This is a genomic window from Campylobacter sp. BCW_6889 (assembly GCF_001762535.1).
Classification (GTDB): domain Bacteria; phylum Campylobacterota; class Campylobacteria; order Campylobacterales; family Campylobacteraceae; genus Campylobacter_D; species Campylobacter_D jejuni.
Window position 1 is genome coordinate 1 of record NZ_MJWZ01000072.1, and the last position, 57671, is coordinate 57671.

General features: G+C 30.7%; 53 protein-coding genes, 1 other RNA gene and 2 pseudogenes (1 of these 56 running past the window's edge). 14 read left to right on the top strand and 42 right to left on the bottom strand.

The window, feature by feature from the left end; translation table 11 throughout:
• Nucleotides 1-237 precede the first annotated feature (237 nt).
• Entirely contained in the window at nucleotides 238-1614 is a 1377-nt protein-coding gene (locus AJ939_RS07810) for a replicative DNA helicase (protein WP_070283446.1), read from the bottom strand.
• A 139-nt stretch (nucleotides 1615-1753) separates the two neighbouring features.
• Between AJ939_RS07810 and AJ939_RS07815 the strand changes: the two genes are divergently transcribed.
• Entirely contained in the window at nucleotides 1754-2683 is a 930-nt protein-coding gene (locus AJ939_RS07815) for a DUF2860 family protein (RefSeq protein ID WP_070276554.1), read from the top strand.
• A gap of 48 nt (nucleotides 2684-2731) precedes the next feature.
• On the opposite strand, the gene AJ939_RS07820 is transcribed toward AJ939_RS07815, so the two are convergent.
• The gene (locus AJ939_RS07820) at nucleotides 2732-4060 is read right to left on the bottom strand and encodes an MATE family efflux transporter (RefSeq protein WP_070276555.1); all 1329 of its coding nucleotides are present in this window, start codon (nucleotides 4058-4060) and stop codon (nucleotides 2732-2734) included.
• Between the two features lie 207 nt (nucleotides 4061-4267).
• A complete protein-coding gene (locus AJ939_RS07825) occupies nucleotides 4268-5203 on the bottom strand; it encodes an NAD(P)-binding domain-containing protein (RefSeq protein ID WP_002861277.1) in 936 nt (311 codons plus the stop codon).
• Nucleotides 5204-5273: 70 nt separating this feature from the next.
• Here AJ939_RS07825 and AJ939_RS07830 point away from each other — a divergent pair, with 70 nt between their 5' ends.
• Complete coding sequence (locus tag AJ939_RS07830; RefSeq protein ID WP_070276556.1) at nucleotides 5274-6506, top strand: glutamate-5-semialdehyde dehydrogenase; 1233 nt, start codon at nucleotides 5274-5276, stop codon at nucleotides 6504-6506.
• Nucleotides 6503-7588, top strand: coding sequence for an FUSC family protein (locus tag AJ939_RS07835; RefSeq protein ID WP_070276557.1), 1086 nt, complete (start codon nucleotides 6503-6505; stop codon nucleotides 7586-7588). The genes AJ939_RS07830 and AJ939_RS07835 overlap by 4 nt, the downstream gene beginning before the upstream one ends.
• Here AJ939_RS07835 and AJ939_RS07840 read toward each other — a convergent pair.
• From AJ939_RS07840 to efp, 3 genes are all read right to left on the bottom strand, one after another.
• Nucleotides 7585-8382 (bottom strand): amidohydrolase family protein, encoded by a 798-nt coding sequence (locus AJ939_RS07840; protein WP_044779921.1) that lies wholly within the window; start codon nucleotides 8380-8382, stop codon nucleotides 7585-7587. The genes AJ939_RS07835 and AJ939_RS07840 overlap by 4 nt on opposite strands.
• Nucleotides 8383-8392: 10 nt before the next feature.
• Nucleotides 8393-9685, bottom strand: coding sequence for an SLC13 family permease (locus tag AJ939_RS07845; protein ID WP_074469924.1), 1293 nt, complete (start codon nucleotides 9683-9685; stop codon nucleotides 8393-8395).
• A 367-nt stretch (nucleotides 9686-10052) separates the two neighbouring features.
• Nucleotides 10053-10622: an elongation factor P gene (gene efp, locus AJ939_RS07850; RefSeq protein WP_002855210.1), complete on the bottom strand. Its 570-nt coding sequence runs from the start codon at nucleotides 10620-10622 to the stop codon at nucleotides 10053-10055.
• A 113-nt stretch (nucleotides 10623-10735) separates the two neighbouring features.
• On the opposite strand from efp, the gene rnpB reads away from it, so the two are divergent.
• Nucleotides 10736-11056: RNase P RNA component class A (gene rnpB, locus AJ939_RS07855), an RNA gene on the top strand.
• On the opposite strand, the gene AJ939_RS07860 is transcribed toward rnpB, so the two are convergent.
• The 21 genes from AJ939_RS07860 to AJ939_RS07960 form a co-directional block, all read right to left on the bottom strand.
• Entirely contained in the window at nucleotides 11053-11328 is a 276-nt protein-coding gene (locus AJ939_RS07860; RefSeq protein WP_002861272.1) for a hypothetical protein, read from the bottom strand. The two genes, rnpB and AJ939_RS07860, sit on opposite strands and share 4 nt — an antisense overlap.
• Nucleotides 11309-11695, bottom strand: coding sequence for a flagellar export chaperone FliS (fliS, locus tag AJ939_RS07865; protein WP_002861271.1), 387 nt, complete (start codon nucleotides 11693-11695; stop codon nucleotides 11309-11311). Before fliS ends, AJ939_RS07860 begins: the two co-directional genes overlap by 20 nt.
• 11 nt (nucleotides 11696-11706) lie before the next feature.
• A complete protein-coding gene (gene fliD, locus AJ939_RS07870) occupies nucleotides 11707-13656 on the bottom strand; it encodes a flagellar filament capping protein FliD (protein ID WP_070276560.1) in 1950 nt (649 codons plus the stop codon).
• 2 nt (nucleotides 13657-13658) lie between these two features.
• A complete protein-coding gene (locus tag AJ939_RS07875) occupies nucleotides 13659-14024 on the bottom strand; it encodes a FlaG family protein (protein ID WP_002933458.1) in 366 nt (121 codons plus the stop codon).
• 162 nt (nucleotides 14025-14186) lie between these two features.
• Nucleotides 14187-15989, bottom strand: coding sequence for a menaquinone biosynthesis decarboxylase (locus AJ939_RS07880; RefSeq protein ID WP_070276562.1), 1803 nt, complete (start codon nucleotides 15987-15989; stop codon nucleotides 14187-14189).
• Complete coding sequence (hemC, locus tag AJ939_RS07885; RefSeq protein WP_070276563.1) at nucleotides 15986-16909, bottom strand: hydroxymethylbilane synthase; 924 nt, start codon at nucleotides 16907-16909, stop codon at nucleotides 15986-15988. The genes AJ939_RS07880 and hemC overlap by 4 nt, the downstream gene beginning before the upstream one ends.
• Entirely contained in the window at nucleotides 16906-17295 is a 390-nt protein-coding gene (gene fxsA / locus AJ939_RS07890) for an FxsA family membrane protein (protein WP_002861266.1), read from the bottom strand. The genes hemC and fxsA overlap by 4 nt, the downstream gene beginning before the upstream one ends.
• Nucleotides 17292-19001, bottom strand: a complete 1710-nt coding sequence (locus AJ939_RS07895) for a proline--tRNA ligase (RefSeq protein WP_079860518.1) — start codon at nucleotides 18999-19001, stop codon at nucleotides 17292-17294. Before AJ939_RS07895 ends, fxsA begins: the two co-directional genes overlap by 4 nt.
• The gene (hemA, locus tag AJ939_RS07900) at nucleotides 18985-20283 is read right to left on the bottom strand and encodes a glutamyl-tRNA reductase (RefSeq protein WP_070276565.1); all 1299 of its coding nucleotides are present in this window, start codon (nucleotides 20281-20283) and stop codon (nucleotides 18985-18987) included. Before hemA ends, AJ939_RS07895 begins: the two co-directional genes overlap by 17 nt.
• Nucleotides 20283-21176, bottom strand: a complete 894-nt coding sequence (locus tag AJ939_RS07905; protein ID WP_044778758.1) for a hexaprenyl-diphosphate synthase — start codon at nucleotides 21174-21176, stop codon at nucleotides 20283-20285. The genes hemA and AJ939_RS07905 overlap by 1 nt, the downstream gene beginning before the upstream one ends.
• Nucleotides 21177-21189: 13 nt before the next feature.
• Complete coding sequence (locus AJ939_RS07910) at nucleotides 21190-21726, bottom strand: hypothetical protein (protein WP_044778759.1); 537 nt, start codon at nucleotides 21724-21726, stop codon at nucleotides 21190-21192.
• Nucleotides 21727-21728: 2 nt separating this feature from the next.
• The gene (locus tag AJ939_RS07915) at nucleotides 21729-21992 is read right to left on the bottom strand and encodes a DUF2018 family protein (RefSeq protein WP_002854834.1); all 264 of its coding nucleotides are present in this window, start codon (nucleotides 21990-21992) and stop codon (nucleotides 21729-21731) included.
• A gap of 138 nt (nucleotides 21993-22130) precedes the next feature.
• Complete coding sequence (locus tag AJ939_RS07920) at nucleotides 22131-22688, bottom strand: 2-oxoacid:acceptor oxidoreductase family protein (protein ID WP_002870949.1); 558 nt, start codon at nucleotides 22686-22688, stop codon at nucleotides 22131-22133.
• A complete protein-coding gene (locus AJ939_RS07925; RefSeq protein WP_070240561.1) occupies nucleotides 22685-23530 on the bottom strand; it encodes a 2-oxoglutarate ferredoxin oxidoreductase subunit beta in 846 nt (281 codons plus the stop codon). Before AJ939_RS07925 ends, AJ939_RS07920 begins: the two co-directional genes overlap by 4 nt.
• Nucleotides 23531-24655, bottom strand: coding sequence for a 2-oxoglutarate synthase subunit alpha (locus tag AJ939_RS07930; RefSeq protein WP_070276566.1), 1125 nt, complete (start codon nucleotides 24653-24655; stop codon nucleotides 23531-23533).
• 8 nt (nucleotides 24656-24663) lie between these two features.
• Nucleotides 24664-24975: a 4Fe-4S binding protein gene (locus tag AJ939_RS07935; protein WP_070276568.1), complete on the bottom strand. Its 312-nt coding sequence runs from the start codon at nucleotides 24973-24975 to the stop codon at nucleotides 24664-24666.
• Nucleotides 24976-24987: 12 nt separating this feature from the next.
• Complete coding sequence (gene sucD, locus AJ939_RS07940) at nucleotides 24988-25857, bottom strand: succinate--CoA ligase subunit alpha (protein ID WP_044779927.1); 870 nt, start codon at nucleotides 25855-25857, stop codon at nucleotides 24988-24990.
• Nucleotides 25858-25866: 9 nt separating this feature from the next.
• On the bottom strand, nucleotides 25867-27030 hold the full coding sequence (gene sucC / locus AJ939_RS07945) for an ADP-forming succinate--CoA ligase subunit beta (RefSeq protein WP_002855069.1): 1164 nt from the start codon (nucleotides 27028-27030) through the stop codon (nucleotides 25867-25869).
• Nucleotides 27031-27933, bottom strand: a complete 903-nt coding sequence (locus AJ939_RS07950; protein WP_053872536.1) for a malate dehydrogenase — start codon at nucleotides 27931-27933, stop codon at nucleotides 27031-27033.
• Nucleotides 27930-30134 carry an NADP-dependent isocitrate dehydrogenase gene (locus AJ939_RS07955; RefSeq protein WP_070276570.1) on the bottom strand — a complete coding sequence of 735 codons (2205 nt, stop codon included), beginning with the start codon at nucleotides 30132-30134 and terminating at the stop codon, nucleotides 27930-27932. Before AJ939_RS07955 ends, AJ939_RS07950 begins: the two co-directional genes overlap by 4 nt.
• Before the next feature lie 115 nt (nucleotides 30135-30249).
• Nucleotides 30250-32820, bottom strand: coding sequence for a DUF3971 domain-containing protein (locus AJ939_RS07960; protein WP_070276572.1), 2571 nt, complete (start codon nucleotides 32818-32820; stop codon nucleotides 30250-30252).
• Here AJ939_RS07960 and mltG point away from each other — a divergent pair.
• The 5 genes from mltG to AJ939_RS07985 all read left to right on the top strand — a co-directional run bounded on the left by mltG (nucleotide 32735) and on the right by AJ939_RS07985 (nucleotide 36869).
• Nucleotides 32735-33736: an endolytic transglycosylase MltG gene (mltG, locus tag AJ939_RS07965; protein WP_044778761.1), complete on the top strand. Its 1002-nt coding sequence runs from the start codon at nucleotides 32735-32737 to the stop codon at nucleotides 33734-33736. The genes AJ939_RS07960 and mltG overlap by 86 nt on opposite strands.
• A 79-nt stretch (nucleotides 33737-33815) precedes the next feature.
• Entirely contained in the window at nucleotides 33816-34247 is a 432-nt protein-coding gene (flgB, locus tag AJ939_RS07970; protein WP_002854879.1) for a flagellar basal body rod protein FlgB, read from the top strand.
• A gap of 9 nt (nucleotides 34248-34256) precedes the next feature.
• The gene (flgC, locus tag AJ939_RS07975) at nucleotides 34257-34751 is read left to right on the top strand and encodes a flagellar basal body rod protein FlgC (protein WP_070276574.1); all 495 of its coding nucleotides are present in this window, start codon (nucleotides 34257-34259) and stop codon (nucleotides 34749-34751) included.
• A gap of 6 nt (nucleotides 34752-34757) precedes the next feature.
• Nucleotides 34758-35054 carry a flagellar hook-basal body complex protein FliE gene (gene fliE, locus AJ939_RS07980; RefSeq protein ID WP_002856884.1) on the top strand — a complete coding sequence of 99 codons (297 nt, stop codon included), beginning with the start codon at nucleotides 34758-34760 and terminating at the stop codon, nucleotides 35052-35054.
• Nucleotides 35055-35060: 6 nt separating this feature from the next.
• Nucleotides 35061-36869: a peptidoglycan D,D-transpeptidase FtsI family protein gene (locus AJ939_RS07985; RefSeq protein ID WP_044794220.1), complete on the top strand. Its 1809-nt coding sequence runs from the start codon at nucleotides 35061-35063 to the stop codon at nucleotides 36867-36869.
• On the opposite strand, the gene AJ939_RS07990 is transcribed toward AJ939_RS07985, so the two are convergent.
• From AJ939_RS07990 to AJ939_RS08040, 11 genes and pseudogenes are all read right to left on the bottom strand, one after another.
• Complete coding sequence (locus AJ939_RS07990; protein ID WP_070233416.1) at nucleotides 36866-38635, bottom strand: Na/Pi cotransporter family protein; 1770 nt, start codon at nucleotides 38633-38635, stop codon at nucleotides 36866-36868. The two genes, AJ939_RS07985 and AJ939_RS07990, sit on opposite strands and share 4 nt — an antisense overlap.
• A 3-nt stretch (nucleotides 38636-38638) precedes the next feature.
• Nucleotides 38639-39073: a hypothetical protein gene (locus tag AJ939_RS07995; RefSeq protein WP_070233415.1), complete on the bottom strand. Its 435-nt coding sequence runs from the start codon at nucleotides 39071-39073 to the stop codon at nucleotides 38639-38641.
• Nucleotides 39073-39390 carry a rhodanese-like domain-containing protein gene (locus tag AJ939_RS08000; RefSeq protein WP_002872637.1) on the bottom strand — a complete coding sequence of 106 codons (318 nt, stop codon included), beginning with the start codon at nucleotides 39388-39390 and terminating at the stop codon, nucleotides 39073-39075. Before AJ939_RS08000 ends, AJ939_RS07995 begins: the two co-directional genes overlap by 1 nt.
• The gene (gene htpG, locus AJ939_RS08005) at nucleotides 39387-41213 is read right to left on the bottom strand and encodes a molecular chaperone HtpG (protein WP_002921604.1); all 1827 of its coding nucleotides are present in this window, start codon (nucleotides 41211-41213) and stop codon (nucleotides 39387-39389) included. The genes AJ939_RS08000 and htpG overlap by 4 nt, the downstream gene beginning before the upstream one ends.
• Nucleotides 41214-41285: 72 nt before the next feature.
• On the bottom strand, nucleotides 41286-41654 hold the full coding sequence (gene crcB, locus AJ939_RS08010; RefSeq protein WP_070276576.1) for a fluoride efflux transporter CrcB: 369 nt from the start codon (nucleotides 41652-41654) through the stop codon (nucleotides 41286-41288).
• On the bottom strand, nucleotides 41648-42340 hold the full coding sequence (locus AJ939_RS08015; RefSeq protein WP_070276579.1) for a lysophospholipid acyltransferase family protein: 693 nt from the start codon (nucleotides 42338-42340) through the stop codon (nucleotides 41648-41650). Before AJ939_RS08015 ends, crcB begins: the two co-directional genes overlap by 7 nt.
• Nucleotides 42321-43517 carry an SH3 domain-containing protein gene (locus AJ939_RS08020; protein WP_070276581.1) on the bottom strand — a complete coding sequence of 399 codons (1197 nt, stop codon included), beginning with the start codon at nucleotides 43515-43517 and terminating at the stop codon, nucleotides 42321-42323. Before AJ939_RS08020 ends, AJ939_RS08015 begins: the two co-directional genes overlap by 20 nt.
• Nucleotides 43489-44161 (bottom strand): annotated as a pseudogene (gene purQ / locus AJ939_RS08025) (phosphoribosylformylglycinamidine synthase I). The gene AJ939_RS08020 and the pseudogene purQ overlap by 29 nt, the downstream one beginning before the upstream one ends.
• A 1-nt stretch (nucleotide 44162) precedes the next feature.
• Entirely contained in the window at nucleotides 44163-44408 is a 246-nt protein-coding gene (gene purS, locus AJ939_RS08030) for a phosphoribosylformylglycinamidine synthase subunit PurS (RefSeq protein WP_002858611.1), read from the bottom strand.
• Nucleotides 44409-44416: 8 nt separating this feature from the next.
• Entirely contained in the window at nucleotides 44417-45127 is a 711-nt protein-coding gene (gene purC / locus AJ939_RS08035; RefSeq protein WP_070276585.1) for a phosphoribosylaminoimidazolesuccinocarboxamide synthase, read from the bottom strand.
• Between the two features lies 1 nt (nucleotide 45128).
• Nucleotides 45129-46463, bottom strand: a complete 1335-nt coding sequence (locus AJ939_RS08040; RefSeq protein ID WP_002856815.1) for a S41 family peptidase — start codon at nucleotides 46461-46463, stop codon at nucleotides 45129-45131.
• 117 nt (nucleotides 46464-46580) lie between these two features.
• Here AJ939_RS08040 and AJ939_RS08045 point away from each other — a divergent pair, with 117 nt between their 5' ends.
• Both AJ939_RS08045 and AJ939_RS08050 read left to right on the top strand, forming a co-directional pair.
• A complete protein-coding gene (locus AJ939_RS08045; protein ID WP_002859054.1) occupies nucleotides 46581-46871 on the top strand; it encodes a metal-sensing transcriptional repressor in 291 nt (96 codons plus the stop codon).
• A gap of 111 nt (nucleotides 46872-46982) precedes the next feature.
• Nucleotides 46983-49556 carry an ATP-dependent Clp protease ATP-binding subunit gene (locus AJ939_RS08050; protein ID WP_002861242.1) on the top strand — a complete coding sequence of 858 codons (2574 nt, stop codon included), beginning with the start codon at nucleotides 46983-46985 and terminating at the stop codon, nucleotides 49554-49556.
• 27 nt (nucleotides 49557-49583) lie between these two features.
• On the opposite strand, the gene AJ939_RS08055 is transcribed toward AJ939_RS08050, so the two are convergent.
• The 3 genes from AJ939_RS08055 to alaS are packed head-to-tail and all read right to left on the bottom strand — an operon-like array spanning nucleotide 49584 to nucleotide 54591.
• Entirely contained in the window at nucleotides 49584-51515 is a 1932-nt protein-coding gene (locus tag AJ939_RS08055; RefSeq protein ID WP_002861241.1) for a penicillin-binding protein 1A, read from the bottom strand.
• A complete protein-coding gene (gene maf / locus AJ939_RS08060; protein WP_002861240.1) occupies nucleotides 51512-52063 on the bottom strand; it encodes a septum formation inhibitor Maf in 552 nt (183 codons plus the stop codon). Before maf ends, AJ939_RS08055 begins: the two co-directional genes overlap by 4 nt.
• Nucleotides 52063-54591 carry an alanine--tRNA ligase gene (gene alaS / locus AJ939_RS08065; RefSeq protein WP_053872519.1) on the bottom strand — a complete coding sequence of 843 codons (2529 nt, stop codon included), beginning with the start codon at nucleotides 54589-54591 and terminating at the stop codon, nucleotides 52063-52065. Before alaS ends, maf begins: the two co-directional genes overlap by 1 nt.
• A 114-nt stretch (nucleotides 54592-54705) precedes the next feature.
• Between alaS and AJ939_RS08070 the strand changes: the two genes are divergently transcribed.
• From AJ939_RS08070 to hemH, 3 genes are read left to right on the top strand one after another with little or no spacing between them, the layout of a single operon-like run.
• The gene (locus tag AJ939_RS08070) at nucleotides 54706-55779 is read left to right on the top strand and encodes a DegT/DnrJ/EryC1/StrS family aminotransferase (RefSeq protein WP_070233409.1); all 1074 of its coding nucleotides are present in this window, start codon (nucleotides 54706-54708) and stop codon (nucleotides 55777-55779) included.
• A 4-nt stretch (nucleotides 55780-55783) separates the two neighbouring features.
• On the top strand, nucleotides 55784-56650 hold the full coding sequence (locus AJ939_RS08075) for a Gfo/Idh/MocA family protein (protein WP_070276587.1): 867 nt from the start codon (nucleotides 55784-55786) through the stop codon (nucleotides 56648-56650).
• Nucleotides 56647-57564, top strand: coding sequence for a ferrochelatase (gene hemH / locus AJ939_RS08080; RefSeq protein ID WP_002881223.1), 918 nt, complete (start codon nucleotides 56647-56649; stop codon nucleotides 57562-57564). Before AJ939_RS08075 ends, hemH begins: the two co-directional genes overlap by 4 nt.
• A 66-nt stretch (nucleotides 57565-57630) precedes the next feature.
• On the opposite strand, the pseudogene AJ939_RS08085 reads toward hemH, so the two are convergent.
• Nucleotides 57631-57671 (bottom strand): annotated as a pseudogene (locus tag AJ939_RS08085) (hypothetical protein) (it continues 551 nt past the right edge of the window).

The following is a 57671-nucleotide window of genomic DNA, read 5'->3' on the forward strand; positions in this document are numbered from 1 at the left end:
TTTTGAAATTAATTTCATATTATTTATTTTTTAATAATAATATAAAATATAAAAATAAAATAGTGGAATAATAAAATATTTAAACTTAAAGTATAATTAAATACTGATTATTATATAATTATAAAATTTCAATTTAAATTTTATTTTATATAAAAAAATTAATTTAATGAGAGTAAATTTGTATGAAATGTTGTAAATATTTTTGTGGTATTTTTAATTAATTTATATCAATTAAAGCTAGCCTGTAAATTCAGTAGCTTCATAGCCTATAGGTTTATCTACAAAACAAGATTTTTCTTTTAAAAATATAACCTCTATAGTTCCGACCGGTCCATTTCTATTTTTTCCAACAATAATTTCAGCATTTTCTTGCATAGGATTTGGTATAAAAAGCCTTTGATAAGCTTTACCTTCAGCTTTAGCTTTATTCTCTCTTTCTTTTTCTTCTTGCTCCCTATAAACCTCATCGCGATATACAAATAAAATAGCATCCGCATCTTGCTCTATAGCTCCACTTTCTCGCAAATCACTCATCAAAGGACGCTTATTTGCTCTTTGCTCTAAACCACGATTAAGTTGTGAAAGTGCGATAATCGGCATATCAAGCTCCCTAGCCAAAAGCTTAAGTCCTCTTGAAATTTCACTCACTTGCAAATGCCTATCATTAAAATTTGAATTACTCATCATAAGCCCTATATAGTCAATCACACAAAGTCCTACACTTTCATCTTGAGATTTTAAACGCCTTAAAATAGCCCTTACATCAGCAATAGTTGCATAACCACTATCGTAAATATATAATTTCTTTTGACTATAATCATTACAAGCATCTCCTAAACGCTCCCATTCATCATCGTTTAAATCTGCGGTTAAAATTCTTTGTAAAGGGATAGAAGTTTTTGAAGAAAGCATTCTTTGCATGATTTGAGTTGCGGGCATTTCAAGAGAAAACAAAGCCACACCTTTATTTTGTCTTAAAACTTTATCAATGAAATTTAAACAAAGGGTTGTTTTTCCCATACCTGGGCGCGCAGCGATTATTATAAGCTCACCCCCTTTAAAACCTTTTGTCATTTTATTTAGACCCTCAAAGCCTGTATCAAGCCCTATGATATTTTTATTTTCTAAAGTTTTTTGCTTTTTAAATTCTTCAAAGAGTTCTGATATTATTATATTAACATCTTTAATATCTCTAAAATTTACACGATTTGTAATGCTAAAAATTTCTTTACCAATTTCATCTGCGATTTCACTTACAGCACGATTTTCATTAATACGAGCTGGTAAAAGATGTGCAAAACTCAAAAGTTGTCTTTTGATGGACTTTTCGCGAAGTTCATTTACATAAGCAGGCAAATCTATCATAGAAGGAGTGGCAAGAATTTCTGCTAAAATCTCTTCATCTATTTTTTTATGTTTTTTTAAAAAACTTATAGAAATAGGCTCTTTGTTGTTGCTACAAACTATAATTGCTTTAAAAATATCTTCATGAGCTTTAAGACTAAAATCTTTTGGGCTAATATCGCCTGCTATACTAGCGTAAGCTTCTTCACTCATGATGCAACTGCTTAAAATAGCTCGCTCTAAATCCAAGTCATAATACTCTTGTTGCACTAAATTTCCTTATAAATATAAATAATTTTAAAAATTTTATCTAAAAAAACTTAAAATTATAAACTTTAATTTTTTATAAATATTTAAAGTAATATTAGTTACAATTATAATCACAACATTTATTTTATTAGGAGAACACTTGAAAAAACATTTATTTTCATGTATTTTAGCTTCCATTTTAGCCCAGTCAGCTATGGCTGTAGATTTTCAAGAAGGTTTTAGTGGAAATTTAAGCATAGGTGTAGGTGCAAGAGATATTAAAAGCAATATTTCAACTTTAGCGGATAGTGATTACTTAGGTGGTTATGACGCTGATAATTCGGACTCTTCTTTTATTCCTTTTATCGGTGTAGAACTTTACTATGGCAACCTTATAGACAATGATAGAATTTTTATCAAAAACTACAATGGAAGAGATATCAGCGGTATAGCTTTAGGTTACGAAAAAGCTTATTTAGAGCGTTTTAGCACTTCTTTTTCTGTAATCTCTTCTTTAAGGGAAAAAGCTTATGCAAATCCTTATCAAATAGGTAATAGAGAAGAAACTGATGTTGATAGATATGGTTTTAAAATCTCTCAACTTTACGAAAGTGATTTAGGAAAATTTACAGCTTCATATTTATTTAGCAAAAACAAATATGATAAAGACGCAGTTGAGCACAGCTCTTTAAAAAGAGAGGGGTATTATCACGAGTTTGAATTAAATTACAATTATAGTTTGTTAAATTTAGGACTAAGCTATGATTATAATGATGCAGATGGAAAAGCTCAAAGTTACTCAAGATATGGTTTAAGCATGGGAGCAAATTTGGCTTTTGCTAATGACTATATTTTCACCCCAAATTTAAGTCTTAGCAGATATGAAGCAGTAGGAACAGATCCCATCTTCCACAAAAAACAAGACGGTAATATAGTTAAGCTTAATCTAAAAGTTGTTAAAAATCAATTTTTGGGCTATAACGGACTTTATGGTTTTGCAAATTATGGTATAGAAAAAAGAAATAGCGATATAGGATTTTATGATGAAACCTATCAAGTTGTTTTAACTGGAATAGGATATAAATTCTAAAAAATTATAAAAAAGCTCCTTTGATAAAATTTAAAAAAGATCTATCTCCTATAAAGATAGATCTTTAAAAATCCTTTTAAGAAAAATCCAAGCTAAAATCAAAACACAAAATTCAGCAAAAAATGGACTTAACCATACTCCATTTAAACCTATAAAGTAGGATAAAATCAAAAGAAAAAATAAAGGCATGAATAAATTTTGCATTAAACTTAAAACCAAAGAAAAGCTTGCCTTATTAAAAGCTGTCAAAAAAGAACCGCTTAGAACATTAAACCATGCAAAAAGATAATTAAAAGCAAAAAGCATCAAAGCTGTATAAGCAAAAGTTTTAAATTCTTGATCATTTTCTTTTGCAAAAAGTGCTATCAAATTTTCTCCAAATATCAATATAGATACTATAGAAAATAAAGATAAAATTCCTCCCGCAAAAAATACCACTTTTATAATAGCTTTAATCCTTAAAAAATCTTTTTTAGCATAATTATAACTAAGTGCAGGTTGCATCGCATCCCCCATAGCAATAATAAGCATTATAATAAAACTATCAATATATAAAATAATGGAAAAAGCTGCCACGGCTTGAGTGGTAGAAATTTTTAACAAAACAAAATTTGCAAAAATACTATACAAAGAACCCGAAATATTGCCAAAAAACTCGCTACTTCCATTATAAAGAATATTTTTAAAAATTCTCAAATTTATATATAAACTTGAAAATTTAAGCTCTAAATTTTGAAATAAAAAAGGAATAATTCCAAAAATACCGCTTAAAACAATTCCTAAACAAGTTGCAAGAGCTACCGAAAACAAGCCCCAACCAAATACAACTATAAAAAGATAATCAAATACAATATTACTTAAAGCTATGATTATGTTCATAATCATACTATAGGTTGTTTTTCCACAAATTCTTAAATAATTATCCAAGGCAAAAGAAAGCATGGTAAAAGGTGCAAATAAAGCAAAAACAAACATACATTCTTTAGCCATAGTTTTAATCTCATCGCTAACATTTAGACAATCAATCAAAATAGGTCCTAAAAAATACTCCAAAATTCCAATAAAACAAGAGATTAGAAAAATAATCAATATACTAGAACTAAATATCTTTCTAGCTAAATTCTTCTTGCCTAAACCCAAATGCATAGAAATTTGCACTGCTGAACCTATAGCTATCATATCAGCCAAAGCAAAAGACATCATAATAAAGGGAATAATCAAGGCTAGTGCTGCTAAAGCATCACTTCCTAGATATTTTCCAACAAAAATTCCATCAACTATATAATAAAAAGAAATAAAGGCCATGCTTATGACATTTGGCACGGCACATTTTATAAAAAGCCTAAAAGGGCTTAAAGTGCTAAAAATATTTGACATACAAATCCTTTAAAAATATTAAAATAAAATATTTTTAAAGACGCTAGTAGAGTGCTTGAAGTCCTAAAATATAGAAATTTAAACGATAAGTTCTTATTGTTGTTTTTGTATTAGTTTTATTTTGCATTTTCATAGATTTAAATTAAAATAACTAAGAATTATAAAATTTACTTATTAATAAGTCAAATTTAGCCCGAAGGCTAAAATTTAAAGCACGGAAAGAATTTTTACAGCGTCATTTAACCCTGTAACTATACTTGCTCCATTTTTAGTAGCAATATCTCCTGCTACAAAGATACCTTTAACATTGCTTTGTTTATTTTCATCCATTAAAGGCACGCCTTTATCATCAACATTAATCCCGCATTTTTGTAAAAAATCAAGTGGAGTAGAACCACCAATAGCATAAATAATTCTATCATAAATATCGCTTGTACCATCGGTAAAATTTACCTTAGCCTTGCCACTATCATCTTCTACCTCATTAATGTCAATTCCTAGTTTTAACTCTACTTTACCCGAATTTCCAGCTTCGTGAATATCTTTAAGATTGATATCATTTAATCTTGTAAATTCTTTTTTGCGATAACAAAGGCTAACTTGATTTGAATTAGCCAAATCCACAGCGTATTCTGCTGCTGAATTTCCACCACCTACAACAAGAATTTTTTCATTTCCCAAAACTGAATTGGCATTAAAATTAATGATTTTTGTTAAAGTCATAGGAAGTTTGTAATCAGGCTTATTAGGCTTACCCATTCTACCTATAGCAACGATGATGTTTTTACACTCATAAACGCCTTTAGCTGTGCTTACTAAAAAAACTCCATTTTCATTTTTAACGCTCTCAACTTCAGAGCCAAATTCAACTTCTATATTGTGTTCTTTTAATACGTTTTGAAAAGTTTCTATAGTACTTTCTTTGGTACCATCTTCAAAAGGAACATGTCCATGATTAGTTCCTTCGCATCCCTTATAAGCTTTATCTACTCTTTTGCCATCTTTATAAAATTGCATTAAAGTTTGGCAAATGTTATTTGATTTTTCCAGTATCAAAACTTCTTTGTTTTTAAGCTTAGCTTCAACCGCACAGCCTATGCCTGTTGGACCTGCACCTACTATAATTAAATCTATTTTTTTCATTTATATTTACCTTTCAATTCTGATTTTTTTTGTATAATTTATCAAGTTTTTTGTAAATAAAGGATTAAAAATGCGAAATTTGCTTGAAAATATTAAGAAAAATTCTCAAAAACTACTTAACTTAACACCTAAAGATAAAGAAAAAATTATTTTAAAATTAGCTCAAATTTTAAGAGAAAATTTCAAAATTATCCTAGAAGCAAATGAAAAAGATATAGCAAATTTCACAAAAAGTGGAGCAATAAAAGATAGGCTTTTATTAGATGAAAAACGCATTTTAGCTCTTTGTGAAGGCCTAGAAAAAATCGCTTATATCGAAGATCCTATAGGTAAAATTTCTAAAGGCTGGAAAAATTATGCGGGTTTAAGCATACAAAAAATAAGCATTCCTTTAGGACTCATTTGTGTTATTTACGAAGCAAGGCCTAGTCTTAGTGCTGAAATCGCAGCTTTAATGATAAAAAGTTCTAATGCTTGTGTATTTAAAGGTGGAAGTGAAGCAAAATTTACAAATGAAGCTATATTTACTCTTGTTAGCAAAACACTTAAGGAATTTGGTTTACAAGATTGTTTTGCTATGTTTACTCAAAGAGACGAGATCAAACAAATTCTAACTTTTGATGATTTAATCGATGTGATCATACCTCGCGGTAGTTCAAATATGATACAAGAAATCGCAAACAATACTAAAATTCCTCTCATTAAGCAAGATAAGGGCTTGTGTCATGCTTTTGTAGATCAAAGCGCTAACTTAGATATGGCTTTAAAAATAATCCTTAATGCAAAGTGTCAAAGAGTAAGTGTTTGCAACGCTTTAGAAACGCTTTTAATACATGAAAAAATTGCTAAAAATTTTATAAGTCTTTTAATCCCTGAATTTAAAAAATTTAAGGTAAAAATTCATGCCTATGAAAATGCTTTGGCTTATTTTAACAACTCAAATTTAGAAGTTTTTAAAGCAAATGAAAATACCTTTGATACAGAATGGCTTGATTTTGCTTTAAGTGTAAAATTAGTAAAAGATTGCAATGAAGCTATAGAGCATATCAATAAACACAGCTCCTTGCATTCTGAAAGCATTATCTCAAATGATGCTTCAAATATCGCTAAATTTCAACGCCTTATAAACTCATCTTGTATTTATACTAATGCTTCAACACGTTTTAGTGATGGAGGAGAATTTGGCTTTGGTGGGGAAGTTGGAATTTCAACTAGCAAATTGCATGCAAGAGGTCCTATGGGAGTTGAAGATATTTGCACTTATAAATATATAATTAATGGAGAAGGACAAATTCGAGAGTGAATAAAATAGAAATGCTAAAGCAACACTTTAAAGAAATTGCTAAACTAAATTCAAGTGAACAAGTTTGGCAAATGCCTTTTTTTGCGGCTTTAGGTGTGGGTATAGTTTTAGGGTTTAGTGTATTTTTTGGAAAATTAAACTATGGACTCATTGCCATGATAGGAGCTTTATCTTTTTTATATGTTCCAAACACTCCTTTATATCATAGAATGGCTGTTGTGATGTGCTGTTCTTTTGGCATAGTTTCTAGTTTTTTCTTAGGAATTTTAACCCATTTTTTACCTGCAATTTTTGCCTTCATCCCTATAGGACTTGTGGCCATGGGAAGTTCTATTTTAATTAGATATTATAACATTGGTGCACCTGGATATTTTTTCTTTGTATTTTCTTGTATTTTAGGAGCTTATTCTCCTTTTGAAGCTAAGGATTTTATCTTTTTAGTGGGTCTTGTTTTTCTTGGGGCAATGGTAGCTAATTTAATGGCTTTTTTATACTCTATCGTTGTGATTTATGGATTTAAAAATGCTTTACCTAGCGAAATTCCACCTAGAGAATACATAGGTTTTGATGCAGTTTTTGTGGATTCTTTGATTATGGGTTCTTTTGTGGCTTTTTCTATATTTATAGGAATTTTTTTAGAACTTGAAAGAAGTTATTGGATAGCCATTTCTTGCACAGCTATTATGCAAGGTGTAACTTTAAACTCTATATGGATTAAACAAATTCAACGTATCATAGGAACGGCCTTGGGAGTATGTTTTGCTTGGTGGCTTTTATCTAAACAATTTCACAATATAGAACTTGTTTTACTTATGATGTCTTTGTTTTTTATAGGACAATTTTTAGTCAATCGAAACTATGCTTTAGCTATGATTTTCTTTACTCCTTATGCCACTTATCTTTCGGAAGCAGCTAATTTTATGAGTGAAAATGCAAATACATTAATACTCGCTCGTTTAGTTGATGTCGTAATAGGAAGCATTTTAGGACTTTTAGGTGGTTTTGTAATTTATAAACCTTATCTAAGAGTACATTTTGAACGCATTGCAAAATACATCTTTAGGATAAAACGAAAAGCTTAAAAGTCAAATAAAACACAAGCATTATCCCCTAAAATTTGCTCTTGTTCTTTTTTAGATACGACAACTTCATTAAAAGCTGCTAGAGCCGATGAAAAATTAACATTTGCTTCAAAATTTGTATGTGGCCAATCGCTTCCAAAAACAAAATTGCTAAGTGGAAAATATTCTTTTAAAATTTCATATATTTTCTTTGCAAATTTTATAGCTTGTTCATTATTAACATAGTCTATTTTTGCCCTATAAAAACCGCTAATTTTAAAAAATATTCTAGAATTTTTTAAGCAAATTAAATCCTCTAAATTTGTTAAGTTTGCATTAGCTCTTGCTAAATGATCAATAACAATATTACAACCATAAGGAATTAAATTTTTAACAATATCAACAAGATTATTATCCAAATCTCTTTGAATTTCTATTTGCATTTTAAGCTTACTTAAATTTTCAAAAAATTGAGTCCAAACCGTACTTTTAAAATTTGGCAATTCTTTACCAATTAAATTTAATCTAACTCCACAAGCTTTTCTTTCTTTTAGTTTTTGAAGCTCATCAAATTTAATACCTTCATCAACCACAACTATAGCTTTTATATTTTCATCTTTTTCGATACTCTGAAGCAAAAATTCATTATCAACACCTAAAAAACTTGGCTGAACTAAAACCCCTTTATCAAAATCATAATGATCTAAATTTGCTTTATAATCTTTAAAACTAGCGTCATAATCAGGCTTATATCTTGCATTTGCAACTGTATTTAACTTTTTCAAAAATATATGTGCATGAGTATCAATCTTCATTAAATTATCCTTATAAAATAAAACTCATTATAATAGTAGCTAAAATCGCCGCCATAAATCCTATTGGCACAGCTTTAATAAGTAAATCTTTAAATAATTTTTCCTTATATTTATCAGGACAAGATCCTAAAATTAAACTTCCTCCAGAAGAAAAAGGAGAAATAGCAGAAGCTTGAGCCCCTACAACAATACAAGAAAAAAGCAATGCCTCGCTTAATCCACTGCTTGCAGCAATGCTTGGAACTATAGGAAAAAGCGCTGGAGTAACCACACCCAAAGTACTTGAAAAAAGCGACATAAAAGCTGCAATAGCACACATTATTAACGGAATAAAAATCACATTGATCTCATTTTCTACAAGATCTGAAAATAATTTTATAGCCCCTGCTTCAACCGCTATGCTAATTAACATCCCTACTCCACAAATCATTATCAAGGTTCCCCAAGGAATTAAAGCAACAACTTGTTTCTCATCGGCTAATTTTAAAAATAAAGCAATGGCAACAAAAATCATGGCTATCATGGCTATATCTATTTTTTTATTAAAATAGCCAATTGTCTCATTATGTGGAAAAATAATATTTAGCACAGGAAAGATTAAAACAACAACAATCATCATAAACATAAGAATTAAAGTAGTTTTTTGTTTATAATCAAATGAATCAGGTTTTGAAATAACACTGATTTTTATATTGTTTTTAAAAGCATTAAACACAAAAAAAGATAATACCACAATAGGCAAAATTATAGTAAAAGCAAAAATAATACTAGAATTTATAAAAGCTTCATTTGCTTCAATACCTGAATTTTGCATCAATCCTCGAAAAATAATCCCACTTTGAGAAGTCATAAAATTTGCCCCTCCCAAAGCACCATAGTTTATAGCCATAGCTCCGGCAATTTTACTTAAGCCGATTTTATCGCAAAGTAAAAAAGTAAGTGGTGCCATAAAAGCTAAAACCGTATAAAAACCTGCTCCTAAAGCGGCTATAATAGCACTAACCACAAAAATAACAAAAGGGAGCAAATAAGGATGATTAGCAAAGCGATACATCAAATGTCCAGCTAATTTTTCAAGAGTTCCATTTACGGTTGCAAAATTATAAAACAACGAAACAGCAAAAATAACAAAAAATATAGAAATAGGCCAAAAAGCTATGATTTTTTTAGGAGCTAAATCCATAAAAAAAGCTCCTATAATATAAGCAAAAATCATAGCAAAAATTCCAACATTATGTCTAGTAATATAGCCTAAAATGATGGCTACTATAATACTAGAGATGATTAAAAAAACCATTATCATCCTTTAAAATATTATAGGGCTTATGATATCAAAAAATATATTTTTCAAAGCATAAAAACAAAATCTAAAATTTAAAAAATATCTATTTAGTAACAAATTTACTCATCTTATAAAATATTTTACAGAATATCTTGAATTATAACAAGCAAAAACCCCTTTTAGGCAAAAAACAATACCATAATCCCATCTAAAAATATTTGAAAATAGAAAGAATATTCTCATAAGCTCATCTTTATAATATAGAATTAAAACACTACAGAAAAGTCAAGTTTAAAAATTTAAAAAATGTCTTGAAGAATAAAATAAAGAAAATAAAAAATTGTATAAATTTAAAAAGCTTTGGAATACTCCAAAAGCTTTTTTTATATTATTTGTTCGCTCTTTCTATATACTCACCACGCACAGTATCAACGCGTATAACTTCACCTTCTAGCACATGAAAAGGAATTTGCACTACTGCGCCTGTTTCCAAAGTAGCTGGTTTTTTATTTGATCCTTGAGTATCGCCTTTGAAATTTGGAGCCGTTTCGATGATTTTGAGTTCAACAACTTGTGGAACTTCTACGCCGATAGCCTTGCCATTATGAAAAAGTACATCTACCATCATACCATCAAGCATCCATTTTTTTGCCTCACCCACATCATCATCACTGATAGCTACTTGTTCATATGTTTGTGTATCCATAAATTGGCAATTTTCACCATCATCATAAAGATACTGCATAGTTTTATCTTCTAAATTTGGAGCTTCACATTTATCGCCTGCATGGAAAGTTTTTTCAAGTACTTTACCATCAATAAAAGATTTGATTTTAATACGCACAAAAGCAGGACCTTTACCTGGTTTTACATGCTGATACTCAACTATTTTAAAAGGAATTCCATCGATTTCTATTTTAAGTCCCTTTTTTAAATCACCCATTGAATAAGATGCCATAAATTTCCTTTGTTAAAAAATAAAAAATGATTTTATCAAATTTTGATTGATATCACAATAAAATTATTTTATTTGATAAAAAAATAAGTAAAATTACGCTAAAATTTAAATTTAAAGCATAGTAAATGCTCGCTTCTTTTTAGAAGAGGAAAGTCCGAGCTGCTAAAGACAAGCATTCCATCTAACAGATGGCTAGGGCAACCTAAGGGATAGTGCAACAGAAAGAAAACTACCACACAAGTGGAAAAGGTGAAACGGTGGGGTAAAAGCCTACCAGCGATTTTGGTAACAATTTCGGCTATGTAAACCCAATGTGCAGCAAGAAGGGATGGTTAGCGTCTTTGTTTTAACCCTTCGCTTGATTTTGTTTGTAAAAACAAAACTAGATAAATGAGCATTCAAGACAGAACTCGGCTTATCGCTATGCTTTTTAAGATCTAACATAGGTCAAAGCTTTTTGAAATTTTTGAATTTCAACAGCCTTTGCTTTTTTCTTTTGTTCAATTAGTGCAACAGCTTCTTGCAAAAGAGCTTGAATTTGATAAAATATATCATTTATATTTTCTTTTATAAAGTCTTCTGAGGGCGATCTTTTAGCTAAATTTTTAATAAAAGCTTTCATATCAAGTTTATCAAGCAAATTTTCAAGCTTATTAATATCTTCTTGAATTAACGCGAGTTTAAAATCATTGATCCACTGTTTCATTACTATGCACTTCTCTCCAAGCTTCTAGTAAACCTTTGGTTACATTTATAACTTCATTAATTCTTTCTTCGTTATTTTCTAAATTTGCCAAAGATAAAAGTTGAATTTCTCTTGTATAAAGCCCACTTAAATAATGCGCCACATCTCCACCTTTTTCATAATCTAAAGTATTAATAAGCTCTATAAAAATAGCTGTTGTTCTTTTTACAAAGTATACTCTTTGCTCTATATCCTCGTTTCTTATCGCCACTTTAGCCCTTGCACAAAAACGCAAAATTCCCTCATAGAGCATTTCGATAAGTTTTTGCGGAGATTCTATCCCCGCTTGATTTTGAGAATAAGCATTATAAGCTAAACTATTTTGCATCTTTTTTATCCTTAATTATTAGAATTATTTGCTGCATTGATCATATTAGTCACAGTTGTTAATTGCTGATTAAGTTTATTTAAGATGCTCTCATATTGCAACCATTGATTTGCCATTGTATCATACCTTGTATCAATCAAAGTTTGAGTTGATTCTTTGGTTTGGGTTAAAGACTTAGTATCATTTGTTAAACTCTCATCATATTTTGTTAAAGAGCCATCTTTGCCTGTTATACCTTGTAAAGTTGTTTTAAGTTGTGCAAAAACACCCACACCTTCAACTGCCTCAGCAGCAATGCTCGTTTGGCTTAAGCCAAATTGTTTAAGAAATTCGCTATCTCCTTTTATGGCAAAATCAGAACTTCCGTCGGTTTTAAAATTAAGCTTATATCCTTTTTCTCCACCTTTTTCATAAGTTTCAACTTTAACTGTTAAACCTTCAATACCTTTGCTATTGATGTGATTAGCCAAATTTTGAAGCATTTCTTGTTCTGTACTACCTGTTAGTTTAAAAGTGGTTCCATCGGCATTTTTGGATAAATCATAAGTTTCAAAATTTGTAACAATTTGAAATTTTCCAGATTCAAAACTTATGCCTTTACCTTCTTCATCTTTGCCCCCTAAATACTCATCAAGACTGCCATTTTTAATTAAATCACCAGTATAGTTTATATCCTTGTATTGAGTAATGCCTGAAAAAAAGCTTTCAGTTAAATCAGGATTTTCTTTCATCTTGCTTTCAAAAGTGGAAGAGTCAAAATTTAGAGTTCCTGACTCAGTCATACTTAAACCATAGTCTTGTAAAGAAAGCATTACCTTAGCACTTACTTTATTTCCATTAGTATCTTCTACAGTACCATCAACTGATTGGGTTTTAAAAAGCGCAGAAATAATACTTGAGCGTATAGAGTTTACTTCGGTTACGCCTTGTAAAGAACCTTTGGTTCCTGTTTCGCTGTTATAGTCTGTAGCGGCATTAAGATTTAACACTAAATCATTATAGGCATCAACCATATCTTGCATAGCTTTGGTAACAGACTCACTATCTTGCTGAACATCAAAATTAATTTCACCTGTTTTATTTAAAGTCAAAGTAATACCTACACCAAGATCGGTTATAGTATTGCTCGATCTTGTCATCTTTATGCCATCCATGGTAAATTTAGCATCCTGAGCTTTTTGAATATGCAAAGGATTATCTTCGCTATCAATAATGCCAACACCTTTTTTACTTTTAGCAGGATCAAAATCTTCAGCTTTTAAAGCATCTTCATCGAGTTTCCAACCAAGACTTTCAAAAACACTTTTAGCATTTTCATCAACTTTGTATTTACCATTAGAATCTTTTGCACCCGGATAAAAGCTTATAGCACTATCTTCACCTGTCTCCTTACTCGTTAAGGTTAAGCGATAAGGTGCGTCTTTTTCTCCTGTATTTACCATCTTAGCTACAATTTCTCCACCCGTAGCAGTATTAATCTTATCAACTAAATCACTATAGGTTGTATTTTTATCTATAGTAACGCTATATTCTTTTCCATTAGAAAAAAAAGTTAAATTTGTAGGTTCTCTTAAACTTGCATTGATAATTCCTGTATCATTTACCAAACCCTTGCTTTGATAAACATCTTTTTGGGCAAGTTGAGTTACATTGATATTCATGCTTTGCAAAGCAACACCTGAAGTCACACTAAGGCTTGCAGGAGGATTATCAGTGATACTTGCTATAACCTTTCTTTTTGCAAAAGCCGTAGAGTCTCCTAAAGACGATACAGCTGCTTGAAAAGCAGAAAGCTTGGTTTTAAGCTCGGTTAAATCTTTTTGTTTGGTTGTATTTTCTTCGATTTTTTTAGTATAAGGATCAATACGAGCTTTTTGTTCTGCTTCTTTTAACTTGTCTAAGGTTTCTTGAGTTAAAACCCCAGAACCAAATCCTAAACTAGATAAACTACCAAATGCCATTTTTAACTCTCCTTATCAAATATCATTCCTATCACATCTCTAAAATACTCAGCTAATCTCATAGCTTCTTCGCTAGGAATTTGACGAATTTCCCTTCCAGTACTTTTTTCAGTCACGCTAATATACATAGAATTAATTTTATCACTATAACCAAAACGAACATTAGTATCTAAAGAATCCATTTGTTCATTTAACTTTTTTGTAATATCAGCTAACTTTTCATTCACACCTTGCTGTTGTCCATCATCGCCTCCTTGGCTTTGACTTCTATCGGTTTGAATGTTTGAACTAGCCTGTGTCTCGCTTGTTCTTTGGCTAATGTTTGCCAAAGCTGTATCCATTTGCCCATTTGCCTTCGATATTTCCATTTTAAAATCCTTTTTAAAATTTCTTATTTGCTTATTGCTAGTTACAAGCTTATATCGACAAATTTATAAAATTATGAACACCCTATAAAGAAAAATTTATTTTTCAATATAAAAAACAGTAAGCAAAAACTGTGCCAAAATTTTAAAAATATCTCAACTATCTTAAAAAATTTCAAATTTATTAAAAAGATCTGGATTATTTTCTAAGATATTACGCAAGATTAAATCTTCTATCACGCTTTTAGTGCAATCTGTTTGCTTAGGCCAAGTTCTTAAATAGCCCTCAGCTTCACCCTTAGCACTTGCATCCACTCCAAGTCTTTCTTCTTTGATAAAAATATCTCTTTTAGCATCAATATTATTTACCACACGCCAAACAAGCATATAAGGGTTTTCAAGCTTATTTTCGGTATCCAAAAATACTAAAATCCTAAAATGTTTTTTAAATTCTAAAAGTTTATTAAAACTTTGTTCGATTTTTTCTTTTTTATCAAGCAAAATGCAAACTATAGGACTTTTGCTTTCTTTATAAAATTGCTTTAAATTTAAAAGCTCTACCTTGGTTTTAAAAAGTTCTAACAATTTTTCATCTTCTAAAATTTCAAGCTCTTCTACTTGCGTTTCCTTACAAGCATCAAGTCCTGCTTTACCCCCAAAACAAGCATTAGGCGAAGCATGATCTAATTGATCGCAAATTCCTTCTGAAATTAAAATTTTCTTTGTATCAAAACGATTTAAGATATAAGGAATTAAAGCATCATAATCTTTCAAAGAAGGTGCATTTTTATCTACAAAAATCGCATGTTTAACAAAACTCATTTGCCCTACTCCCCAAAATGCATGCATAATTTGTTGCGCATGAGCGGGATATTTTGCATCGATTTTTGCTAAGATAAGATTATGAAAAACTCCATTTTCAGGCATATTATAATCAATTAAATCAGGTACTGAAGTTTGAAGCAAGGGTAAAAAAATTCTTTCGGTACCAAGTCCCATAATCTTATCTTCTAAAGGAGGCTTTCCTACAACCGTTGCTTGATAGATCGCATCTTTTTTAGTATAAATTTTTTCTACTTTCATCACAGGAAAAAGTTCAGCAGGAGTGTAAAAACCCGTATGATCTCCAAAAGGACCTTCGATTTTAAACTCTTCTAAATCCACATAACCTTCAATAACTACATCGCTATCATAAGGTACAAAAATACCATTTTCACAAGGGGTAAGTTTTGCAGGAGTTTTTTTAATAAAACCATAAAGCAAAAGTTCAAAAATTCCTTTAGGTAAAGGTGCTTGAGAACACCAAATATAAAGTGGATCTCCACCTATAGCTATACTTACAGGCATTTTTTTAAAACCAGCATTTTTGTATTCGTGATAAAAATTTGCCCCATCTTTATGAATTTGCCAATGCATTAAAAGTTCATTTTTATCACTCATTTGCAAACGATACATTCCAAGATTATTTTGAGTTTTATCTAAATTTTGCGTATAAACTTGCCCCATGGTGATAAATTTACCCGCATCATCTTCCCAAGTTCTAAGCACTGGAAGTTCTTCAAGAGAGTTTAAAATTTCATAATCATACAAGGCTTTATTTTTTTTCAGTCTTTTAGGAGGAACATTTTTAAAACTTAACAAATTCATAAAAAAATCCATTTTTGCTTTAAAACTCGTAGGAATATGAAGCTTGGTGAGTTTTGAAATTTCTTCAGCCACCTCTTCATAATCACGCCCAAAAGCTAAATTTAAAGCCTTTTCATTGCAAAAAGTATTCATCAAAACAGGAAATTTATATTGTTTATTTAATTTTTTATCTATAGGATTTTTAAACAATAAAGCCTTACCTTTTTCTCCTTTTTTAGCTTCTATATAGGCTAAATGAGCGATTTCAAGATCTACATCTACAGGCTCTTCAATTACCCTTAAAAGATCATTTTCTTTTAAAATTTGAATAAATTCTTTCATAGCATGCTCTCAGCTTTTTTTAAAAGTTCTTTAGCACCTTTAGCAATAAACTCCTTAGCCAAACTCTCTCCAAAACCTTTAAAATCATCTTTTTTAATCATTCTTTTATCTTTTAAAATTTCTCTTCCATCGGGTAGTCCAAGCACTGCACGCACACAAATTTCATCTCCTAAAAGCTCTGCGTTAATACCTATAGGAACTTGACAACCCCCTTCTAAAGTAGCAATAAATTCTCTTTCAATGCTTGTTTCAATCAAAGCATTTTCATCATTTAAACATTTTAAAAGTTCTAAAATTTTTTCATCATTTATACTTTCTATACCTAAAGCTCCTTGAGAGGCTGCAGGGATTAGTTCATCCTTGCTAAATTCATAAACAAAATTCACTTGCTTATCTAAGTTTAAGCGTTTAATTCCCGCCATTGCCAAAATAATCGCATCAAAATCATTATTTTTTAATTTCTCTATACGAGAATTAACATTACCACGCAAAGAAATAATCTCTAAATCAGGTCTTAACAATAAAAGCTGCATTTTACGTCTAAGACTAGTAGTGCCTATTTTTGCACCTTTTGGCAAAGAAAGAAAATCTTTATAATTTTGACTTAGCATGGCATCATTACTTTGCTCTCTTTTACTTACCGCTGCCAAAACTAAACCTTGAGGAAAAAAACTAGGCACATCTTTTAAACTATGCACCGCCAAATGTGCTTCTTTTCTTAGCATACTTTCTTCAAGTTCTTTTGTAAAAAGTCCTTTGCCGCCAATTTTTGCCAAAGGAGAATCCAGCAAAACATCACCTTTTGTTTTAAAACCTTCTAAAAGCACTTCAATTTGATGTGTATTTTTTAAAATTTGGGCTATATGTTCACTTTGCCAAAGAGCTAATTGACTTTTTCTTGTTGCGATAATAAGCTTCATTTTCTATCCTCTATAATTTCAACATCAATGATTTCTTCATTAGAATTTTGATACTCTTGCTTAGTGTATTGATATTTTGATTTAGTCATTATTTTCAAAGCAATACCAAAGAAAAATACAAAAATTCCAAAAACACTTGTAATAATCCCTGGAACAACAAGTAAAAACCCTGCGATAACAAAAGAAAATTGTGTTAACATATCCTTTAAGCCACCCATTTGAAATTCAAGCATATTTTTCCAAAAAATTCCCAATAAAACCGCACCAAAAATCATACTCAAAAGTATGAAAAATAAAAAATTACCAAAACCAAAAAACACTATAAAAAATATACTTGCAATAATTTCAAGTACAAATAAAGGGCTTAAACTTAATTTATAATTCATAACACTTTCTTTTTAAGAATTTCCATAAGTTCATCAGTTTTTATAAGTTCCTTTACTAAACCTTCTCTTTGGATAAACTCTATTTCATTATTTTCTAATCCTTTACCAATAACTAACGCATAAGGAAAACCCATAAGTTCAAAATCATTCATTTTGACCCCAAAACGCTCATTTCTATCATCAAGTAATACTTCTAATCCAAGATTGGTTAAATCCTCATAAAGCTTGTTAGCAAATTCTAAAGCCTTTTCATCTTTGAGATTTGAAACAATAATTTCAAGCACAAAAGGAGCTAAAGTTTTATTCCAAATACATCCTTTTTCATCATGACTTGCTTCAATAGCTACAGCCAACAAGCGTGAAACACCTATGCCGTAACATCCCATATAAAAAGGCTGACTTTTGCCATTTTCATCTAAAAAATTTGCATTCATCGCTTTGGAATATTTTTGCCCTAGTTTAAAAATATGCCCTACTTCTATACCTTTGCTTTGTTTTAATTTTGCTCCACATTTAGCACAGCAATCCCCTTCTTTAACTTCAATCAAATCTTTAAAACGATCTTTGTTTAAATTTACAACATCAATACCGATTAAATGATAATCTTTTTCATTTGCACCCATAATCATTTGCTTTTCGTTTTCAAGCTCAAAATCTATATAAAAATCTATATCTTTTAATCCCACAAAACCTATAAAACCGGCTACCAAACCAGCTTTTTCTAATTCTTCTTCGCTCGCATCAACTAGTTCAAGAGCACTACAAGCATTTTGAGCCTTGATTTCTTGCAAATCATCACTTCCTCTTATAAAAAACACAACTAATTTGCTTTCATTTTCGTAAATAGCTTTTTTTACCACTGCTTTAATCGTATAAAAAGCATTGATTTTAAAAAATTGTGCTAAAGAATCTATAGTTTTAATATTTGGAGTGTGAAATTTACTTGCATAATTTGCTTCAGGACGCTCATCTTGACAAGTTTTTTTAGCTCTTTTTGCAGCTTCAACATTAGCTGCATAATCACAATTTTCACAAATTAAAATATCATCTTCCCCATTTTTTGCTAAAACCATAAATTCCTTAGAACCACTTCCACCAATAGCCCCACTATCAGCTTCAACTGCTCTAAAATCAAGTCCCATTCTTTGTAAAATTTGAGAATAAGTTTTATACATAAGCTCAAACTCACGCCCTAAATCTTCTTCATTAGCATGAAAACTGTATCCATCTTTCATTAAAAATTCACGACATCTTAAAAGCCCAAATCTAGGTCTTGCTTCATCACGAAATTTAAGCCCAATTTGATATAAATGCAAAGGAAGTTGTTTATAGCTTGTGATTTTGTTTTTTACCAAAGAAAGCATAGCTTCTTCATGTGTTGGACCTAAAACAAATTCATTTTCTTTTCTGTCTTTAAAACGCAGAAGTTCTTTTCCAAAAACATTATAACGCCCACTTTCTTGCCACAAACTTGCAGGAGTGATAAAACTAAGATTTACTTCTTGTGCTCCAGCCTTATCCATTTCTTCTTTAACTATATTTTTAATCTTGTCTAAAACTCTTTTTCCCAAAGGCAAGAAATTATAAAGTCCACTACCAATTTGTTCTACAAAACCTGCACGCGTTAAAAAAATATGACTAGGTAAACTCGCATCTTTTGGCGCTTCTTTTAAGCTTGGTGCATAAAATTTAGTAAATCTCATCATTATTCTCCATATCAAATTCACATTTATATTGATTTAAACCTTCAAGATTATTTTGCAAATCAAAAACATAACGCATAGCATTAATCACTGTATCGCTTTGCATTTTACCTTGTAAATGCTTCAAATTTACAGTAGGCGTGTGTAAAAAAGCCTTAAAAACTTGATGAATCAACTTTCTAGCCTCTTCTTTGTCGGATTTTTTCAAGTATCCTTTTTTTAACGCAATTTCAAGTTGTTTATCTGCATATTCTTTAGCTTGCAAGCGTATAGCTTTGATAATAGGCATCAAAGCCAAATCGTTTAAATACCTAAAAAATTCACTTGTTTCACGGCCTATTATCCCATAAGCCATGCGAGCTTCTTGTTCTCTTAGTGCTAAATTTTTTTGAACTACAATCTCAAGATCATCTACAGCAAAAACAGATATATTTTCATTTTCATTAATATCAATATCCCTTGGAACTGCAATATCAAAAAAATACCTTTTGTAAGGAAGTTCTTCTATTAAAGAATTTGTAATAATAGCATTTGGTGCATTAGTAGCTGAGAAAAAAAACTCATATTGATTTAAATATTTTTTTAAATTTTCTAAACTATCATATTCGCTTAAAACACCAAGTCTCTCACACAAATCTTTAGCTTTTTGCAAGTCACGATTTAAAATAATCACTTTAGCACCAGCAGCAATTAAATGTTTTGCCGCAAGTTCTCCCATCTCTCCAGCTCCAATAACAACAGCTTTTTTTTGCGTTAAATCTGCAAGTTCTTTTGCTTTTGCTACGGCAACGCTAGCTACAGAAATAGGATTTTTAGAAATTTGAGTTTCATTGCGTACCTTAGCAGCACATTTAAAAGCACTATGTACCGCTCTTGAAAGATGTACTCCGCAAAAATTATTTTTTACAGCAAAAGCAAAGGCATCTTTTAATTGCCCCGCTATCTGAGTTTCTCCAACCACCAAACTATCCAAAGAACTTGCTACGGAAAAAAGATGGTGGATTGCTCCACTATCTTCAAAAATATCAGCTTTTTCAAGTAAAATATCTTTATCCACATCACAAAGCAAAGCCAAAGATTTAACAATAAACTCCGCACAGGCCATTTTTACAAAAGCAACAATTTCAACACGATTGCAAGTGCTTATAACCAAACATTCTTCAATATTTTCATGAGTACTAATGACTTTTAAAAACTCACTTTTTTTAGCTTCATTGGAAAAGCTTAACTTTTCTCTTAAGGTAATATCTGTATTTTTATGAGTAAAAGATATACAATAATACATTAAAATTCCCTATCTATCATAGCTTTAATAATATCATTAAGCTTGTTATTATCATATTTTTCAATCGCTTTACTAGCCTTTTTTGCATAAGTTTTAGCTTTCAAAATAGCTTTTTCCAAAGCTTTTTGTTCTTCAAATTTAGTTTTTAACCATTCTTTTTCATTTTCATTTAAATCTTTTTTAAATAAAGTCTGCAAATATGTCCTATCTTGTTCTTGCAAATTTTCATAAAGATAAATATAGGGTAAGGTAGTTTTACCCTCTTTAAAATCATTCATAGCAGGTTTTCCAAGAATTTTTTCATCGCTCTTAATATCTAAAATATCATCAATCATCTGAAAAGCGAGTCCTAAATTTTTACCATATTCTGCAAAATCTTTTTCATATAATCCAGCCAAAATAGCTCCGCATCTCGCACTTGCTTCGATCAAAACAGCTGTTTTATTATAAATCATTTTCAAATAAGCTTCTTTATTGATATTAAATTTCTCTCCCAAATCAACATCCATAAGTTCGCCTATAGCAAGCTTTACAACAGCATCTGAAATAATACTTGCAAATCTAGCATCCATTTTGCTTAATTCATAAAAGGCTTTGGAATACAAAATATCGCCCAACATAAGAGCATTTTTTGTACCAAATTCAGCATTAACAGATCTTGCTCCACGTCTTAACTCACTCTCATCAATAATATCATCATGTAACAAACTAGCAAGATGTATCAATTCTATAGCTGCGCAAATTTTAAAAGCAATCTCACTCTCATCTGCGATAGCTAATAATAATTTAGAACGTAATTTTTTTCCTGATTTTACATTTGAAAGCATATTTAAAATAGGTTCATAGCCAAGCTCTTGTAAAAACTGTTTTATTAATTCATCTATTTTTTGCACTATCTTTTCCTTGTTAATTACTATTATTATTTTCTTTGCTTGTTAATGGTTTTACCTGAGGTTCGTTAAAATTAATCATAGGAACAACCTGATTATTTTGCGGTGGATTTTGTAAAGCTTTTTTTCTTGGATCTAAAAATTCTACCATTAAGCGAGATTCCTTATCTTCTATATAAACCGTAAAAGTTGCCAAACCTTTATTATAAGCACTAAATTCTAAAATCAGTCTTGCTCTATCAATATGTGGATTAGTATAATCAGGTATTAAAGTTTGAGTTACCCAATCCAAATTTCTTCTTAAACTCATCACAAATTGACGCGGATATTTGCGAAATTTCGAATGTACGATGATATTAGTATTATCAAACAAAGTCCAATAAAAATCAAAATTTTGCACCTTATCTTCATAGCCTATTTCTTTAATCTGCACACTAGCTCTCTCATCTTTTTTAAGTATAAATTTATAAGTATAATCAAAAGTTGGTTCAGATGCTAAAACATTGCTAAAAATAAAAAAAATACAAATTAAACAAGGGCTTATTTTAAACAATTTTAGCCTTCGTGTCCTAAAATTTTTGCGCCTAATTCTATATAAATATCATTTTGCCTTTCTTCTATAAAATCACCATTTTCTAATATGAAATTTTTTACATCCATTTCTGTTAAACCTTGTTTTTCTAAAAGTTCTACCATGGCAATATGATCAGCAAAAAATTCCTCAAAAACTTTTTCTAAGGCTCCTAAATTTCCATTTTGTATAATTTCTATAAATTTTTCTTTTGGAGTTTTATTAAACATTTCATCAAAAAAATCCATTAATTTTCCTTGAAAATATAAGTTTTTGATTATAAAATTTTAATCGTTAAAAGTAGCTAAATTAAAATAATTAAAATTTAAATTTTATTTGCAATATGTAAAATTTTAGAAGTTAAATTCCGCATGGTGCGGAATTTATTATGAATGTGGTTTTGCTTGAGTGGCGTATTTTACACCCAAATCAAAAGCTTTAGCATTTGCATCACGAGTTTTTGCAGGAACCATATGAAGCATAGTTTCCTTTAAAACATCTAAATCTATACATTTGCTCATATAAGCAGCAATTGCAAGTGCTACAACTGATTGAGTAGCCACATTTCCTACCTCATCTTTAGCTATGGTAATAATAGGAATTTCAAAAATTTGCCATTTTTTATAATCTTCACTTTCAGGATGCACCAAATTTGGCTCTACAACTATGATGCCTCCTTCTTTTACACCGCCACGAAAACCTTTATAGCCCTTATCTGCAGTCGAAAGCATAAAGTCTATCTCCCCTTCTACAGCATAAGGAAATAAAATTTCTTTATCATCAATGATAATATCCACTTTAGTAGGACCGCCACGTACTTGTGAAGTATAAGTTGAAGCCTTAAAAGCTTGACGGCCTTCTTTAATGGCTGCTTCTGCTAAAATTTCTCCTGCAGTGATAACACCTTGTCCGCCTTCACCGCCAAATCTTAATTGATATTTCATTTTAAAGCTCCTAAATCCACCATTCTTTTTTCTTTGGCTGCACGACGTACTTCTTCATAAGCGCGGCAGTATTCTGGCTGAGAATTATCTTCATGTAAAATTCCTGTTGGAAATTTATCTTTTCTTTCTTCAAAATCCATGCTTTCAAATTTAGCTTTATCCACAACGCGATTTTTAATCCAATCAAGCATAGCTACAGCTTCGCCCATTTTGTTTTTTCTACCTAGATTGATATGACAATTTGAAAAAACATCTACAAAACTATAACCCTTATGCGCTAAAGCCTTATAAATTAAATTTTCAAGCTTATTAGCTTCGATCACATTACCCCTTGCCACAAAAGAAGCTCCTGCAGCTTTAGTTAATTCACACGCATCAAAATTTGGATCAATATTTCCAAATTGAGCTGTTACTGTATAAAAACCTTTTGGAGTAGTTGGACTTGTTTGAGAATTCGTAAGTCCATAGATAAAATTATTGATCACAATATGTGTTAAATCGATATTTCTACGACAACCATGTATGGTATGATTTCCACCAATTGCCAAAGTATCCCCATCTCCACTTACTACAATAACATGTTTACTAGGATTGGCTAATTTAATACCTGTTGCATAAGCTATGGCTCTACCATGAGTTGTATGAACTGTATTGCAATTTACATAAGAACTCATTCTACCACTACAACCTATACCCGAAACAAGACAAACATCATCCATATTCCAACCAAGTTTTTCTATTGCACGGATAATACATTTTAAAACAACACCATCGCCACATCCCCAGCACCACTGAGTAGGCATTTTATCTACTCTTAGATATTCATCATAATTAAAAGCCATTTATATACTCTCCTTTACCTTAGCAATAATTTCACTTGGAGTGATAGGACGACCATTTGCACGGTGCAAGCTAATAAAATCGCGACGCGAAGTTACTCTTTCAATCTCTTCAAGATATTGCCCCATATTAAGCTCGCTTACCATTACTTTTTTAAATTTGCTTACAACTTCAGCGATTTTTTTCTCAGCCACTGGATAAAGAGTAATTGGACGGAAAAGTCCCACTTTAATCCCTTGTTCTCTTAATCTTTGTATAGCTTCTTTTGCTGAACGACTCACGCTTCCATAAGCAATGATTAAAAATTCAGCATCATCAAGCATATACTCTTCATAAGAACAAATATCTTCTTGATTGTTTTTAATTTTACCTATGAGTCTTTCCATATTTTTTTTCACTATGACTCCATCTTCAGTTGGAAAACCTATATCTCCATGATGAAGTCCTGTAACATGATAACGATAACCTGTAAAGAAAGGATTTAAAGTTGCAGGCTCATTTTCTCCTGCTGCATAAGGTTTATAATCCTTTTTATCTCCTTCAAATTTTTTACGGTTATAAACTTTAATATCTTTTAAATCAGGTAAAACCGCTTTACCATTCATGTGCCCTACAGTTTCATCCATAAGCAAAAATACTGGAGTCATATATTTTTCAGCTAAATTAAACGCTCTAATGGTTTCTATATAAGCTTCTTCAAGACTTGCAGGAGCAATAGCAATACTTGCAAAATCCCCATGAGTTGGTGCTTTAGCTTGAAACAAATCTCCTTGTGCTACACGAGTTGGAAGACCTGTCGAAGGACCACCTCTCATAACATTTACAATCACAAGTGGAATTTCAGCAATAAATGCAAGTCCTATTTGCTCTGCTTTTAAAGAAATTCCTGGACCGCTACTTGCAGTCATGGATTTTACTCCACTCATTGCCGCACCAATAGCCACGCTAATACCTGAAATTTCATCTTCCATTTGTATAAAAGTTCCATCATTTGCAGGAAGCATATGACTTAGCTCGTGAGCTATCTCACTACTAGGGGTAATAGGATAGCCTCCAAAAAATTTACATCCACAATCAATCGCAGCTTTGGCGATTAAAACATTACCTGTTGCTATAACTTCTCTCATTATTTTTCCTATGTTAATTTTTTGTATTTGTTATTTTTTACGGCTACAGCTCTATCTTTAGCCTCAGCAGTAAGTTTGGCAAATTTAAATTCATCTCTTTTTGCCACCATAATAGCAAAATCAGGGCAATGTGTCTCACACTCGGTACAGCCTATACAGGATTCAGGGTGTACCACCTCTATCATTTGTCCTAAAACCGCATGCACATCATCGCGCATAGCTAAAACCCCAGCGGGGCAATAGCTAACACAAATATTACATGCTTTGCATCTATGCTCATCTACCCAAACAGGGGTATCTTTTGGAGCTGTCATACTCATGTTTTTCCTTTATCAACCTAATATTTTTTGAATTTCTTCACCAATTAAAGCCGGAGAATCCACCACATGAATTCCGTAACTTTTCAAAGCTTCTTTTTTAGCCGCAGCACTTTCATCAGCACTTCCTACTATGGCACCTGCATGCCCCATTCTTTTACCTTTTGGAGCAGTTGCGCCTGCAATGAATGCTACCACAGGTTTGCTAATATTTTCTTTAATAAATTTAGCTGCTTCCACTTCCAAACTACCACCAATTTCACCTATCATTACAATAGCTTTAGTTTCATCATCTTTTTGGAATTCACTTAAAAGTTCTTTATAAGCAAGACCTATGATAGGATCACCACCAATTCCTACTGCAGTAGAAATTCCATAACCACCTTGAACTACCTGATTAGCAGCTTCATAAGTTAAAGTTCCACTTTTTGAAATAAGCCCCACGCAACCTTTTTTAAAAATAAAACCTGGCATAATACCTAATTTGCATTCTTCAGAAGTGATAATACCTGGACAATTTGGTCCAATGATTTTCATACCCTTTTTATTGGCATATTGCTTAGCAAACATCATATCTTTTACAGGCGTATGCTCGGTGATTACAACTGCAAGCTTAATACCCGCATCAGCTGCTTCAATCACGCTATCACCCACAGCAAAAGCAGGTACAAAGATCAAGCTCACATCAGCCTTTGTTGCTTTAACCGCATCTACAACGGTATCAAAAACTGGTTTACCTAAATGAGTTTGTCCGCCTTTATGAGGGGTGACACCTCCAACTATATTTGTACCATAAGCCATGCATTGCTCAGCGTGAAAAGTTGCTTCTTTACCTGTAAAACCTTGAACTATTACTTTTGTATTTTTATTAACCAATATACTCATTTTCTATCCTTATCCTACTAAACTTTTTACAAGCTCTGCACCATTTTTAAGATTGGTTGCTGCTTTGATATTTTTAAGATTTGAATTATCTAAAATTGTCTTTGCTTCTGCTGCGTTAGTGCCATCAAGACGCACTACAATTGGAATATTTACCTCAACATTCTTAGTAGCTTCTAAAATTCCATTTGCTATCCTATCACAACGAACAATACCACCAAAGATATTGATAAATATAACTTTTACATTCTTATCTCTTAAAATGATTTCAAAAGCCTTTGCAACAGTTTCAGGAGAAGCTCCCCCGCCTACATCTAAGAAATTTGCAGGTTTTGCACCACTATAATTAATAATATCCATAGTTGCCATTGCTAGACCCGCACCATTTACCATACAAGCTACATCTCCATCTAATTTCACATAGCTTAAGCCAAATTCAGCCGCTTCTCTTTCAGCAGGATTTTCTTCAGTAATATCTCTAAGTTCAGCAATTTCAGGATGACGATAAAGCGCACTATCATCAAAACTGCATTTTGCATCAAGGGCATAAAAATCCCCTTCTGCAGTTTTAATTAAAGGATTGATTTCAAGCATATTCATATCTTTATCCATGTAAAGCTTATAAAGTTTAGCTATCATAGAAATGAGTTTTTTGCCTTCATCTTTATCAAGTCCTAAAACTCTCGCTACTTCAAGTCCATGAAACATTTTAAAACCAATTTGTGGATCAATGCCTACTTTTGCAATTTTTTCAGGACTTTCTTTGGCTACTTTTTCTATATCCATCCCTCCTTCACTTGAAGCGATAATGGTAATTTGCTCTGCCATTCTATTAAATAAAATAGCCAAATAATACTCTTTTACTATATTAGCGCCACTTTCTATATAAAGTTTTTGCACGAGCTTACCTTCAGGTCCTGTTTGATGAGTTACTAAATTCATTCCTAAAATTTTACTTGCATAATCTTTTACCTCATCTAAATTTTTAGCGATTTTAACACCACCACCAAGACCACGGCCTCCTGCATGAATTTGAGCTTTAACCGCCCAAACACTACCGCCTAATTCTTTAGCATTAGCCACAGCTTCATCTACGCTAAATGCAACTTTTCCCTTTAAGGTAGGGATACCATTATCCGCAAAAATTGCTTTTGCTTGATACTCATGTATGTTCATTTATTCTCCTTTATATTGATATTTGATTAAAGATTTTTCCAATTTGTCTTTTTCTTGTGAACTAAGATCTAATCTCATGATTTCAATCACACCTTCAAGTCCTAATCTTGCCATAACTCCCAAGGCTTTGTTTTGCACTCCAAATTCTCCATGTAAAATCACACTCATGGGTAAAAACTCGCCACTTCTTATGGACTCAAGCATTCTTATGCAAGCACTAGCAGGGGCTAAATAAGCTGAAGTTTTAAGATGTTTGATTACTTTAGCTCCACCTGTTTTAACTTCATTTTCCAAATCATCAAATTCTTCTTCATTTAAAAATTCGCTTATATTTTTATTTTTAACACTTGCGTAAGATTTTACCAAAACCATATCATCATTATGAAAACCAATAAGTCTTGTATCCACGCTTGACATTTTGACATTAAGTTTTTTGGCAAGCTCATACTTAAATCTTGCATTGTCTAAAACTCCCGCCATGGCTATAATTTTCTTTGATGAAAAAATTCCGCTTTCATAAAGAGTATTAAGTAGAAAATCCACAGGATTAGTTAAAATAATAAAAAGCGGATCTTCTGTAAAATCTTTAATTTTTTTAGCGCAATCAAGCATAATGTTTGTATTCAACTGAAGCAATTCTTCTCTACTTTGCCCATCTTTTCTAGCAAAACCTGCACTAAAAAGCACTATATCTGAATTTTTGGTATGAGTATAATCTTTAGTGCAAAGTAAATCTATATTTAAATTTAAAGCAGCTATGCTTTGAGTAAGTTCTAGTTCTTTTGCATAAAGTAAATCCTCATTGATATCTACTAAAACAATTTCATTTGCTATTTCTCTTAAAATCAAAGCATAAGCTACGCTTGAGCCCACATTACCAGCCCCTATAACAGTAATTTTCATCTTTGTCCTATTTTTTCTAAAATAGCGTTAAAAGTTGCACTTGGACGCATGATTTTATTTGCTTTTTCATCATCAAATTTATAATATCCACCCAAATCCACTTTCACACCTTGTGCATCATTAAATTCGGCTCTGATTTTTTCTTCATTAGAAGAAAGCTCTAGGGCAATATCTTTAAAAAAGCTTTGAAGCTCCATATCACTTGCTTGTCTTGCTAAATGATTTGCAAAATACATTGCTAAGTAAAAATGACTTGTTCTATTGTCATCTTCTTTAACTTTTCTTGATGGAGCTTTATTATTTTCAAGCCATTCGCCTATAGCCTCATCAAGACATTCTGCTAAAACCTTAGCTTTATGATTACTACACTTATTTGCATAAAATTCCAAACTTGCTTGCAAAGCCAAAAATTCACCCAAACTATCCCAACGCAGATGATTTTCTTCGACTAATTGTTCTACTTGTTTAGGTGCTGAACCCCCTGCTCCTGTTTCAAACATAGCTCCACCCTTTAACATAGGCACAACAGAAAGCATTTTTGCACTTGTTCCAAGCTCTAAAATAGGAAAAAGATCGGTTAAATAATCCCTTAAAACATTACCCGTGATAGAAATAACATCTTTACCTTCTCGGATTAACTCTAAACTTCTTAAACAAGCTTCTTTTGGAGCTAAAATGGCTATATTTCTACCCTTTTCTTTTAAACGATTTTGCACCAAAGTTATCATGATTTTATTACTAGCTCTTTTGCTATCTAACCAAAAAATAGCTTCGGCTCCACTAAGTTCTGATCTTTCTATACCTAAATCAATCCAATTTAGCACCGCATCAAATTTAGCCTGATTAACTCTATAAATATCACCTTTTCTAACCTTATGTTCTAATAAAACTTTACCGTTAGAAACTATTTTAAAAGCTCCTTCTTCTTTAGCCACAAAGGTTTTATCGTGCGAGCCATATTCTTGGGCCTTTTTAGCCATTAAACCTACATTAGATACACTGCCAAGTTTTGAAGGATTTAAAGTACCATTTTTATGCAAATCTTCAATAACTGCTTCATAAATAGTTGCGTAAGTTTGATCAGGAATTACGGCATTTGTGTCCTTTTCCTTACCTTCCTTATCCCACAATCTTGCGCCATTTTTAAGCATTGCAGGCATAGAAGCATCAACAATAACATCGCTTGGAATATGAAGATTTGTAATGCCTTTATCTGAATTTACCATAGAAATATCTGCAGATTTAGCTAAAATTTCATTGTATTTTTTTAAAATTTCATCTTTTTTACTTGAATTTTCGATCTTACTTAAAAGCTCACTTAAACCATTATTTGGATTAATACCTAATTTTTCAAATTCATCTTGAAATTCGATAAATAATTCTTTAAAAAATACTTTTACCGCATAACCAAAAAGTATAGGATCACTTACTTTCATCATTGTAGCTTTTAAATGCAAAGAAAAAAGCACATCATCATCTTTGCTTGCTTTAATTTCTTTTGCATAAAATTCCTGAAGTTTTTGCACATCCATAAAAGTAGCGTCTAAAATTTCATTTTTTTCAAGTTTTAAGTCCTCTTTTAAAATTTCATTTTTACCATCAATACTTGTAAATTCTATATTAGCCACACAATCTTGATCGATTAAAACCGCTTTTTCATTAGAGAAAAAATCCCCTTCTTTCATGTAAGAAACACGAGTTTTTGAGTTTGGATTAAACTCAACCGCACGATAAGGATTGTTTTTTGCATAGTCTTTTACTGCTTTTGTTGAACGACGATCTGAATTTCCTTGTCTTAATACAGGATTAACCGCTGAACCTAAAACTTTTTGATATTTTGTTTTAATTTGCAATTCTTCATTATTTTTTGGCTCATCTGGGTAATTTGGTAACATATAACCCTTAACTTGCAATTCTTTAATCGCCGCCTTAAGCTGAGGAATAGAAGCTGAAATATTTGGGGTTTTAATAAGATTTGCATCCGATCTTTTGACAAGCTCGCCTAAAAGCCCTAAAGCATCTTCACATCTTTGTTCCTCTTTTAAATACTCACTAAAAGTAGCTAAAATCCTTCCAGATAAAGAAATATCCGAGGTTTTTACTTCTATATGCGCTCTACTTAAAAAAGCTTTCACTATAGGCAAAAACGAATAAGTCGCAAGAGCTGGGGACTCATCTGTTAAGGTATAAGTAATTTGCATTTTTAGTCCTTTAAAAACTTATTTTTATTTTCATTTTTAAGTATATTACAAATAAAAAAAAATGCAAGAGTAAGTTTAAAGTTTGTTTTAGTTTTCAAACAAACTTTAAATATTTTTAATTAAGTAAATTAGCAGGAAGTTGTATGATATTTTTAATAAGATTAAAAGGGGTTTTTAGGGTATCTGTTAAAATTTCGGTATGAAATTTAGGGTCATCTATACTTCCATCTATTTTTAAGTTTGTGCTAATTTCTTGATTTTTACCTAAAATTACATAATTTAAAATTGGAACCTTGGATATAGCTTCTGAAGCTGATTTTAAAGTTTTAAGCTCTAAGCTAAAATCCACTGTATTTAATCTTAAATTTGCTGATCCTAAACCATATATATCTACACTATCGCCATTTAAATTAATAGCCGAAACACTTAAAAGATCTTTTTTCCTATTAAAAATAATCTTTCCATCATGCAAGCTTAAACCTTTTTGATTAAAAGTTGGAGATTTAAACATCAATAAACTTGGTACAGTATCAATAAAGGAAATAAGCTGATTTACACCTTTTAAATCCTTCACATAAGTGTTTTTAAAATCGATCTGTCCGTCAAAATACTCCAATCCACTTCCTTTTATACTTAAGTTAAACACTCCATCTTGAACAGCTTGTTTTTGTAAAAACTCATTTAAATAATTATCATCAATATTGCTAACGTTTAAATTTAAATCATTAGAAGAATAATAAAGATCAAATTTTGCATTTCCTCTAGAACCTTTAAGATCCAAAGCATTGCCTTTTAAATCAGCCTCTACCCTATCAAAAGCCAAAGTTTTATTAGAATCTGGCAAAATTAAAGCTACATTTGCTCCACCAAAACTAATATTTTGGGTATTAGTAGAAATATCAAATGTTGAATTTGAAGAGTTGGAATCTTTTCTATAAATATAACTTAAATTTTTCAAATGAATTTCTTTATTATCAGAACTTATTTTAGCACTTGCTGTATCACTTTGAGTATGAATTTCTATAATGCCTTTATTTTTTACAATATCAAAGCTATCATTTTCATAAGGAGTTTGACCGTTGATAAGTAAATTATTTTTAAAATAAGCATCATTAACGCTTGCATTAAAATCTTCGAAATTTAAAGTTTTATAATAAACATTTTTAGCATCGATAAACCCAAACTTTTTAAGCAATGGAGAAAATGAAAATAAAATCTTAGGATTACTAAGATTAGCCTCAAGTCCATCTTTAAAATTTAAAATCAAATTCCACTGAGGAATGCTAATGTTAACATTTTGCGAATAATCTAATTTTACTTCTACATTTTGATTTTTTAAATCTAAAAGCTCCCCATTGTCAAAATAAAGCCTTGAAATTTGAGTATTGAAATTTCCTTGCTGTTTTTGCAAGTCAAATTTAGCATTAAAATCAGCTTTTAAAAAGCCATTTTCAACACTAGCATTTTCTATATTTAAATTATTTTGATTTAATTTGACAAATGCTTTTGCAATATTAAAATCAGCCAAAGAAATACTAGCATTCTCTAAAGCTAAAATACCACTATAAAAAATTTCACCCTTATCATGAAAATCAATTTTAAGCTCTAAATCACTTTTAATTTTTCCGCTTTTTTGATAAAAAGGTAATGAAAAATGATAATCTTCCAAAGCTTTAGCAAGTTTTTCGTCAAATTTTAGATTATTAGACTTAATACGCAAATAAATCCCAGCTTTTTTTTCATCAAATAAATCATATAGATAAACCTTACTAGAACTTAAATCAGCACCATTATAGAAAGCTTTATTAAAGACAAAATCAAGCTTTTGTTTGTTTAAATTTAAATCGAGTTTTGGAATTTCAATAGCATTCATTTTATCATCCAAACGAACTTTGACATTATTAACATAACCTGATGCGCTAATATTGTCTAAATAATAATTATTTTTAGTAAAATCTATAAAGCCCTGCAAATAATCTAAATGATAAAATTCTCCCTTAGCCCTATATGCCATCCAAAGATTTAAACTCTGTGGAAGTTCTATTCTTTTATTAACTCTTTTAAAAATTTCCGTAATATTTCTAATATTTAAATCTTCTATTTTATAAGCTAAATTTTTATCTTTGTAAGAGATACTTGCGTTAAAGTCAAGCAATTCTCCAGTTGCTCTACCTTGAAAATAATAAAACTCGCTCTTAGTATTGATACTTAAATTTCCATCAATATTTAAATCATAATCTTTTAATAAAAGTTTTTTAATACCAGCTATAAGTTCTTTATTTTGACGCTGTAATGTTAATTTTAAAAACAATAAATCATTATCTATAAAAAATTCATTATCTTTAAATAAAATACGCACATGATTATCTTTTATATTTAAATTTTGTATATCAATCTCTTCAACAAAAGTATATAGATATTTTAAATTTTTTGTTATTTTTAAAATCTCTGTTGAAGCATTATCAGAAGAGTGAGTTTGTGATGAAATTTCGGAATTTTGAGTCTCATTTATAGTGATATTTTTTGCTCGTACAATTAATTTTTTATCTAATTTAATATATAATTGTTCTAATTTTAAAAAATCAAATTGGATACTAGAGATGACAATCCCATTTTTAAGCACTATAAACAAAGCTAATATAAGCACAACAAAAAATACAACAATATATAAAATTTTCTTTTTCATACGCAACTTCTTTTTGATATTTATTTTGGGGATTTTTTATTATCTAACTCAGCCTTTAAAAAGCAATTCTGTGGTATTTATTCCCCAAGGTTCAATTTCTCAAATTATAACATATTTAAAGCAAAATAAATATCAGATGAGTAGTATTGATAAATATATTTTATTTTTTTTAGGACACCCTCAATCAGGCTGGATCAACATAGGTACAAAAGATTTAAATAGAGCTGAATTTCTACATAAACTCACTATTGCTAAAGCAGCACTTCAAACCATTACTCTTATCCCAGGGGAAACAAGTGTAATCTTTTTAGAACAAGCAGCCAAACAACTTGGACTTGATAAAGATATACTTTTAAAAGAATTTCAAGCTCAAGCTCCTTATGATGAAGGAGTTTTTTTACCAGAAACTTATAAAATCCCAAAAGGCATTACAGAAAATCTACTCATTCAAATGCTTTTAAATCATGCTGAAATTTCCAATAAAAAAACTTCTGAGAAAATTTTTGGGGATTATAATCCAAAAAAATGGCACCAATATATCATCATCGCTTCTGTAATACAAAAAGAAGCTGCCAATGAAAATGAAATGCCTATAGTTGCAAGCGTAATTTACAATCGACTTAAAAAAGGTATGAAGCTTCAAATGGATGGAACTTTAAATTATGGAATTTACTCCCATGTAAAAGTTACCCCACAAAGAATAAGACAAGATAATAGCTCTTATAATACCTATAAATTTACGGGATTGCCTAAAGAAGCGGTTTGTAATGTTTCTTTAGCTGCTATTCGTGCAGCTATTTTTCCTTTAAAAACAGATTATTTATATTTTGTGCGTGATAAAAATACTGGAGTTCATATTTTTAACACAAATATAGATGATCACAATAAAGCTATAAATTTACAAAAAGGAAAATAATTTTGATATTTTTATACAAAATAATTAAATTGGAACAGTATTTGCTTGCTAATATTAAAAATTATAAAAAGGATAAAAAATGATTAACCCATTTAAGTCAAAAGAACTAGTCACTGGTGCTTTAGCGGGTAGAAATCTAAGAAATCAACTCATCAATGCCAATCTTGCAAATGTTGATACTCCTTTTTATAAAGCAAGAGATATTGAATTTGAAACAGCTTTGGTAAATCGTGCAAATGAAATTTTTAAAAAAAATGATAATAAAGAATTGCAATTAGCCGTAACTGAAGAAGGACATCAAAAACCTTGGAAATTTCCAGATCCTAGTAAATCTACTATTTACTTAAGAGACGGACATTTAGCAAGAAATGATGCAAATACTGTTGATCTAGATGTAGAAACCACAGAAATGAGCAAAAATACAGTTATGATAACAGCTCTTGATGGAGTTTTAAGAAGACAAAGCAATATCTTTAGTTCTATACTTGACGCAAGCTCTAAATTAAGTTAAAGGTAAATTATGGCATACTTAAGTGATTTTGATATTAGTGGTTATGGTTTAAGTGCTCAACGTTTTAGAATGAATGTTATTAGCTCTAATATAGCTAATGCAAACACTACAAGAACAGCTGAGGGTGGGCCTTATAGAAGACGCGAAGTGATCTTTAAAGCAACAGATTTTGATAAGCTTTTAAATGAGCAAATTAACAAAGATAATAATTTTTTAAAATATGAAAATCCTTTAAATGATCCAAGTTCGCCAGAAGAAGCTAAACCTGCTATTCAAAGTGTTGTAGTGGATAAAGTGGTCAGAGATGACAAAGATTTTCGCATGAAGTATGATCCGATCCATCCTGATGCAAATGCTGAAGGTTATGTAGCGTATCCAAATGTAAATCCTGTTATTGAAATGGCAGATTTGATTGAAGCTACAAGAGCTTATCAAGCCAATGTAAGTGCTTTTACAAGTGCAAAAACTATAGCTCAAAGTGCGATTGATTTATTAAGAGGATAATAAAAAATGAACAATATTAATGATTTAAGATTAAATAATAATATTTCAAATACCAACAAAAGTCAAAATTCCACAGGAATTGGTGATGAATTTGCCAAGATGCTTAAAAATGAAATCGATGATTTAAATAAAGCACAAGAAAGTGGAGAAGCTGCAATGACAGACATTGCCACAGGACAAGTAAAAGATTTACATCAAGCAGCTATAGCTATCACTAAAGCTGAAAGCAGTATGAAATTTATGCTAGAAGTAAGAAATAAAGCGATCAGTGCTTATAAAGAAATCACAAGAACTCAAATTTAAACCCTAATGCAAGAATATAAAAAAAATAGGGTTTCAAAAGTTGCCTTTGCCTACTGCATGGCACTTTTGTTTATGATTATTTTTATCAGCTCTACTTTTTTTCTTACATCAAAACGTCATATACCTAACACTGAAAAAGATCAATATGCTCTTGCTCTAAGAGGATCGATTATAACTAAAGATAATTTTACTATCACAAGTTCTAAACAAATTTATCGCGCTGAAATTGATCTTAGAAGTATCAACAAAGATAAATTTGATCTATTTTTAAAGCTTTTTCAAATTTATAGTGGGATAAGTAACGATCAAATAGCAGATATTAAAAAAAGAATGCAAAATCAAAAAAAACGCTCTTATAATTTTGTTCTTTTACAAAACTTAGATTCCAAGCAAGCAAGCTACCTTAAAGACCTTGCTAAAAAACTTTATATACAAGGCTTTTTCAAAGCTTTTACAAATAATTCTGGAAGAGTTGAAACAAGAGGATTAAATATCATCGAACATGAAGAAGATAGAATTTACATGTCAAAAGATTCTTTTACTCCTATTATCGGTTATACTAAAATGATATTAGATCCAGAAAGTGGAATTTTAAAAAATATAGGAGTTAAAGGTTTAGAAAAATACTACGATGAATGTCTAAGTCCTGTTCAAAATGAAAAAATTCAAGGACTTAAAGATATAGGTGGAAATATTATTTTAAATCTAAATTCACTACAACAAAAAAAGATCAATGGTTGTGATTTATATTTAAATCTTTCTTTAAAACTACAAAAAAGCATAGAAAAAGCCATAGATCAAAGAAATGAGGATTTAAAAGCCAATGAAATCATCGTTGGGGTAATGGAAAGCAAAACAGGAAGAATTTTAGCTTTAGCAAGCTCAAGGCGCTATGACCCGCAAAATCGTGGAAAAGATCTATCAGTTCTTAATGCAAGCGCTATAGAATACGGCTATGAAGCAGGTTCTGTTATCAAACCTTTTATCTTTACAACAGCCTTAAGACTTGGTAAAATAAAAATGGATGAAGTAATTAATACTTATGGCGGTTCTTATAAGCTAGGACGTTTCACCATCAAAGACGATCACAAAATGGACAAAATGACTATGGAGGAAGTTATAAGATATTCTTCAAATATAGGCATGATACAAATTGCTAAAAGACTTAACAATATAGAAATCGTATCAGGACTTAAAATATTTAAATTTGGCGAAAAAAGTGGTATTGACCTACCCTATGAACAAAAAGGAGAAATTCCAAATCCTAAGCGCTTAAGAGATATAGAAAAATCTGTTTTAAGTTATGGTTATGGACTTAAAACAACCTTTATACAACTCCTTGCGGCTTATAATGTTTTCAACAATGATGGGTTTTATATCACACCGCGTTTAGCTGAAAAATTCTATCAAAATGGACGCTTTACAAATCTTGATAATGATGTAAAAAAAGAAAAAATTCTTTCTAGCGAAGCTGCTAAAACGATGCAAAATGTTCTTATAAATGTTATAGAAAAAGGAACAGGAAAAAAAGCAATTACACAAGGTATTATTGCAGGAGGTAAAACAGGAACGGCAAGAATAGCCGAAAGACAAGGTTACACCTCAAATCGCTACAATGCATCCTTTTTTGGTTTTGCAAATGATTTAAATCACGCCTATACCATAGGAGTTCTCGTAAGACATCCTACTAAACCTTATAGTTATTATGCTGCACAAAGCGCTTTGCCTATGTTTAAAGATGTTGTTGATATTTTAATCAATGAAGAATTTCTAACGCCTATACAAGACAATAACCAAACTAGCACAAACAACTAGTTTGATATATCTTTAGAAAATATCACCTCAACAGCACCTATAAGTTCTTCAGCAATCTTAGCAGCAAAAGTTGTATCATTAAGTATTGAAATTCCTTCAGCTGTTGTGATTTTTCTTACCGAAATAAGATGTTCAACATTGCTCAAGGTTAAAGTATCGATTTCTTTTAAAATTTCTTTTCCTTTTTGAAGATTTTTAATAATCAAATAAAGCTTTTCACGATCTTCAACCACTCTAAGCTCTTCGATACTTCTTAAAAGCTCTCCTAAATTCGATCTAATTTTATTATACTCTAAAGCCAAAAATTCATTAGAAGAACTAGAATATTTCTTAATATTTGCTTGGATAATTTTTAAATTTTTAGTTGTTTCGGCTAAATTTTTAGCTGCCATCTTAAAGGTAAAAATTTTATGATTCTTTGCTTCATCGTTAATATAAACTTGTGCTTTAGTTGAAAAATCAATAATAGCTTCAAAAAGAACCTTTATCCTAGTTTGATACAAATAGTCCAAATCCACATTTTTACTAAACCACCTTTTATTTTCTAAAATTTCTTTAAAACTTTTATCACTTTGTATATCTTTACGACTAAAACCTATAGCATGAGCAACAATTGCATAGGTATTGTTATAAAGATGCTCGCTTTCTTTCCTTAAAGCTTCGATGGCTGTGTCGCTAAACTTAACCAAACTACTATCAAGATATAAAGGTTTGTCTTTATTCTTATCTTTAGGAGCTTTTACCAACTTATTTAAAAAAAGAACAATTTGAGGAGTAAAGAATGAAAAAAGCACAACACCAATTAAATTGAACAAAGTGTGAAATAATGCTACTTTCAAAGCTATATCTTCTATGTTTAATACAATGGATAAAAAATTAAGAAAATGTATAAAATAAGGAAAAATAAGCACTATTAAAAAAGCTATACCAAAATTAAAAATACAATTTGCAAACGCTAATTTCTTTCCTTCAATATTGGTACTTAAAGAAGCTAAAGCAGCCGTTACAACCCCTCCAACACTAGTACCTAAAGTTGCTGCTAAGGAATTTTCCAAACTGATTTGTCCAGCAAGTAAAGCAGCAACAATAATAGCCATTGTAGCTGTGCTTGATTGTATAACTCCTGTAAGCAAAGCACCCAATCCTAAAAAAACAAAAACTCCTTTAAAACCAGCAAAATCAAAGCGAGAAAGATCAATTATATGTTTAAAATTTTCAAAACCACTTTTAATATAATCCACACCCAAAAAGAAAAATCCTATACCAATAAAAATATTACCCAAACCCTTTAAAACACTATCTTTTTGAAAGAAAAATAATACTCCAATAATCAAAAGTGGGATAGCTAACATTGAAATTTTAATATTTGTCAAACCAACAATCAGCCAAGAACTTGCCGTATTTCCTAAATTTGCTCCAAAAATAATCCCTATGCCCGCACCTAAAGAAATAAGCCCTGCACTCAAAAAAGAAATCGTAATAATAGAAACTAAAGTTGAAGATTGCATAATTAAAGTACTTAAAGTACCAAAAAGTATACTTTTTATCTTTGTATCAGTTGACTTTGCTAAAATTTTTTCAAGCAAACCACCACTAAAAGCTTTAAAACCTATACCTAAATTAGTCATTCCAATAAGAAGTATTGCCACTCCTGCTAAAAGATTGGCAAGCCCATCATAACGAATTAAAATAAAAATCAGAACTAAAGTAAAAATGCTCCATGAAATAAATTTAAAATATTTTAAAGAATTTCTTTCCTCTTGCAATGCCTAACCTTTTAGTTTTTCAAATTCATTCATCAGAAATTCTCTTAAATTTTCAGCTTCTTCTTCCCCTTTTTCTAGATACTCAAGCAATAAATTTTCTAATTCTTTTAAAAAAGAAAAAAGTTCGTTTTGCCAAATACTATCGTTTTTATTACTCAAATTCATGGTTTGTATGAAAGTCAGCTCCCTGCTTAAATCCCCAAGTTTTTCTAAAAATTCATCTTTTTGATAAGAAATTTTTAATGCTAAATTAGTATTTTGGATATTTTCTTTAAATTCTCTGATTTTTTCATCGATTAAATCACAAAATTTCGGATAAATATCCATTTTAATAGGCTCTAAAAGAGTTCGCTCATCTATATTTAAAGTAAGCTTTTTAACAGCAAAATAAAGAGCTAAAAAAGACAAAGCTGCTATGAGTAAATAAATTCCTAGCATTAATAACCCTTAAGGGCTAGCATTCCGCCATCTAAATTGATGCTTTCAAGTCCCAATTTTTCAGCTATAAATTCAGCTGCAACCATGCTTCTATGACCACTACGACAAATAAAAGCAAGTTTTTTATTTTCATCTCTTTTGCTTTGAAATTCATCTAAAAATTTAGCATTTAAAAGCCCTTGATTATCATATAAAGCTACACATTGCGCATTAGGTAAAATGCCTTCTTCCCATTCTAAAGGAGTACGCACATCAAAAATTTGATATGCGTTTAAATCTTGCTTTGTCCAAAGACTCGCAGGGATATTTTCTATCATGAAAAAGCCTTGTTGATGATTTTTGTAAGGCTTGCATTAAATTCAGCAGGATTATCCACACCCATACCTTCGCTTAGTTTTGCCATATTTAAAACCAAAGTTGCTATATCTGCACTAAAGGTTTCGTTATTTTTAAGACCTGTAAAAATAGCGTGTTTTGGATTGATTTCTAAAATAGGTTTGAAATTTTGTTCTTGACCCATTTGTTTTAAGAGTTGTTGCATAGCAAAATCAGGTTTATTTTTATCATAAACTATACAACTTGGGCTATCTTTTAAACGACTGGTTAGTCTTACATCTTCAACTTGATCTTTTAGAAGTTCTTTAAATTTAGCTACAAGTGGAGCAAAAGTATTTTTTTCTTCATCGCTTAGTTCATTTTTATCTTCTACTTGATTGATGGCTACAAATTTCAAACCTTCAAATTCTAGCATAGGAGTTACTAAAGAATCAATCTCATCGTCCATGAGTAAAACTTCTATATTTTTTTGTTTATACTCTTCAAGTAAAGGAGAGGTTCTTAATAAACTTTCATTATTTCCTGCTATATAAAAAATTTCCTTTTGTTCGCCTTGAAGGTCATTTTTATACTCCTCTAAAGAGCGTAAATTTTCACCTTTAGTGCTTTTATAAAGCATGAGTTTTAAAAGACCGTCTTTTTCTCCACCAAAACCATAAAGTCCTTCTTTTAATACCTTGCCAAAGGTTTTAAAGAAAGATAAGTATTTTTCTTTATCATTGTTTTTTAGTTTTTCAAGTTCACCTAAAATCTTTTTAACGCTAGCTTCTTTAACACCTTTTAAAATTTGATTTTCTTGTAAAATTTCACGGCTTACATTAAGCGGCAAATCTTCTACATCGATAATCCCACGCACAAAACGCAAATAAGTTGGTAAAAGTTCTTTATCGTCATCACTGATAAATACGCGTTTTACATAAAGTTTTAAGCCACTTTGATAATCCACACGGAATAAATCAAAAGGTGCATTTTGTGGTATGAAAAATAAAGAATTGTATTCTAATTTTCCTTCGCTTTTAGTGTGAAGATAAAGTAAAGGTTTGTTTGAATCATGAAAATTTTGCTCATAAAATCTTTCATAATCTTCTGCTTTAAGGCTTGATTTTTGCATTCTCCATAAAGCATTGGCTTTATTGATTTGAGAAATTTTAAGTTCAGTTTTCCCTTCTTCTTCGCCTTCTTTAGCAGGAGTAAATTCTTCTTTTTCCATGAAAATTGGAAATTGAATATGATTAGAATATTTTTCAATAATGCTTTCGATTTTATAAGTATTAGCAAACTCATCATCTTTTAAATATAAAGTAATGCTTGTTCCTTGTTCTTCTTTGTTTGCGTCATCAATCTCATAACCATTTGCATCAGAACTCCAAAGATAAGCTTTATCATCTAAAGCTTTTTTACTTAAAACTTCGATTTTACTAGCCACCATAAAAGCAGAATAAAAACCTACTCCGAATTGTCCTATGAGTTGAGAATCTTTTTTAGCATCACCGCTCAAATTTTCTAAAAAGCTTTTAGTACCGCTTTTTGCTATGGTTCCAAGGTTGTTGATAAGATCATCTTTATCCATACCTATACCATTATCACTAATGCTTAAAGTTTTTTTATCTTTGTCAATTTTGATTTCAATTTTAGGTTCGAATTTTAAGCTTTTATATTTATCATCACTTACACTCAAAAAATTAAGCTTATCTAAAGCGTCGCTTGCGTTTGAAATAAGTTCTCTTAAAAAAATTTCTTTATTAGAATATAAAGAGTGTATCATAAGCTGTAAAAGCTGATTTACTTCGGTTTGAAATTGCATTTTAATCTCCTTTGTAATTTTTTAAAGTGGTATTTTAGCAAAAAATACAAATTCTAAAGTAAATTTAAAGATTTATTTGAAAATTATAAAACCAAGCCATGCGGCAAATAAACAAAGAAAGACATTTAAGAGAATATTTAACGCAAAATAAAGATAATTTCCACTTTGCAAAAGAAGTAAATTTTGATAAGAAAAAGTAGAAAAAGTTGTAAAAGCTCCTAAAAAACCTGTACTTATAAAGCTTTTAAGTAAAGGAGATAAACCTTTATTTTGCACATAAGAAAACAAAAGTCCTATGATAAAAGAACCCAAAACATTAACAAAAAGAGTTCCAAGGTTGATAGAATAAGGAAAAAATTTATTCACTAAATTAATAGAAAGCATTCTTAATATTGCTCCTATAAATCCCCCAAAACCAACAACTAAAAGGGTATTTAGCAAAGCTTAGCTCTTTCTTGCTCGAGCAATTCTTGCATTTTTTTTCTGGTGTTTTCAAGCCATTTTTCATCATTTGTATCGACTAAATCCATACAAATGATTTTAAGCACTCCACTGCTTGCACTAAAACTTTTTGTGTCTAAAATTTTTGCAGAATCCACAATTAAAATAGGCTGAACTTTAAGATTTAATTTTTCACTTAAAATTTTTGCTCCACTTTGAAATTTAAGCATTTTTTCATTTTTAGATCTAGTTCCTTCTGGAAAAATAGCCAAAACCCTATCTTCACTAATTCTTTCTTTTGCTTCTTTTAAAACTCGCACTAAATCACGCGGATTTTTTCTATCTATACAAAGAAGTTTTGGTTTTTTCATAGCAACTTTGAAAATAGGAATTTCTCCTAATTCTTTTTTGGCAATCCAGCATAAATTTTTAGGATATAATTCTTCTAAAGCGATAATATCTAAAGCACTTTGATGATTCATTAAAATCATCTGAGCTTGCGGATTAAAAGTGCCAATGATTTCTTGTTTATAAGAGATGGTGTATCTTTGAAATTTAGCCCAAATTTTGCGGATTTTCCAAAGTGTGTTTTGAGATTTTGTAAAGCAAAAACAAAAAACCACTAAAGCAACGCTTAAAACAAAAAAAATCCAAAAATAAAGAGCTTTAATTTTTTTGTAAATCATCTTTATTAATCCAACCTATTTTTCCATCAGAAAACAGTACTTTAATATAATTTTGTCTTTTGCCTAAAACTTCTACTTTTTCATCTGCATTTGCCGTATAAAAATAAGTTGAAGGCTCTGTAGGTAAAATTTTAGCCCTAGAACCAGCCTTGATAATCGCATTTTGAGTATTGGTATCTACAAGAAAACTAAGCGCAAAACAAACAACTGCCAAAGCCAGAATAATGTAATTTTTTCTCCATACAAATAAAGCTCCAAATAAAACCGCTAAAAACCATAAGGTATATTGTTTATAAATATTTAAGTCTTTATTTACAGGATTTAAATCACTCTGAGTGCTGATCTCATCGTCACTAATTTTTAGTTTTAAATTTATATTTTCAAGCTTTTTACTGTCCTTATTGAAATACGAAAATTCAAAATTTGTTTTACTTAATGGCAAAATAGCATAATAAAAAGCACTAGAAGCATTAAAATCCCCTTTTAAATTTTCAATGCCTTGCTTTTGAATTCCTTCTATAAAAAAGCTTTTAAGATTTGTATTGGTTGCGTTTAGTTCTACCATCATAATGATATTAGCATCATCAAAATAACTCGCTTTAACTTTTTTAATTTCCAAAGAACTTGCCACAAGGTGTGAAAAATCTTTATTGGATAAAGTATTTTCAAATTTGATAGGATTAAGATTGATATCAGCCTCTTGAAAAGCTTCATTATTTCTAAGAAGTTTGATAGAAATTTTACTCAAACTAGCATTTGAATTTTTAGCTTCAAACCATAAAGTTGTTTTATATTCGTTATTGATAAATTCCCATTTTGCATCTGGATTTAAAAAAGATAAATTAGTTTTTTCTACGCTTATGTTAAAATCAAATTTTGTATTTTCCGTAGTGCGAGCATAGATCGTAATAGGAAAAACTTCTCCAACATATACCCTACTTGGATATTCATCATTTGTAAGAACCAAACTCCCTTTAGCTATAAAAGGATCATCTACATTGCTTTCAAAGTCATTATTTTCATCGCTTGGCGGAATATTTTGATAAATTTTTTGTTCTTCTTGGGGTAATTTTTGTAATTCTTTTTGCATATTTTCATCTTGGCCGCTAAATACAGAAATTTCACCTCTGCCAAACAATACAACAACACTAAAAATTAAAGTTAATAAAATTTTCAAAATAAAAAGCCTTTAAGCATTTTCAAACCTAGATCATTACCTAGAACTTTTTCACAAGCACGCTCAGGATGTGGCATGAGCCCAAAGATTTTTTTGTTTTCATCACAAATTCCTGCGATATCAAATACAGAGCCATTTGGATTTGGCTCGTATTTTAGAGTAATAAGATCTTTATCTTGTAATTCTTTTAAAGTAGCCTCATCAGCGTAATAATTTCCCTCTCCATGAGCAATTGGTAAATTAATAATTTCATCTTTTTTGAAATTTTTCAAAAAGGCATTATCATTAGAAACTACTCTTAAATTTTGGTTTTTTGAGATAAAGCTAAGATTATTGTTATGCTTCATTGCACCTTTTAAAAGACCGCTTTCAAGTAAAATTTGAAAACCATTACAAATACCTAAGATATATCCTCCCTTTTTTGCATGATTAAAAACACCTTGCATAACAGGAGCAAGTTTTGCAATAGCTGCACATCTTAGATAATCTCCATAAGAAAATCCGCCTGGCAAAACAACTAAATCTGTATCAAATTCTTTTTCTTCATGCCAAACAATCTGCGTTTTTACTCCAAGTTTTTCAAAGGCATAAGCTGTATCAAATTCACAATTTGTCCCTGGAAATCTAATAATAGCAACTTTCATTTTACTCTTTCTCAATTATAAGCTCATAATCTTCAATGACGCTATTTACCAACAACTCTTCACACATTTTTTTTACTTGTTCTTTGGCTAATTTTTCATCTTTCTCATCAAGAGAAATTTTGATTTGTTTTGCTATTTTTACTTCTTTAACACTATTAAAATTTAAAGAATGCAAAGCTTTTTCCACCGCTTTGCCCTGTGGATCTAAAACCCCATTTTTTAAAGAAATATTTACAATAACTTCCATATTTTTCCTTAATTTAATATTCTTTTTAAAACTTCTTCATAAGCCATTTTTACATTACCTAGATCTTGACGAAATCTATCTTTATCTAATTTTTCATTACTAAATTTATCCCAAAATCTACAACTATCAGGGCTTATTTCATCAGCTAAAACAAGCTCATTATCTTTAGTTAAACCCAGTTCGATTTTAAAGTCAATCAACCTTAAATTCTTATTGTCAAAAAATGGAGTTAAAATAGAGTTAATCTTTCTAGCTATATTTTTAATTTCACTAATTTGAGCTTCATTTTGCACTAAATTTAAAATCAAACAATGCTCATCATTGATAAAAGGATCGCCTAAGGCATCATCTTTAAGACAAAATTCCACCAAAGCAAAAGGTAGCACAGTGCCATCTTTAATGCCTAGTCTTTTTGTAAGAGAACCTGTTGCAACATTGCGTACTATAACTTCAATAGGAACAATTTTACATTTTTTAACCACTTGTTCTGTATCGCTTATAGTTTCTACCAAATGGGTTTTAATCCCATTTTCTTCGAGCAAATGAAAAATTTCAGTACTGATTTTACAGTTTAATGCGCCTTTTCCACTTTCATTGCCTCTTTTTTCTGCATTAAAAGCAGTTAAATCATCTTTAAACTCACTAATTAGTAAATTTTCATCATCGGTTTTGAAAAGTTTTTTACCTTTTCCTTCGTAGAGCATTTCTTTTTTTGTCATTTTATTGTCCTTGTTTAATATTTAAAATTTTAATAGTATCAATAGCTGATTTTAACTGTGCGTCATCATTGATTTGTTTTTGACTGATTAGATTTTTATTGTCTTTATTTTCTTGTTTATCTTCTTTTTTATTTTTATCTATTTTTTCAAGCTCACTTTCTAAATGTTGTTTTAAGTCGCTTTCTTTTATAGAAAAACCATCTTCTTGAGTATTTACTTTACCTGGAAAAACTTCAATATCAGGTTTTACACCCACTGCTTGAATAGTGCGCCCGCTTGGAAGATAATATCTTGCAATAGTAAGCCTTAAAGCTTCAGTTTTATTAATAGGTATGATTTGTTGAACACTACCTTTTCCAAAAGTATTTTCACCCACAATAACACCGCGTTTAAGATCTTGTAAAGCTCCACTTACGATTTCACTTGCACTAGCACTTCCACCATTTACAAGCACAACCAAAGAAGCATTAGAAATTTTGTTTTTAGGATCGGCTTTATATTCTTGATTTTCACTTGCGATGCGTCCTTTTTGAGAAACAATAACACCTTTATCTACAAATAAATTTACAAGTCCTATGGCTTGATTTAAAAGTCCACCAGGATTATTTCTAAGATCTAAAATAACCCCTTTAACATTAGGATATTTTTTAAGTTCTTTACTTGCCACATCTACAACATTTTTATCAAAATTTGTAACTCTAAGATAAAGAATGTTTTCATTTTCTATCATTTTTGCATAAACACTTTCTATCTTAATAATTTCTCTTGTAAGTGTAACATCAAAAGGTTTTGTTGCACCTTTTCTAAAGATGGTTAAAGTGATTTGAGTTTTTGGCTTACCACGCATTTTATCCACAGCATCATTGAGATTAATTCCCAAAGTGGCCTCATCATTAATTTTTAAAATAATATCTCCTGATTTTATCCCTGCTTTATCTGCTGGTGTTCCTTCTATAGGAGAAACAACTGTTAAAGCACCATCTTTCATACCTACGGTTATACCAAGGCCACCAAATTCACCATTGGTTTGAATTTTCATATCATTAAAATCTTTTTCATTTAAAAAAGAAGAATGCGCATCAAGATTGCTTAAAAGCCCTGATAAAGATTTATCCACCAAATCGCTGATATTTTGATCATCCACATAATATTGCTCTACTATGGCAAGAGTTTTTGTAAGCTTATCTAAAGCTTCTAGGCGTTTTTGAACCTGCTCTTCTTTTTGATCAACTTTAGCTTGTAAATGACTCGTTAAAAATAGACATAAAATAAAAGTAGTGGCAAAGCCTGCAAGACCTGCAAAAAATCGTTTTGTTTTCAAAATAAGCTCCATTATTGAGTTTTAGTTTAAAGAGTAAATTTTAATAAAAATTACTTAAAACTTCGTAAATAAATTTAAATTCTTAAAAATATGTTAAAATAGACTAAAAATTCCAAAAAGAAAGTTAATACAATGTGCCAAGAAAAACATACTCATACACATTCTCAAAAACATCTTAAAGCAGTTTGCAATCGTCTAAGTAGAACCATAGGGCATTTAAGTGCTATTAAAAGAATGGTTGAAAATGACAAAGACTGTAGTGAAATTTTAATCCAGCTTGCTGCCGTAAAAGCCGAAGTTAACAATACCGCAAAAGTAGTTTTAAAAGAACATTTAGCTCATTGTATGGTACATGCTATAGAAGAAAATGATATTCAAAGCATAGAAGAATTAAACAAGGCTATAGATATGTTTATGAAATAATCTAAAATTAGTTATTTGTCCTATTATTTAAAAAATTTTACTCAATTAACTTGACATTATATGACTAAAGTTATATAATGTCAAGTATATAAACTAAATAAAGGATAAAACATGGCAAATATACAAGATTTTTTAACTGATAATATGCTTTCAAACCTTGAAAGTGCAGCATCTTTAGCTATACATTCTAAAAATACCGAAGTCGTATCTTTGCACCTTTTATGGGCTTTAAGCGTAGATAGTACAAGTATTTTAAATCAAATTTTAAATAAATTAAATATTTCTAAAGAAGCCTTAGAGCTTGAAATTAAAAGCAGAATTTCAAAACTTGCAACGAGTTCAAATGTAAGCCGTGAAAATATACGCTTTTCCAATGAACTTATAAATTCATTAGAAAATGCTAAAGGATTGATGAGTGCTAATGGAGATAGTTATTTAAGTGTGGATACTTGGCTTATAAGTGAAAGTCAAAAAAGTCCTATTAAAGAAATTTTGGCGCAATTTTTAGATTTAAGAGAATTTCAAAAAGAGCTTGAAAGTCTAAGAGCGGGACGCAAAATCGATAGCAAAACAAGCGATGAAACCTTAGATAGTTTAAATAAATTTGGTATAGATTTAACCTTAAAAGCAAGCGAGGGTAAACTTGATCCTGTTATAGGCAGAGAAGAAGAAATCGAACGTTTGATGCAAATTTTAATACGCAAAACCAAAAACAACCCTATACTTTTAGGTGAACCAGGCGTAGGAAAAACAGCTATAGTAGAAGCTTTAGCACAAAGAATTATCAAAAAAGATGTTCCAAAATCTTTACAAAATAAAAAAGTCATCGCTCTTGATATGAGTGCTTTAATTGCAGGTGCAAAATACAGAGGAGAATTTGAAGACAGATTAAAAGCTGTGGTTAATGAAGTGATAAAAAGTGAAAATATCATTCTTTTTATCGATGAAATTCACACTATAGTAGGGGCTGGAGCGAGTGAAGGTAGCATGGATGCGGCAAATATTTTAAAACCCGCTCTTGCAAGAGGTGAACTCCATACCATAGGCGCAACCACTTTAAAAGAATATCGTAAATATTTTGAAAAAGATGCGGCCTTGCAGCGCCGTTTTCAACCTGTAAATGTGGGCGAACCAAGTGTTAATGAGGCTTTGGCCATGTTAAGGGGTATAAAAGAAAAGCTTGAAATTCATCATAATGTAACCATAAATGATAGTGCTTTAGTAGCCGCGGCTAAACTTTCAAAGCGTTATATAGCAGATCGTTTTTTACCTGATAAGGCTATTGATTTAATCGATGAAGCTGCAGCTGAACTGAAAATGCAAATTGAAAGTGAACCAAGTTCTTTAAGAAAAGTACGCAAAGATATAGAAACTTTAGAAGTTGAAAATGAAGCTTTAAAAATGGAAAATGATGAGAAAAATCAAAAAAGACTCGATGAAATCGCAAAAGAACTAGCTAATTTAAAAGAAAAACAAAATGCCCTAAATTCACAGTTTGAAAATGAAAAAAGTGTTTTTGATGATATAAGCACTAAGAAAAAAGAAATTGATCTACTTAAAAATGAAGCTTCTTTAGCTAAAGCTAGAGGTGAATTTCAAAAAGCAGCTGAGTTAGAGTATGGAAAAATTCCAAGTCTTGAAAAAGAAGTAGAAATTTTAGAAGATAAATGGAAAAAAATGAGCGAAAATGGAGTTTTACTTAAAAATCAAGTAGATGAGGATTTGGTTGCTGGAATTTTAAGCAAATGGACAGGTATTAGCGTGCAAAAAATGCTAACCTCTGAAAAACAAAAATTCTTAGAAGTGGAAAAACATTTAAAAGAAAGTGTCATAGGACAAGATAAGGCCTTAAGTGCTTTAGCTAGAGCCATTAAACGCAACAAAGCAGGACTTAATGCGGACAATAAACCTATAGGAAGCTTTTTGTTTTTAGGGCCAACAGGGGTAGGAAAAACACAATCAGCTAAAGCTTTGGCGAAATTTTTATTTGATGATGAAAAAGCAATGATTCGCTTTGATATGAGTGAATTTATGGAAAAACATAGTGTTTCAAGACTCTTAGGTGCGCCTCCAGGATACATAGGACATGAAGAAGGTGGAGAGCTTACTGAAGCTGTACGAAGAAAACCTTATAGCGTGCTTTTGTTTGATGAAGTTGAAAAAGCACATAAAGATGTATTTAATGTGCTTTTAGGGATTTTAGATGATGGTAGAGCAACCGATAGCAAAGGTGTAACAGTGGATTTTAAAAATACCATTATCATTTTAACTTCTAATATCGCCTCAAGTGCTATTATGAATTTAAGTGGAAAAGAACAAGAAGATGCGGTAAAAAATGAGTTAAAAATTTTCTTTAAACCTGAGTTTTTAAACCGCTTAGATGATATTATCACCTTTAATCCACTTGGAAAAGATGAAGCTTATGAAATAGTTAAGCTTTTATTTAAAGATTTACAAATGAGCTTAGAAAACAAGGGGATAAAAGCGAGTTTAAGCGAAAATGCAGCTCTTTTAATCGCTAAAGATGGTTTTGACCCTGATTTTGGTGCTAGACCTTTAAGAAGAGCTATTTATGATCTTATAGAGGATAAATTAAGCGATATGATACTTGCTGATAAACTTCATGAAAATGATAGCATTATCATTGATGCAAAAGATGATGAAATAATCATCAAAAAAGCTTAATCATTTTGAAAGTAGATCTTTCTACTTTCAAAATATAATCTCGCTTTCATTAAATTTCATATTTGCTTTTGGTAATGGTGATTTGGTGGTATAATAAGCACTTTCTCCTTTATAATTTCCACGATAAACCCCATTAGGAATGCTAAATTTTCTAGTTGTATCAGGGAATTTTTCTATATATTGAGTTAAAAATTCTCTAAACACAGGAGCAGCTGTTCTAGCCCCACCTTCTGTATAACGCATAGGCTTGTTATTATCATTTCCATACCAAATGATTGCTTCTATTTCAGGCGTAAGTCCACAAAACCAAGCATCAACACTTTTATTCGTTGTTCCTGTTTTTCCTGCTATTTCTATATCTTTTACTCTTGCATTACGTCCTGTGCCTTTTTCAACAACATTTCTCATCATATCTAAAACCAGAAAACTTTGCGCTTCATTGCTGACTTTACGCTCATTTGAGTTAAATTCCATGATGGTTTTACCGGTTTTATCCTGAACTTGTCTGATAATTTGAGGATCTTTAATTATACCATAGTTCCCAAACATGGTATAAAATTTCGAATACTCCAAAGGAGAAATACCAAAACTTCCCAATACGATTGATAAATTAGGCGGTATATCTTTAAATCCAAATTCCATTAGTTTAGAGTAAAGAACATCAAGCCCCATATCAAGTGCGAGATTAATGGTAGCTAAATTTCTTGATCTTGTTAAAGCTTCTTTTAAGGTAATTAAACCTAAAAATTTACCCCCTTCATTTTTAGGTTTCCAATCCTCATTATTACCCGCTCCACCTTCAAAAATTCTAGAAATATCAGCAATTTCACTCATAGGCGAATATCCTAAATTAATCGCCACTTGATACACAAAAGGTTTAAAAGAGCTTCCAGGTTGACGCATACTTTGAGTAGCACGGTTATAATTACTTTTTTCATAATCAACCCCACCTACCAAAGCTAAAACATCGCCACTTTGATGATTTACCACAACCATAGCTCCGTTTAAAGTGCTTAAATTTGCATCTTTATCGCGTTTTACTATCTCATCATAACCAAATTTCAAAGCATTTTGCGCCATATTTTGAACATCTAGGTCTATATTTAAAATGATTTTATATCCACCTGTTTTTAAGTCTTTAATGCTAGGACTTAATTGTTTAATCACTTCATCTACGACATAAGGAGCAGCATTTTGAGTAAGCGTATCATCATAAACTTGCGGAATTTCTTTGATGGCTGTATCATAATCTGTTTTTGAAATCCAGCCTAGATTATACATTCTTGAAATAACATTATTAGCTCTTGAGATGGAAAGATCTAAATGCTTTGTAGGATCATAACTGCTAGGTGCTTTTGGCATACCCACTAGCATAGCAATCTCTTTAAGGCTTAATTCATTTAAATTTTTATGAAAATACCCCAAAGCTGCGGTTTTTACTCCATAATACCCATGTCCAAAAAAGATAAAATTTAAATACCTTTCTAAAATTTGCTCTTTAGTTAAAATGGTTTCCATTTTATAAGCAAGCAAAGCTTCGCGAATTTTACGCGTAATAGTTCTTTCTGGGGTTAATTCCGTGTTTTTAATAAATTGCTGGGTAAGAGTGGAAGCTCCTTCCATGGTTTTTCCACCGCTTTTTATGATTTTTACAGCAGCTCTAAAAATGGCATCGATATTAACTCCATTATGTTCAAAAAAGCTTGTATCTTCTATAGCAACCAAAGCTTCTATAAGGCGTGAAGGAAGCTCTTCATAAGGAGCGTAAAAACGATGCTGTTCAAAAATATTAGCCACAAGCTTGCCATTTCTATCGTAAATTTGTGTTGTAAGAGGGGGTTTGTATTCTTTAAAAGTATAACCCTCAGTATCAGCACTTGTGAAAAGATAAGCCACATAAATAAATCCAGCTATAAACAAAAGAGTAAAAAATGAAAAAATATATTTTAATATTTTCATAAATAAGCCTTTAAAGTTTGGATATCAAGCCCTAAAGCAGTGCTTAGATTTCCTACTTGTTGGGTGATGAAATTTTGATGAAAACCCTCACACATAATGCAACCCGCCTTGCCTTTATAAAGATCATTTTCTACATAATCTCTTAAAGCATTTTCATCAAAATTTTTAAAATAAAGCGTAGTTTTTGAAAGAGAAAAAACTCTTTTTTCAGGTTTTACAAGCAAAAAAGCCGATAAAATACTTGCATACTTGCCATTTTGCAAGGCAAGCATTTCATAGGCTTCTTTTTTATCCTTTGCTTTGGTAAGAATTTTTTCATCTATACAAACTATACTATCTGCAAAAAGCAAATTTTGGTTTTGAAAATCTTTGCCTAAAGCACTTAAAAATTGTTTTTCTTTTTCAAGAACTATTTTTTGAACATATAAAAAAGGTGAAATATTTTTATTTAAATTTTCATCATAATCAAAACTAACTTGCCTAAAATCAATCTTTGCGGTTTTAAGCAAGTTAGCCCTTGAAATGGAACTTGAAGCAAGAATTAACATTAAAGTGCTTTTTCTATCGTTTCTAAGCTTTGTTTTAAAGCTTCATCAATTTTGTTTAAATCTTTTCCACCTGCAGTAGCAAAATCATCTCTTCCGCCACCATTTCCACCTAAAATTTGCGCCGCTTCTTTAACTAAAGCTCCTGCTTTTAAAGGCGCATCTTTAACACCAGCTGCTAAAGTGATTTTTTCATCTTTTACTTGGATAAGTAAAATCACCACTTTAGCAAATTTGTTTTTAAAATCATCAATCATAGCTTTAATATCGCCATTATCTATACGCTTTACGCAAATTTCAACACCTTGGATATTTTTAGAATCAAGCTCGGTTTTACTTGAGTTTTTAAGCTCATTTTTTAAACTTAAAATTTCATTTTTAAGTTTCTTAATCCCGCTTAAAATATCATTATTTTTAAGCTCATTTTTTGCTTTAGAAAGTTCTTCAAGTTGATTTTTTACAAATTCTAAAGCCGCTTTAGAAACCACAGCTTCAATGCGTCTAACTCCAGCACTCACACCACTTTCTTTAACTATGTAAAAACTTCCTATTTGAGCAGTATTTTTAACATGAGTTCCTCCGCAAAGTTCCTTGCTTTCACCTAGAGTTAAAACACGCACATTGCCTTGATATTTTTCATTAAACAATGCTATGGCACCGCTTTTTTTAGCTTCTTCTAAAGGCATATTTTCTAAGATAGCTTCACTTGAGTTTATAATCATTTCATTCACTCTTTTTTCAATGCTTTCTAGCTCTTCTTTGCTTAAAGCTTTATGATGAGTAAAATCAAATCTTAGTTTATTGCTTTCAACCAAAGATCCTGCTTGGCTTACATGAGAACCTAAAATTTCTCTTAAAGCATGGTGCAAAAGATGAGTAGCTGAGTGGTGGCGTGCGATTTGCTCTCTTTTTTCTGTATCGATTTTTGCATGAACCGTATCGCCAACTTTTAGTTCTTCACCTGCTTTTACAAAGCTAAGATTGAGATTAAAAAACTTTTGCGTATCTAAAACTTCACACTTAGCTATAAACCCACTATCAGCACTTTGCCCCCCACTTGTCGCATAAAAAGGTGTGTTTTCAAGCATCACCCAACCCGTATCTTTAAGGGTAGAAACTTCTTTAAAATCTTCATCTAAAAGGGCTAAAATTTTACTTTCGCATTCTGCTTTTTCATAACCTATGAAATGATTTTCTCCAAATTTTTCAAGCAAGTTTTTAAAATCTCCGCTTGCAGTTTTATCTCCACTTCCTTTCCAAGAAGCCTTAGCGCGTGCTTTTTGCTCATTCATTAAAAGTTCAAATTTTTCTTCATCAACTTTGAGGTTTTTTTCCCTTAGCATATCAGCCGTTAAATCAAGCGGAAAACCATAAGTATCATAAAGCTTAAAGGCTACTTCTCCGCTAAAAATTTCTTTGGTGTTTTTAAGCTCTTCATTAAAAATTTCAATCCCATTGTCTATAGTGCTTAAAAATCTTTCTTCTTCAAGGCGAATTTGTTCTTTTATAAAGTCTTTTTTCTCATTAAGATAGGTATAATGTCCACCCATTAAATCGCATACAACATCAACTAGTTTATACATAAAAGCTTGTTTAAAACCTAGCAAATATCCATGCCTTAAAGCACGACGCAAAATACGACGCAAAACATAGCCTCTGCCTTCTTTGTCAAAACTTACCCCTTGCGCAAGTAAAAATACACTTGATCTTATATGATCGGCTATTACTCTAAAACTTGCTCCACTTTCATAAACATAAGTTTTATTACAAAGTTTTGAAATTTCATTGATGATTGGCATAAAAAGCGAGCTATCAAAATTACTAAATTTACCTTCTTTAATCGCTGTTACCCTTTCAAGCCCCATTCCTGTATCAATACTTGGCTTTGGCAGTGAGCTAAGCACTCCATCAGCGCTTCTTTCGTATTGCATAAAAACAAGATTCCAGATTTCTAAAAATCTATCTCCATCTCCACCCATATAATCTTCGCTTGAGTTAAAATGCTCTTGTCCTTGGTCATAAAAAATCTCACTACAAGGACCACAAGGACCAGTATCGCCCATTTGCCAGAAATTATCTTTATCACCAAATTTGTAAATTCTTTCTTTTTGAATGTGTTTTTGCCATAGATTAAAAGCTTCATCATCGTTTTCATGCACGGTTACATAAAGTCTATCTTTAGGTAGTTTTAAAACTTCAGTTACAAATTCCCAAGCATAAGCTATGGCTTGTTCTTTAAAATAATCTCCAAAGCTAAAATTTCCAAGCATTTCAAAAAAAGTATGATGGCGTGCGGTATATCCTACATTATCTAAGTCATTGTGTTTTCCACCCGCTCTTATACAAGTTTGACAGCTTGTTTTGCGTGGAGGGTTTGGGCGTGGAAATTCTCCTGTAAATATACTTTTAAAAGGCACCATACCCGCATTAGTAAAAAGTAAAGTTGCATCATCAGGAACTAAAGGACTTGACGGGGTTATCTCATGTCCTTTTGATGCAAAAAAATCCAAATAAGCTTTTCTAATATCCATGAATTTTCCTAAAGAAATTTTTATAAAAACATATCATACCAAAATTACTTTAAATTAAGTAAAACTAAAATACAATAAACATTTTTATTTAATTTTATTTCTCTAAGGTTTTTTATGAATTTTATCAATCTTCAAGCCCAATATCTCGCATACAAAGATGAAATCAATACTGAAATTGAAAGCGTTTTATCAAGCTCTTCTTTCATAGGCGGTGTAAAGCTTAACGAATTTGAGCAAAATTTATCTCATTTTTTAGGTGTTAAACACGCTATAGGTTGCTCAAGTGGAACCAGTGCTTTATATCTTGCCTTAAGAGCTTTAGATATTGGCAAAGATGATGAAGTTATAGTGCCTAGTTTTACTTTCATAGCAACAGCTGAAGTTGTGGCCTTAACAGGTGCAAAACCTGTTTTTGTAGATATAAATCTATCAAATTACAATCTTGATTTTGAAGCAGTGCAAAAAGCAATAACCCCAAAAACTAAAGCTGTTATAGCAGTGAGTATGTTTGGACAAATGAGTGATTTAAGGGCTTTAGAAGAAATTTTAAAAGATAAAAATATCACTTTGATCGAAGATGGTGCACAAAGTTTTGGCGCAAGTTTCAAAGGAGAAAAATCCTGCTCTATAGCTAAAATTTCATGCACAAGCTTTTTTCCCTCAAAACCTTTGGGAGCTTATGGCGATGGTGGGGCTATTTTTTGCCATGATGATGAAGTTGCTAAAAAAATAAGAATTTTACTCAATCACGGACAAACTCAGCGTTATAAACATGAATTTATAGGTATAAATGGACGCCTTGATACTTTACAAGCGGCGATTTTAAATGTTAAGTTAAAATACCTAGAAAAAGAATTAGACAAAAGACAAAAATTAGCACAAACTTATAATGCAAATTTAAAAAACTGCCAAATTCCGCAAATTGATCCAAATGCTTTTAGCGCTTATGCACAATACAGCGTTTTAGTTGAAGATAGAGCTAGCGTATTGCAAAAATTTGAAAAAGCTAATATACCTTATGCTATACACTATCCAACCCCTTTGCATAAACAACCTTGCTTTAGTAAGTTTTCAAATTTAGAACTTAAAAATTCAGAATATGCAAGCAAACACATCTTATCTTTGCCTTTTTCACCTTTTTTAAGCGAAGAAGAACAAGAACAAGTTATTTATATTTTTAAAGATTAACTCCATGAAAATAGGTATCATAGGCCTTGGAAAAATGGGGCAAAACCACTTAAATGAACTTAGCAAAAATTCTCATTTTAAGCTTAATGCACTTTTTGATCTTTGCAAAAATCCAAATCTAAATATTTTTGATGATATTTTTTATGATGATTTGAATAAATTTTTAAATCAAAATAATGATATTATCATCATAGCAACACCTACAAATTCACATTTAGCAATAGCAAAAAAAGTTTTTAAACAATGCAAATGCGTTTTAATCGAAAAGCCTTTAGCTCTAAATTTAAAAGAAATAGACGAAATTTCAAATTTAGCTAAAGAATACAGCATAAAAGTAGGCGTAGGTTTTTGCGAAAGATTTAATCCTGCAGTTTTAGCCCTAAAAAAAGAGCTTGAAAATGAAGAAATTATCAGCATTAACATACAAAGATTTTCACCCTACCCGCAAAGAATCAGCGATGTAGGGATTTTGCAAGATTTGGCTGTACATGATCTTGATTTGCTTTGTTTTTTAAGCAAGCAAGAAATAACAAAAACCAATTTGCTTAAAAAATACACTCAAGATCAAACAAGAGAAAGTGAAAGCATTATTCTATGTGGGCTTGAAAAATGTATTGCTAGCATACATCAAAGTTGGAATAGCACACAAAAACTAAGAAAAATTCATCTTATTACTAAAAATCATTTTTATGAAGCCAATTTAAATGATTTTTCTTTATTAAAAGATGGAAATTTTATAGAACTTACTCAACAAAGTCCACTTTTTTCAGAACACGAAGCTTTGTTAAAACTTATCGATAATCAACCCAATCATCTAGCCAGAACGAGCGATGCTTACAAAGTTCAAGAAATTTTAGAAAGGTTTGCGTGAAATTAGTTTTATTTTTAAATATGGGCGGAGCTACGAATTTACAAGATTGTGAAGTTTTTTTAAAAAATATGTTTAATGATCCTTATATTTTAGGAATCAAAAATCGATTTTTAAGAAAATTTGTAGCATGGATCATAACAAAGGCTCGCGTTAAAGCCATGCAAGAAAACTATAAAAAAATGGGCGGAAAATCCCCTTTAAACGAACTTACTCAAAGCCTGTGTGACAAGCTTAATTTAAAACAAGATGAATTTAAATTTGATTTTGTAAATCTTTATGTGCCTCCTTTTGCCACAGAAATTTTGCAAAAATACACTTTAAATGAAAGTGATGAAATCATTCTTTTTCCACTTTATCCACACCATTCTTGCACCACAGTAACTTCATCTTTAGAAGTTCTGCAAAATGAAATTTCAAAGCAAAAAATTCAAGCAAAAGTAAAAACTATAGATATTTTTTACAAAAATGAACTTTATAATGAGATGATAATTTCGCACATTTTGGCTAAAAAAAATAAATTTGATGCCAAAATTTTGATTTTTTCAGCGCATTCTTTACCACAAAGTATTATTGATAAGGGTGATTTATACGAAAAGCATGTAAATAATCATGTAGAAATTTTAAAAGAAAAATTAAAAGATCATTTTGATGAATTTATTTTAGCTTATCAGTCCAAACTAGGCCCTGTAAAATGGCTTGAACCAAATACAAGCGATATTTTGGCAAATTTAAACGATAAAGCTTTAATTTATCCTATTTCTTTTTGTATAGATTGTTCTGAAACGATTTTTGAACTAGGTATGGAGTATAAACATTTAGCAAAATGTGATTATGATTTAATAAGTTGTCCTAATGATAGTGATGAATTTATGGAATTTATTTTAAAATATTTATCTGATCTTAACCAAGAATGAATTTGAGACCCTTGTCTATCATTTTTTTAAAGATTAACAAGGACTTTTTGGTAAAAATTTAGCTGACTAAGCCAAAGTATAAGCTTTTTCTCCGCGCAAACTCACAT

Excerpts from the sequence above, each read along its gene's own strand:
- alaS (WP_053872519.1), bottom strand. The coding sequence starts at position 54,591 with ATGGATATTAGAAAAGCTTATTTGGATTTTTTTGCATCAAAAGGACAT.
- AJ939_RS07880 (WP_070276562.1), bottom strand. The coding sequence starts at position 15,989 with ATGAAAGAATTTATTCAAATTTTAAAAGAAAATGATCTTTTAAGGGTA.
- AJ939_RS08055 (WP_002861241.1), bottom strand. The coding sequence starts at position 51,515 with ATGAAAATATTAAAATATATTTTTTCATTTTTTACTCTTTTGTTTATA.
- AJ939_RS08045 (WP_002859054.1), top strand. The coding sequence starts at position 46,581 with ATGTGCCAAGAAAAACATACTCATACACATTCTCAAAAACATCTTAAA.
- flgC (WP_070276574.1), top strand. The coding sequence starts at position 34,257 with ATGGCATACTTAAGTGATTTTGATATTAGTGGTTATGGTTTAAGTGCT.
- fxsA (WP_002861266.1), bottom strand. The coding sequence starts at position 17,295 with ATGAATTATAAATTAAGTTTAAGCCCTTTATTTGTACTTGAAATTATT.
- AJ939_RS07830 (WP_070276556.1), top strand. The coding sequence starts at position 5,274 with ATGCGAAATTTGCTTGAAAATATTAAGAAAAATTCTCAAAAACTACTT.
- sucC (WP_002855069.1), bottom strand. The coding sequence starts at position 27,030 with ATGAACATACATGAGTATCAAGCAAAAGCAATTTTTGCGGATAATGGT.
- AJ939_RS07955 (WP_070276570.1), bottom strand. The coding sequence starts at position 30,134 with ATGCAAATTACTTATACCTTAACAGATGAGTCCCCAGCTCTTGCGACT.
- efp (WP_002855210.1), bottom strand. The coding sequence starts at position 10,622 with ATGGCATCTTATTCAATGGGTGATTTAAAAAAGGGACTTAAAATAGAA.
- AJ939_RS07920 (WP_002870949.1), bottom strand. The coding sequence starts at position 22,688 with ATGAAATATCAATTAAGATTTGGCGGTGAAGGCGGACAAGGTGTTATC.
- flgB (WP_002854879.1), top strand. The coding sequence starts at position 33,816 with ATGATTAACCCATTTAAGTCAAAAGAACTAGTCACTGGTGCTTTAGCG.
- AJ939_RS07950 (WP_053872536.1), bottom strand. The coding sequence starts at position 27,933 with ATGAAAATTACTGTTATAGGGGCTGGTAATGTGGGCTCAAGCGTAGCT.
- AJ939_RS07915 (WP_002854834.1), bottom strand. The coding sequence starts at position 21,992 with ATGGATTTTTTTGATGAAATGTTTAATAAAACTCCAAAAGAAAAATTT.
- AJ939_RS07875 (WP_002933458.1), bottom strand. The coding sequence starts at position 14,024 with ATGGAAATATCGAAGGCAAATGGGCAAATGGATACAGCTTTGGCAAAC.
- AJ939_RS07860 (WP_002861272.1), bottom strand. The coding sequence starts at position 11,328 with ATGAAACAGTGGATCAATGATTTTAAACTCGCGTTAATTCAAGAAGAT.
- AJ939_RS07925 (WP_070240561.1), bottom strand. The coding sequence starts at position 23,530 with ATGGCTTTTAATTATGATGAATATCTAAGAGTAGATAAAATGCCTACT.
- hemA (WP_070276565.1), bottom strand. The coding sequence starts at position 20,283 with ATGTATTATTGTATATCTTTTACTCATAAAAATACAGATATTACCTTA.
- AJ939_RS07845 (WP_074469924.1), bottom strand. The coding sequence starts at position 9,685 with ATGATAATGGTTTTTTTAATCATCTCTAGTATTATAGTAGCCATCATT.
- AJ939_RS07895 (WP_079860518.1), bottom strand. The coding sequence starts at position 19,001 with ATGATGAGATTTACTAAATTTTATGCACCAAGCTTAAAAGAAGCGCCA.
- sucD (WP_044779927.1), bottom strand. The coding sequence starts at position 25,857 with ATGAGTATATTGGTTAATAAAAATACAAAAGTAATAGTTCAAGGTTTT.
- htpG (WP_002921604.1), bottom strand. The coding sequence starts at position 41,213 with ATGCAATTTCAAACCGAAGTAAATCAGCTTTTACAGCTTATGATACAC.
- AJ939_RS07840 (WP_044779921.1), bottom strand. The coding sequence starts at position 8,382 with ATGAAGATTGATACTCATGCACATATATTTTTGAAAAAGTTAAATACA.
- mltG (WP_044778761.1), top strand. The coding sequence starts at position 32,735 with ATGACAATCCCATTTTTAAGCACTATAAACAAAGCTAATATAAGCACA.
- purS (WP_002858611.1), bottom strand. The coding sequence starts at position 44,408 with ATGGAAGTTATTGTAAATATTTCTTTAAAAAATGGGGTTTTAGATCCA.
- AJ939_RS08075 (WP_070276587.1), top strand. The coding sequence starts at position 55,784 with ATGAAAATAGGTATCATAGGCCTTGGAAAAATGGGGCAAAACCACTTA.
- AJ939_RS07995 (WP_070233415.1), bottom strand. The coding sequence starts at position 39,073 with ATGCTAGGAATTTATTTACTCATAGCAGCTTTGTCTTTTTTAGCTCTT.
- AJ939_RS07825 (WP_002861277.1), bottom strand. The coding sequence starts at position 5,203 with ATGAAAAAAATAGATTTAATTATAGTAGGTGCAGGTCCAACAGGCATA.
- AJ939_RS08050 (WP_002861242.1), top strand. The coding sequence starts at position 46,983 with ATGGCAAATATACAAGATTTTTTAACTGATAATATGCTTTCAAACCTT.
- purC (WP_070276585.1), bottom strand. The coding sequence starts at position 45,127 with ATGACAAAAAAAGAAATGCTCTACGAAGGAAAAGGTAAAAAACTTTTC.
- AJ939_RS08000 (WP_002872637.1), bottom strand. The coding sequence starts at position 39,390 with ATGATAGAAAATATCCCTGCGAGTCTTTGGACAAAGCAAGATTTAAAC.
- AJ939_RS08070 (WP_070233409.1), top strand. The coding sequence starts at position 54,706 with ATGAATTTTATCAATCTTCAAGCCCAATATCTCGCATACAAAGATGAA.
- AJ939_RS07960 (WP_070276572.1), bottom strand. The coding sequence starts at position 32,820 with ATGAAAAAGAAAATTTTATATATTGTTGTATTTTTTGTTGTGCTTATA.
- hemC (WP_070276563.1), bottom strand. The coding sequence starts at position 16,909 with ATGAAGCTTATTATCGCAACAAGAAAAAGTCAATTAGCTCTTTGGCAA.
- fliE (WP_002856884.1), top strand. The coding sequence starts at position 34,758 with ATGAACAATATTAATGATTTAAGATTAAATAATAATATTTCAAATACC.
- fliD (WP_070276560.1), bottom strand. The coding sequence starts at position 13,656 with ATGGCATTTGGTAGTTTATCTAGTTTAGGATTTGGTTCTGGGGTTTTA.
- AJ939_RS08015 (WP_070276579.1), bottom strand. The coding sequence starts at position 42,340 with ATGATTTACAAAAAAATTAAAGCTCTTTATTTTTGGATTTTTTTTGTT.
- AJ939_RS07820 (WP_070276555.1), bottom strand. The coding sequence starts at position 4,060 with ATGTCAAATATTTTTAGCACTTTAAGCCCTTTTAGGCTTTTTATAAAA.
- fliS (WP_002861271.1), bottom strand. The coding sequence starts at position 11,695 with ATGCAAAATAGTTTAGCTTATAATGCTTATTCTCAAAATCAAGCGGGG.
- AJ939_RS07935 (WP_070276568.1), bottom strand. The coding sequence starts at position 24,975 with ATGAGTATGACAGCTCCAAAAGATACCCCTGTTTGGGTAGATGAGCAT.
- AJ939_RS07985 (WP_044794220.1), top strand. The coding sequence starts at position 35,061 with ATGCAAGAATATAAAAAAAATAGGGTTTCAAAAGTTGCCTTTGCCTAC.
- maf (WP_002861240.1), bottom strand. The coding sequence starts at position 52,063 with ATGTTAATTCTTGCTTCAAGTTCCATTTCAAGGGCTAACTTGCTTAAA.
- AJ939_RS07930 (WP_070276566.1), bottom strand. The coding sequence starts at position 24,655 with ATGAGAGAAGTTATAGCAACAGGTAATGTTTTAATCGCCAAAGCTGCG.